Below are 42,490 nucleotides of genomic sequence, written 5' to 3' on the forward strand. Positions count from 1 at the left end.
GAGCGCCAAGGTCGCGATATAGGGGGCGGAGATCGGCGACGGGCGGACGCCTCGCCAACCCGGTCAGGTCCGGAAGGAAGCAGCCGTAACGAGTTTCGCTCCGGGTCGTCGTTCGGTCTCCACCCACTCCCTTTTCCTCTCGGGCGCCAATGGCCGAAGACGAAGAACCCGAGACGCCGGAGCGCGATCCCAATACGAGCGACATGTTCGGCGCGCCCGCTGCGCCGCCGCCTGCGCCCGTCTCGCCCCTCGTTGAAGAGTCCGCCGCCTACACCGTCATCGCGCGCAAGTACCGGCCGCGCACCTTCGAGGACCTCTATGGACAGGAGGCGATGGTGCGTACGTTGCGCAACGCCTTCGCCAGCGGCCGGATCGCCCACGCCTTCATGCTGACCGGGGTGCGCGGGGTGGGCAAGACCACCACCGCCCGCCTGCTGGCCCGCGCCTTGAACTACGAGACCGATCAGGTCCACGAGCCGAGCCTGGACCTCAAGGTCGAGGGCCGCCATTGCCGCGCCATCATCGAGGGCCGGCACATGGACGTGCTGGAGCTGGACGCCGCCAGCCGCACCGGCGTCAACGACATGCGCGAGCTGCTGGACGGGGTCCGCTACGCGCCGGTCGAGGCCCGCTACAAGGTCTACATCATCGACGAGGTGCACATGCTCTCGACGGGGGCGTTCAACGCGCTCCTGAAGACCCTCGAAGAGCCGCCGCCCCACGCCAAGTTCATCTTCGCCACCACCGAGATCCGCAAGGTGCCGGTGACCATCCTCAGCCGTTGCCAGCGCTTCGACCTGCGCCGGGTCGAACCGGACGTGGTGGTCAAGAACCTCGAGATGATCGCGACCAATGAAGGGGCGATGGTCGAGGCCGAGGGCCTGCTGCTGATCGCGCGTGCGGCCGAGGGGTCGATGCGCGACGCCCAGTCGATGCTGGACCAGGCCATCGTCCAGGCCGAGTCTGGCCAGACGGTCACCGCCGCCTCGATCCGCGACATGCTGGGCCTGGCCGACCGCGCCCAGACCATCACCCTGTTCGAACAGGTGATGCGCGGCCAGGCGGGGCCGGCGGTCGAGACCTTCCGCGGCCTCTACAGCTTCGGGGCCGAACCGGGGCAGGTGGTGCTGGACTTGATGGACCACGTCCACGGCGCCTCGGTCGCCAAGGCCATCGGGCCCCAGGCCCTGACCCTGCCCAAGGAACAGGCCGCGCGCCTGGCTGCGGTCGGCGCCTCGGTCTCGGCCGGCAACCTCTCACGCGTCTGGCAGATGCTGTTGAAGGCCCATGACGAGGTGCGTCGCGCCCCCGACGCGGCGGCGGCCTGCGATATGGCCCTGATCCGCCTGGCCTACGCCGCCGACCTGCCCGGCCCGGAAGAGGCGCTGAAGCGCCTGCAGTCCGGCGAGGGCCTGCCCGGCGTTCCACCCAGCGGCGGAGGCGGTGGAGGCGGCGGCGTCGCCGCCAGCATGGCCGGTGGAGGGGTCAGCGCCCAGGCGCGGGTCATGGCCGCGCCGGAAGCGCAAACCCAGGTCGAAGCGATCCCGACGCTCAACTCGTTCGCTGACGTTCTCAACCTCATCAAGCTCAAGCGCGACATCGTCCTGCAGCTCGACGTCGAGCGCTATGTGCGCCCGATCAGCTTCCGTCAGGGGGCCATCGAGTACGAGCCCGTCCCCGGCGCGCCGAACAACCTGGCCCAGCGCCTGGTCGCGCGGCTGAAGGAATGGACCGGCCAGCCCTGGCTGATCGCCGCCCGAGGCGGCGGCGGGGCCGAGAGCGCCTGGGAGCGGCAGAAGCGCGAAGCGCTGGAGGTCCGCGCCGAGATCGAGACCGACCCCTTCGTGGTTTCGGTCATGCAGGCCTTCCCGGGCGCCGAAATCCTCAGCATCCGCAACATTCCGCTGCCCGACGCCGCGCCGGACGCCGAAGCGCCGGAAGACGAAGACGACGAGTGACCGCGCCGGCCGCACCGTCGGCAGATGCGCCTATTTCGAGAGAGACGCCATGAAAGACCTCGGTTCCATCATGAAGCAGGCCCAGGCCATGCAGCAGAAGCTGGCCGACGCCCAGGCGAAGATCGCCGAGATCGTGGTCGAGGGCACGTCCGGCGGCGGCATGGTCAAGGTGACCCTGCGCGGGACTGGCGAACTGGCCTCGGTCGACCTGGACGAGAGCCTGCTCGCGCCTGGCGAGGGCGAGGTGATTTCCGACCTGGTCGTCGCCGCCCACGCCGACGCCAAGCGCAAGCTCGACGCCCAGCAGGCCGAACTGATGCGCCAGGCCGCCGGCCCCCTGGCCGGCATGGGCCTGCCCGGAATGCCGAAGTTCTGAGCCCTTGGCCGCTTCCGCCGGACCCGAGATCGAGCGGCTGATCTCCCTACTTTCCAAGCTGCCGGGGCTCGGCCCGCGGTCGGCGCGGCGTGCGGCCCTGGCGCTGCTGAAGCGGCGCGACCAACTGTTGCTGCCGCTGTCGGACGCGCTTTCGGCGGCGGCCGAGCGGGTAAAGACCTGCGGCGTCTGCGGCTCGCTGGACACCCAGGACCCCTGCGCCATCTGCGCCGACGCCCAGCGCGACGCCTCGCTGATCTGCGTGGTCGAGGAGGTCGGCGCGCTCTGGGCCATGGAGCGGGCCGGCGCCTTCCGCGGCCGTTACCATGTGCTGGGCGGCCTGCTCTCGGCCCTGGACGGGGTGGGGCCGGAGGCGCTGCGCATCGGTCCGCTGGTCGGGCGGGCGAGCGATCCTGGCGTGCGCGAGGTGATCCTCGCCCTGCCGGCGACGGTCGACGGCCAGACCACGGCGCACTACCTGGCCGAACGGCTGGAGGGAGCGGGCGTGTCGGTGACCATGCTGGCGCGCGGCGTGCCGGTGGGCGGCGAGCTCGACTGGTTGGACGACGGCACCATCAACCAGGCCATGCGCGCGCGCCGGCCGGCCTGACGACTGTCGTCAGCGGGTCAGCCAGCCGAACGCGCGGGCGATGAAGGCGCGGCCGTCACGCTCCACCGGGACGCCATGCGCCATGATCACCTTCTCCGCCGGCCAATCGAGGATGCGGGCCAGGGCCGCGCGCGCCGCGCGCCTGTCGGTGAAGGCCATGCGGAATTTCCGTGGCACAGCCGGCTCGGCCTCGGTCATCAGGTCCAGCCGCGCGACCAGGGCGCGCCAGCCGCGAAACCAGCCGCGCGGGAACTGCTGGATCAGGTCGGTGAACAGCACCACGCCGCTCGGCCGGTGGAAGAAGACCGCCTCGGTGGTGATGCGATTTCCGTGCACCAGGACCTGGTCGAGGTCGCCCGCCCAGGCCGGCGGCGGCGCATCGGCCAGCTCGGCGTCGGGGACGGCGCCGGCCCGTTGCGCCAGGCCCGGCGCGCCATAGAGCTTCGCCTTCGGATAGGCCGCACGCCATTCGGCGAGGAACAGGTGATGCAGGCTGTTGGGCGCAACCAGCCAGCGCACTTCGCCCAGGGCGTCGATCTCCCGCCGAAGCGCCTCGCTCAGCGCCACCGGCGACCAGATCCAGAGGCCGCCGCCGGCCAGCCGGACCACCGCCATCCGGGTCGGATAGGCAAAGCCCGCCACCGCAACCTCGGTTCCGCCGGCCAGCCACAGGCCCGGCCCGAAGGGTTGCAGAGGGCCTGCGCTCACCGCAGGCCGGACCAGTCCGCCCGCGCAAGGGTGGCGATCAGCGCTTCCAGATTGGCCTTCAAGGCGGCGAAGCCGGCGGTGGGCTGGAGGCTCATCTCGTTGAGATAGAGCGCGCGGTTGATCTCGATCTGCAGGGCGTGGGTGCGCCGGTTGGGCCGGCCGTAGTGTTCGGTGGTGTAGCCCCCGGCATAGGGGGCGTTGCGCGCCACCCGATAGCCGAAGGCCTGCAACTCGCGCTCCACCGCCTGGGTCACCATGGCCGCGCAGGAGGCGCCGAAGCGGTCGCCCAGCACCATGTCGCAGGCCCCGTCGCGCCCGCCGATCCGGGCCGCCGCCGCCGGCATCGAATGCCAGTCGATCAGGATCGCATAGCCGTGGGCGGCGTGCGCCTCGCCCAGCAGGCGGGCGAGGGCGGCGTGATAGGGAGCGTGGACCTGCTCGATCCGCCGCCGCGCCTCGGCGAAGGTCAGCTTGCGCGCATAGATCTCCTGGCCCTCGGAGACCACCCGGGCGATGGCCCCCAGCCCGGCGGCGACCCGGGCGGTGCGGGCGCGGGCGAAGTCGGGCAGCTCGTCGGCGAACATCGCCTGGTCCAGCTCGAAGGCCTCGCGGTTCACGTCGATATAGGCGCGGGCGAAATTGGCGCTGATCACCGCCGCGCCATGGCGGCTGGCGCTCTCGATCAGTTCGTCGACGAAGGCGTCTTCCGAGCGGCGGATGGCGTGGGCGTCCAGCGCCGCGGCGGCCATCATGTCGTCCGGATAGAGCCGCCCCGAATGGGGGGAGGCGAACACCAGCGGCGTGGGCGCAGGCTCCTCCTCGCGGCGGGCGCGGCGCACCTCGAACGGCGCGGGGAGCGGCGTGGGGCGGCCGGCGGCGATGGGCTCCAGGGCGTTCATCCCGGCCATATGACGATGCGTCTCGTTCGCGGTCAAACCCGCTGCGGCCGCCTTGCGGTTCATCGTGGATTTACATCTGCGCGCCTAGACTGGAGGCTTAGGTTTACGCCCTTGTGGAGCGCCCATGCCCCGGATTCTCCTCGCCGAAGACGACGATTCGCTTCGCGGCTTCCTGTCGCGCGCGCTGGAGCGCGCCGGCTACGAGGTGACGTCGTGCGCCGACGGCGACGAGGCCGCCGCCGTACTGGACCAGGACTGGGACCTGCTGCTGACCGATATCGTCATGCCCGGCATGGACGGGATCGAGGTCGCGCGCCTGGCGGCCGCCCGGCATCCGGGCCTGCGCATCATGTTCATCACCGGATTCGCCGCCGTGGCCCTGGCTGCGGGCGAGAGCGCCCCGCCCGGCGCCAAGGTGCTGTCCAAGCCCATCCACCTGCGGGAAATCGTCTCCGAGGTGGAGCGGATGATGGCCGCCGCCTGAGGGCGAAAAATGCGCCGGGGGGCGATGGCCTAAGCCTCTCCCCGCCGCTATACCGCCGCCTCCCGCTCCCGAAAGGGAGCCCGACTGGTTCGGACGCGTAGCTCAGCGGGAGAGCACTACGTTGACATCGTAGGGGTCACAGGTTCAATCCCTGTCGCGTCCACCATTCCTTCCAAAAACCTGGAAAAGCTCAAGCTTCTGGCGGGACCGGCGCCTGGCGTCGTCAGGCGCCTTCGCGGCTACGACGGCCTGGAACTGGCCAGATAGGCGCGCAAGCCGGCGGCGAGGTCGGCGATCAGGGCTTCGAACCTGTCCTCGTCAGCCTCCAGGAGGGTGAAGCGGAAGCCGAGGAGGTCGGAGTTGAAGCCGGTGGAGAGCGGCACCACGCAGATGCCCGTGCTGGCCAGCAGATGCAGCACGAACCGCTGGTCCAGCGCCGCGCCGAGATGCGGGGCGATGATCGCCGCGGCGCTTTCCGGCGCCTCCAGCGACTGTTCCAGGTTCAGCGCCCCGTCCTTGAAGACGGCGGTCATATAGAAGGCGCCGCGCGCGGGATGGATGATGACGTCGGGGATCGCCGACAGCACCTCGGCCGCATGCCGGGCGCGGCGGTCGTAGGCGTTCACGCGTTGATCCAGATACGGATAGTAGCGCCCGTCGCTCATTACCCGCGGCAGCACCCGCTGGGGCAGGGTGGTGGCGCAGACCTCCAGCATCTTGGTTTCCAGCAGCGATCGGGCGAAGCGGTCGAAATCGGCGTCCTGGTCGCGGTTGTAGACTTCGATCCAGCCGCATCGCGCGCCCGGCCAGGGGAACTCTTTGGAAATGCCGCGCATGGCGATGGCCGGCGTCTGGCCGATCACCGAGGCGAGCTTGCGCATTGCCGAGCCGGGATAGGCGAGATTCGAATAGATCTCGTCGGAGATCAGGAAGAGGCCGTAGCGGCGGGCGATATCGACCATCGCCGCCAGGGTGTCCTGCGGATAGACGAAGCCGGTGGGATTGTCGGGATTGATGATGAGGATGCCGGCGATCTGCGGATTGGCCGCCACCTTGGATTCCAGGTCCGCCAAGTCCGGCTTCCAGCCGGACTGCGGGTCCAGGCGGTAGGTGATGTGCGGCAAGCCGGCGTGAGCGGCCTCGGCCGAGGAATGAGTCGGATAGGCCGGGTTCGGTCCGATCACCCGCGCTGTCGGATGCAGGGCGCCGTAGATCGTGGAGATGGCGTCGCCCAGGCCATTGAAGAACAGGATGTCGTCGGCGGTGATCTGGATGCCGCCCTCCAGGTTCCGTTCGGCGGCGATATAGGCGCGGGTCTCGTCCAGCCCCCTGGTCGGGGAATAGGCGAAGCTCAGGTCTTCCTGGGCCGCCGCCCCGACGATCTCCTTGATCCAGGCCGGCGGCTGTTCGCCCTTGGCGACCGGATCGCCGATGTTTTCCCAGCGGATGGGCTGGCCCGTGGCCTGGATGGCCTTGGCGACCTCCACGATCTGACGGATTTCGTAGCGGAGGTTGTCGGCTCCGGGGTGGACGATGGCCGTGCGCAAGGCGGTTCCGTTCGATCGATCGTGGGTCGGGTGGCTCTGATCCTAGATCAGGACGATGAAGGCAAGCTGAGCGTCGTCCGCGGACGGACCAAGGCGTCGCGGGGCCCATCAAGACACCCGCCCGGCGACCGCGGATCGAACATCACCAACTCAGCGAGGGATCGAACGCTCTGAGCGCATCCGGCCAGAGGATATGAAGAACGTCGACTCGGAAATCCCGCGGTCGCCGCCCGACGTCTCGGGCGGGCACGATCTTGCCGTTTGGCTGTAAAAGCACGCCTTTCCGCGCACAAGTGTTGCGTACTGAACGCAGTTCGGATTCTTTGTTGCGGAGCTGCAAAATTGCGCTGGCGCATCTTCCGCAAACGGGCCTCTCTTCCTCCTACCCACGGGCGACCATCGCGTCAGATCGAATTCGGCGTCCGTCGAGGGGGGAGGAAAATGATGTTGAAGAGCAGGTATTTCTGCGGCGGCTCGTCATGGCCGTCGCTCTGGCCCTGTCCGGTCAGGCCTTTGCCCAGGAGTCCAGCACCGTCGAAGAGGTGGTGGTCACCGGGTCGTTCATCGCCGGCACGCCGGAGGATGCGGCGCTGCCTGTCGATGTGATCAACTCCGAGGATCTGGAGAAACAGGGTTCGCCCTCGACGGTCGAGCTGCTGAAGGCCTTGCCGGTGTCCAGCGGCGTGCTCGGCGACACCAACCAGTTCGACCTCAGGGCCCAGGGCTCGGAAGGTTCGGGCTCGGTGAACCTGCGGGGCCTGGGCGCGCAGCGGACCCTGGTGCTGATGAACGGCCACCGGATGGCCATCAACCCGTTCGCGACGGGCGTCGTCGACACCAACGTCATTCCCGCGGCCGCCATCGGGCGGGTCGAGGTGCTGAAGGACGGCGCGGCGGCGACCTATGGCTCGGACGCCATCGCCGGCGTGGTGAACTTCATCACCCGCAAGAATTTCGACGGGCTGGAAATGAGCGCCAGCTACCGCTTCATCGACGGCTCCGACGGCGACTACACCGGCAGCGTGCTTTGGGGCCATACGTTCGAGAACGGGAACATCCTGTTCAGCGCCGCCTATCAGCACCGCTCCGAATTGAGCACTACCGAGCGCGACTGGGCCACGCGGTCCTTCTTCGACAATCCGGAAGGCGGCTGGTCGGCGGGCAACGCCATCGCGCCGTTCCTGCCGGTGACTAACAACGGCGCGGGCGCCTTCATTCCGGCCGCCGGCTTCCAGCTCGACCGCGGCTGCACTCCGCTTGGCGGGGTGGCGACGCCCGGCGCGCTGCCGGTCTGCCAGTTCGCCTACATTCCCTATGACAACCTCGTAGAGATCGAGGATCGCTTCCAGCTCTACGGCGAGGCCAACGCCAGGCTGGGGGACAACGCCGAGCTTTATGTCTCGGCCTTCTATGCCGAGACCGACGTCCCCGAATGGAAGACCTCGCCGTCGTACCTGGCCTTGCAGACGCCGACCGTGGCGACCAATCCGACGGTGGGCCAACTGCCGGCCTCGGTGCTGGCCGGCTATTTCGTCCCGGCGGCCAATCCAGGTTTCATCGCCTATCGCAACGCCAATCCGGACCAGGTTCCGGCCTTCGCCACCGGGGCGCATATTCCGGGCCTGCGCTATCGCCCGTTCTCGGTGGGTGGCAATCCGGCGTTCGACTACGGCTCCTCGGAAGGCCGTCGCCACTATGACGCCTTCCGCGTCAGCGGCGGCGTCAAGGGCAAATTCGCCAACGACATCGGCTATGACCTCACCCTGACCTACGGCCAGGAAACCGGGGTGCGGACGGGTTACGACACGGTCGTCTCGCGCTTCCAGCTCGCCCTGCGCGGCTATGGCTCGCTGAACGACGGAACGGCCGGCGGCTGCACCGCGGCCGAGACCAACAACTACACCACCGGCGCCGGTAACGCCGCGCTCGGCTGCTACTGGTTCAACCCGTTCAGCAACGCGATCGCCAACAACACCGTCACCGGCCAGACCAATCCGGCCTACAACTCCGCGCTCGCCAACGATCCGGAACTGGTGCGCTGGTTCTTCCAGGAGGTGGCGACCAAACAGAGTTCGAAACTGTTCGTCACCGACCTGGTGTTCAATGGCGAGTTGCCGTGGGAACTCGGCGGCGGCGCAGTCGGATGGGCGGCCGGCGCGCAATTCCGCCGCAGCTTCTTCTCTTCCAACTACAACGATCTCAGCAACATCGACGCCAACCCCTGCATCGACACGATCGTCACCGGTTCGACCTCGTGCGCGGTGCGCAACGGGCCGCTGATGTTCCTGGGCACTGGTGAGAACGCCGACCTGGAAGGCGACGTCTACGCCGTGTTCGCCGAAATGGCGCTGCCGATCACCGACGACCTGCAGGTGCAACTGGCCGCGCGCTTCGAGGACTACGGCGGTGAAACCGGGTCGACGGTCAATCCGAAGGCCTCGGTCCGCTGGCAGGCCACCGACTGGCTCGCCTTCCGGGCCTCGGCCGGTTCGACCTTCCGCGGCCCGCCGCTCACCCAGCTCACGACGTCGAGCGTCACGGCCCTGTCCTTCATCGGCGGCGCGTTCCGGGCGATCGACATCTACGGCAATCCCAGCCTGGAGCCGGAAAAGGCCAAGACCTACAGCGCCGGCGCCATCTTCAACCTCGGCGCCTTCAAGGGCAGCGTCGATTACTGGCGCTTCGACTTCGAAAATCCGATCGTGGCCGAGCCCTCGGCGTCCATGGTCAACACCATGTTCCCGGGCGGCGCCTCGAGCAATTGCGATCAGGCGGCGTTCGCGGGCCTGCAGTCGCGCTTCGTGTTCCAGGGCGCATGCAGCATCGCCACCATCGCGCGGGTCCGCACCTTCTGGTCCAACGGCCCGGCGGTGAAGACCTCGGGCGTCGACGTGCTGGCCGACTACGACTTCGGCGATGTGATGGGCGGCGACCTGCGCATCGGCGGTTCGGCGACCTATACGATCGAGTACAAGGTCGATCCGTTCTCGATCGGCGGGGTGACGGTCGAAAAGGCTTTCGATGCGGCCGGCTACCTGAACTACCAACTCACCGCGACCTCGCTGCCGCAGCTCAAGGGCTCGGTGTTCGCCGAATACACCCACGGCGCGCACAACCTGCGCTGGACGGTGAACTATATCGGCTCCTACATCGACCAGCGGGCGTCGATCTTCGCGCCCAACGCCGTGAACGGCGCGATCCAGCCAAATGGGGCGAAGATCGACGAGACCTGGGTGCACGAGATCGACTATCGCTGGCTGGCGCCGTGGGACGTGACGGTGAACCTGTCGATCGACAACGTGTTCGACGCCGAACCGTCCTTCGCCCGACTCGACCTGAACTACGATCCCTTCACCGGCAGCGCGCTTGGGCGCACGTACAAGGTGTCCGTGAAGAAGAAATTCTAGTTCTGCGGATGGCCGGTTCGCCGGCCTTCGCCTCCGTTGCGGCGTCGCAGGCTTCCCCTGCGGCGCCTTTTTTTGCAGGCGATGCGAAGGCGCCACACATTGCCGTGACGAAGATTGGCGCGGATTTGAGCCTCAAAACCGCATATTCGAATATGTCGGCTGATCCGAACGCCGTTCAATAAGGCGATTTCGCCTTAGTTTTCCATCAGGAAACAATGTTTTGCCGCAGAATGGAGCCTAAACCCTAGAATTTTCAAAGTTCGGTATGTCGGGGCGCGGGGCCGGCGGGAATTTCGGTGGTTTCGGCGAACGCCGTAATTCGAGCCAGATTGCGCTGGCCATTCCGCTCATAGCCGGGGAAGATCGGCATACTCGAACATAGACAAGTGCTGCATTTCAATCGGAGCACGGGTTCGAGGGGGAAAGGAAACATCTATGTTGAAGAGCAGATATTTCTGCGGCGGGTCGATTCTGGCCGTCGCCCTGGCGTTCGGCGGCGCCGCCGCCGCCCAGGATGCGACGGTTGAGGAGGTGGTGGTCACCGGCTCATTCATCGCCGGCACTCCGGAAGACGCGGCCCTGCCCGTCGACGTGATCAGCCAGAAGGAACTGGAAGCCCGTGGCTCCCCCACCATGGTCCAGTTCATCAAGACCATTCCTTCGTCCGGGGCGGTGATCGGTGAAAACAACCGCTTCGGGGGCGGCTCCGGCGCGGCGACCATCAACCTGCGCAACCTGAACTCGCCGTCGACCGGTTCGCGGACCCTGGTGCTCTTCAACGGCCGGCGCCTGCCGGTCTCGCCGCAGAGCCTGAACGCCGTCGACATCAACCTATTGCCGACGGCGGCCATCGGCCGGGTCGAAGTGCTGAAGGACGGCGCGGCCGCCACCTACGGCTCCGACGCCATCGGCGGCGTCGTGAACTTCATCACCCGCACCAACCTCGACGGGTTCGAGGTCAGCGGCCAGTATCAGTTCATCGACGGTTCCGACGGCGACTACGACACCAGCATCGCCTGGGGCAAGCAGTGGGACAACGCCGATGCGTTGATCGCGGTCGGCTATCGCCACCGCTCCAAGCTGTCGATCAAGGATCGCGACTGGGCGCTGCGCGCCGGCGTGAGCGGTTTCCTCGAGAACCCGCTGGGCGGCTGGGCCAGCACCGGCAACCCTGGCCAGTACAACGTGGTCTCGTCCTACACCACCACGCCCGGCGTCCCCGGCTTTACGGCCGCGACGGTCGGCGGCGGCCTCCCGGATGTCGGCTGCGCGGCCAACGGCGGCGCGCCCTACAACATCTCGGTGGTGATCGGCCTGCGGACGTTCAGCCCGGACGCCAATTCCTGCCAGTTCCAGTACACCTCGTTCGACAACCTGGTTGAGGACGAAGACCACTTCCAGGCCTACGGCAAGTTCAACTTCGACATCACCGACACCCTGTCGGCCAATATCGAAGTGCTCTACGCCATGCACGACACGCCCGAGCAGAGCTGGGCGGTCACCGGCCCGAACCAGTTCCCGACTCCGCTGTCAGTCGGCGGCACCTCGCCGATGCCGGCGGTCGGGACCTCCGACCAGGGCCGCTTCTACATCCCGGCCACCAACCCCGGCCTGCAGGCCCTGATCAGCCAGATCCAGAGCGCCAACTGTAACGGTTCGGTCCTGCCCTATGGCGTCGATGCGGCGAGCTGCCAGACCGCGCTGAACCAGGTGCTGGCCAACATCGGGACCGCGGCCACCAACGGCGTGGTCACCAGCCAGACCGCGTGGCGTCCGATCGGCTTCGGCGGCAACCCCTATACCGAGGACAAGCACGCCCACTACAGCTACAAGGTCGACACCTTCCGCGTCGCCGGTGGCTTCAAGGGCGAAATGTGGGGCGGCATCAAGTGGGATGCGGCCCTGACCTACCAGCAGCAGGATTACACCCGGATCCAGGAAGACCTGTCGGTCAATCGCCTGCAGATGGGCCTGGCCGGCTTCGCCAGCCGCGATGGCGCCAGCGACCAGTGCACGGCGGCTGAAACCAACAACTTCACCACCGGCGCCGGCAACACGGCCATCGGCTGCTACTACTTCAACCCCTTCACCAACGCCTATGACCAGAGCGTCTCGAAGGTCGGACCCAACCCGTACTACATCGCCAACAGCACCATCCCTGGCTACAACGACACCGCCGCGGCGCGAAACGAAGTCGTCTCGTGGATGGACGAGAAGCTGGTCAACAAGATCTCGACCCGCCTGTTCGTCGCCGACCTCATCTTGAGCGGCGATCTGCCGTTCGAGCTGGGCGGCGGCGCCATCAAGTGGGCGGCCGGCGCGCAGTATCGTCGCGATCAGGTTCGTCAGAACCCGGAACAACTCCACGACGTCTTCGCTACGCCTTGCATCGACTCCGTGCCGTTCGGCGACGGGGCGCCCTACTGCAAGGTCCCGACCGGTCCGTTCCTCTTCAACGCGAACCTGCCCCAGTACGACGTTTCGGCTGAGATCGCCTCGGTGTTCGGCGAAACCCTGCTGCCGATCACCGACGACCTGGAGCTGACCCTGGCGGCTCGCTACGAAAAGTACATCGGCCAGGACGAGACCTTCAATCCGAAGGCTTCGCTGCGCTGGCAGGCTCTGGACTGGCTGGCCCTGCGCGGTTCGGTGGGCACCACCTACCGCGCCCCGGCCGCGACCATCCTGGACAACAACTTCGTCCGCGGCCTGACCAACGCCAACGGCACCTGGCGCGCCAACGACCAGTACGGCAACCCCAACCTGAAGGCCGAGACCGCGTTCACCTACAGCGTCGGCGCGATGGTCAACTTCGGCCGCTTCAAGGCGACGGTCGACTACTGGAACTTCGACTTCCAGGACCAACTGGTTCTGGAATCTGCGCCTGACATGCTGGCGGCGGCGTTCACCATCAACAACGTCTGCACCAGCACCGACCCGAGCCTGGTGGCGCTCCGCTCGCGCTTCACCTTCACCGACGCCGGCTGCGGCCGCGCCAACGTCCAATCCTATCGCACGCAGTACATCAACGGCGGCGAGGTGAAGACCGCAGGCGTCGACTTCCAGGCCAGCCTGGATGTGGGCGACGTGTTCGGCGGGGCCTTCACCACCGGCTTCGACGGCAGCTACCTCCTGAAGTACGACGAGGAGACCTACGCGATCGAAGGCGTTCCGGTTTCGGCGACCTCCATGGTCGAACGCGCCGGCACCTACCGGGCCTCGATCTTCACCGGCTACAACCGTCTGCGGGCGAACGTCTGGGCCAACTGGTCGAGCGGGCCGCATAACCTGCGCTGGCAGGTCCGCTACGTGAGCAGCGTCAACCAGATCGAAAGCAACTCGATCGGTCTGGCCCTCGCCACCAAGACCACGACCAAGGTTCCGGAATACTGGCAGCACGACCTGACCTACCGGATCGAACTGCCGTGGGACACCACGATGACCGCGACCGTGCAGAACATCTTCGACGAAGAGCCGCCGTTCGCGATCGGTACGCAGTACAACTACGACCCGGGCAGCGGCACCCCGCTCGGCCGCGTCTATGCTGTCGCTGTGAAGAAGCGCTTCTAAAGACTTCGGTCTTTGCGAAAGCCGGCGCCGCTCCCCTCGGGGGGCGGCGCTTTTCGTTTCAGCGCCCGCCTTTGCGCGCGGCGCGCCGCTGGAACCGGTCCGGCGCCACCAGGTCGGCGAGGTCGGACGGCAGGGGCGAGGGCGCGCCCACCGCGAGGGCGACGACATGCTCGCCGAGCAGGGGCGCCAGACAAAAGCCCCGCGATCCCAACCCCGAAAGCAGGTAGAGGCCCTGCGCTCCGGGCGCAGGACCGGCGAGCGGCAGATGGTCGGGCGTGGTCGCACGGATCGACGCGCGGCCTTGCAAGGGCGCGTCGGCCAGCCGGGCCGCCAACTGCGGCAAGGCGGCGGCCAGGGCCTGGCGGTTGCGCTGGTGATCATGGTCGCGCAGGTCCAGGCCGGTGTCGCCGCGGTCGTGGGTGGCGCCGAACAGCACCCCGGCGCCGGTCGGGGCGACATAGCCGCCCCAGGCCGCGGCGGAGGCAGTCTCGCTGCCGCTCGTCCAGCTCGCCTGACCGCGGACGGGGTTGATCGGCAGGCCTTCCAGAAGGCGGCCGATATCGGCGCCTATCGTCAGGATTAGCGCCTCGGCTTCCAGGATCCTGCCGCCTGCGGCGTCCAGCAGGACCCAGCCGCCCTCGGCGCCCGGTTGCAGTCGGGCGACGTCAGCGCAAAGCACCTGCGGCGCCCATTGCGCGAGGATGGCGGCCGGGGCGACGGTGAGGGCGGCGCGCATGTCGAGGGCGGCAGGGACGGCTTCGCCAAGCCGGCGGCTGGCCTCAGCCGAGGCCAGCGGGACAAGCGCGTCCGCCGCGAACAGATCGCTGGCGGCGATCTTGCCGAACCGATCCTCATCGCGCGGGGACCCGGCCAGTTGCAGCACGCCTTCGCCCAGCACGGCGCCCGGAATGTCGCGATAGAGCGCGCCTGCGCGCCGCAGCGCCTGGGCGAAGAGATCGGCGACCGGGCCGAGGCCGGCGTCCAGGCGCGGCGTGACCAGGGCGGCGGGATTGCCCGAAGCGCCGCCGCCACGGCCTTGGGCATCGACCACCACAGGCGCGCAGCCGAGGCTCGCCAGGGCGCGGGCGACGCCGGCCCCGGCGACGCCGGCGCCAATCACGGCGATGCGGGGCGTAGGCGGCGATGCTGCGCGCGGACCGGGCAGGCGCGCTTCCAGCCGCTCGCGCTTGCGGCCGAAGCCGGGCTTCTTCTCCGGGGCGAAGCCGGCGGCGGCGAGGCCGCGTCGTACGGCTCCGGCGACGGTGAAGGTCGCCGCGACGGCGCCGGGGGCGGAGCGGGCGGCGACCAGGGCCAGGACCTCCTCGCGCCACATGGCCGGGTTGAGGGCAGGCGAGAAGCCGTCGAGGAACCAGGCGTCCGCGCGGCCGGGCCAACGGGTCAGGGCGGCTTCGACGTCCATCACCGCCAGATCCAGGCTGGCGCGGAGGCCGGGGAACTCGAGCCGGTGGAAGCCGCGAGCGGCCGGCGGCCAGGCCGCGACCAGCAGGCTGGCGAGATCGGCAAGCTCGGGCCAGCGGCCCAGCGCGCGGGCGGCCTCCTCGACGGTGATCGGGTGGGCCTCGATGCTGAAGATATGCAGGTGCGCGGCCGGATCGGCCCTGCGGCGCCAGAGGTCGAGCAGGGCCAGGATGTTGAGGCCGGTGCCGAAACCCAGCTCGCCGACCGTGAAGCGCGACCGTCCGGCCCAGGCCTGGGGCAGGCCGCAACCTTCGAGAAAGACCGCGCGGGTCTCGGCCAGACCGTCCTCGGCCGAGAAATAGACGTCTCCGTAGAGCGACGAGCGCGGCTGGCCGTCTTCGGTCCAGTCGAGGGGAGAGTCGGCGGTCATGCGGCCCTTATAGCGCGCAAACGAAAAGGGCCGCCCCAAAGGGCGGCCCTCCGCTTAGAACGCGAATGCGTTCGTAAGACTTACTTCGCGGCCGGAGCAGCGGCGGCGTCAGCGGCCGGAGCAGCGGCAGCGGCGTCGGCCGGAGCAGCAGCGGCGGCAGCGGCGGCGTCGCCGGCGGCTTGGGTCGCGTCGGCGGCGGCGTCAGCGGCGGTGGCCGCAGCGTCGGTCGCGGTCGCGGCGGCGTCGGTCGCGGTTTCGGCGGTGGCTTCGGCGGTGTCGGCGGCCTTTTCAGCCGGCTTGCCGCAGGCGGCGACGGACAGAGCGGCGACGGCGGCGCCGGCGACGAGCAGCTTGCGAAGGATTTCGGTGGTCATGTCCCTGGGTCCCCTGGAAACGGAGTTTGGAAGCGCCGAACGAGGTAGCCCTTGCAGGCGCCTCGCTTGCGCTGGAGTGGAATATGCCCGGCTTCGCGCCGAGGGCAAGGCTTTAATTCACGCCCTCGTGATCACTTTTCGCGCCCTGCGGCGGATTGCCAGGAAATCCAAGGCGTTCGTGAGCCTTGGCGGACGCTGGGTGAATGTGGTTTTCGAGAGGATGGGCGCCGCTGGGACGCGTCTACGGAGGTTTGTAAATGGATTCGATGCTGGCGCAGGCGCCGCGAGCCCGTCTGATCGACCTGCCGGCGCGAGGCGGCGCCATGGCCGCGCTCGACTTTGGAGACGCCGGGCGGCCGGTCGACGTGGTGTTCGTCCATGCCAACGGCTTCAATGCGCGCACCTATCGATCGATCCTCGCGCCATTGGGCGAGGGCCTGCGGATTCTGGCGGTGGACCAGCGGGGGCACGGGCGTTCGACCCTGCCGGCGCAGGTCGAGGGGCGCACGTCCTGGGACGGGTTGCGGGACGACCTGCTGGCGCTGATGGAGACGCTGGACCTGCGCGACGTGGTGCTGTCGGGCCACTCGATGGGCGGCACGGCCTCCACCCTGGCCCAGGCGCAGGCGCAGGCGCTTGAGCGCGTGCGCAGCGTGGTGCTGTTCGACCCGGTGGTGATGCCTTCGGCGGTGCGGATCGAGCCGGCGCAGTTGAGCCAGTCGCCGCTGGTCCAGGGCGCGCTGCGGCGCCGCGCGGTGTTCCCCGACCGCGACAGCGCGATCGCCGCCTATACCGGCCGGGGCGCCTTCAAGACCTGGACCGCCGAGATGCTGGCCGATTACGTGGCCGACGGCTTTCGCGACCGGGCGGACGGCGAGGTCGAGCTGAGCTGCGCGCCGGAGTGGGAGGCGTCCAACTTCTCCAGCCAGGGCCATGACACCTGGGGCGCTTTCGAACGGGCGCAGGTTCCGATCCGCATCCTGCGCGCCGCCGAAGGTTCGACCTGTCGCGAGGACCCGCGGCTGGACGCCTTGGTCGCGGCCGGCCGCATCCGGATGGAGACCATCGCCGGGACCAGCCACTTCCTGCCGATGGAGCGGCCGGACCTGGTGAGGGCCGAACTGAGCGCAGCGGCTGGTTAGAGCATTTTCCGCCGAAGTGGATACCGGTTCGGCGTAGAAAATGCTCCAAATTCAAAGAGTCTAGAGCGCCAGGCCGGGGATGCAGAGCGCGCGGTAGTCCTCCAGCGCCGCTTCGGAGATGTCGATGACCTTGCGCCGGTCGAGGTCGAAGGAGACCGCGACCGCTTCGGCGCTGGCCCAGGGGCGGCCGCTGTGGGGATCGAGCATCCAGTGGGCGACGCGGCGGGTGCGCGCATCGCAGCCGATGAAGCCGGAGCGCAGCTCCACGCCGTCGCCGGCCCGGGGCCAGTCGAGATGCAGCACGCGGTATTCCAGCACCGCGCCGCCGATCCGCGGCGCCGGCTCGCCGGGCGCCAGGTCCGGCCCGGGACGCACCTGGCCGAACAGCCGGCCGGCTCCGTCCGACACCCGGCCGATGAATACCTCGGGCCGCATCCGTCCGAACACGTCGCATTCGGCCGGGCCGACGACCCCCAGGCCGATACGCTTGAGGCCCAGGTCCAGGGCGCGCGGGAGGCTGGCGCTGGGCGCCACCGGCGAGAGGTCCAGGCTGCGGGCGGCCGCATAGGCCGGAACCTCGACGCGCAAGGCCGCGGCGCGCGCGCGGATGCGTTCGGGCCAGGGGAAGGGGCGCATGTCGCCCCGAGTGGCGTGCTCGACCTTCAACTGGAATGTCGCGGCCGGCGTCTCGTCGGGATGGCGCAGGACCAGCAGCAGGCGCGCGTCGCTCTCGCCCAGCTCGACCACGCCGCCGGTGGCGTGCAGCGCGCCGCCTGCGTGAGCCTCACGCAGGAAGCGGATGTGCTGCTCGCGCAGAACCAGGGTCGCCTCGCCGTTCTCGGCGAAGGCGCGGGGCATGCCGAGCGCGGCGGCCAGGCCCGCCAACGCCTCCTGGGCCTTGGCGACCCAGAAGCGGACGTTCATGTGGCCCATCTCGTCGCATTCCCAGGTGTTGACGCCGCCGCTCCACACCTCCACGCCTCGATCGGACACGCGATTTCCCCCCTCTGGACCGGGCGGACCATAGGGACAGGCCGGGGGGAGCGCCATAGGCGCCGCTGGCGCGGCGGGCCGCGAGGCGCTAAGGCGGCCGCTTCAGGAAACGGAGGGCGCGATGAGCGGGCAGGACGAGTTCGTCTATGACGAGGCGAGCGGCGAATGGATCAGCGCGGCCGAAGCGGCGGAACGCGCGACCGCGGCCTCGGCCGTCGAGGTGCGGGACGCGGCCGGGAACCTGCTGGCCGACGGCGACAGCGTGACGCTGATCAAGGACCTGAAGGTCAAGGGCGCGGGCCAGACCCTGAAGCGCGGCACGGTGATCCGCTCCATCCGCCTGACCGGCGACCCGCAGGAGATCGACTGCCGCCACGAGACGATCAAGGGACTGGTGCTGCGCGCGGAATTCGTGCGCAAGGCGTAGGACGGAACGGCGCGAGGATGCATCCGCGCGCGGGTGGCGGCCGTAACAGCCTCATGGCAAGCTTGCACGCGACCGAAGGAAGCCCGATGTCGCCTGCTCCGTCCGCCCGCGTGTTCGTGGCTCGACACAGTTTCGTCGTGCGCCTCACCCATTGGACGAACGTGGCGGTGCTGCTGGTGCTGCTGCTGAGCGGGCTGCAGATCTTCAACGCCCATCCGGCGCTCTATTGGGGCGACGCCTCGACCTTCGACCGGCCTTGGATCGCGATGTTCGCCGCCGAACGCGGGGAGACGGCGGTCGGGCTGACTAGGATCGGCCCCTGGACGTTCGAGACCACCGGGGTCCTGGGCTTTTCGGACAACCAGGCGCGCGGCTTTCCAGCCTGGGCGACCTTGCCGAGCTATCGCAGCCTCGCCGACGGGCGGCGATGGCACTTCTTCTTCGCCTGGCTCTTCGTACTGAACGGCCTGGTCTACTGGAGCGCGGCGCTGGTCGGCGGACACCTGCGCCGCGACCTGCTGCCCAGGCGCGGCGAACTCTCGCCGCGGCGCCTGGCGGCCGAGGTCGTCGATCACGCGCGGCTGCGCTTCGCCCATGGCGAAGCGGCCTTGAGCTACAACACGCTGCAGAAGCTGGCCTATCTGGCGGTGATCGCCGGGCTGCTGCCGCTGATGGTGCTGACCGGGCTTTCGATGTCGCCGGGCGTCAATGCGGGCCTGCCCTGGCTGCCGGAGCTGTTCGGCGGCCGGCAATCGGCGCGGACGGCGCATTTCCTGTCGGCGGGCCTGATCGTGCTGTTCGTCCTCGTCCATCTGGCGATGGTCGCCGTGGCGGGGCCGGTCAACAGCCTGCGCGCGATGATCACCGGCCGCTTCGCCGTCACGCCGGGAGATCGCTCATGAACCGCCGCCGCTGGCTGACGGGCGCGGCTGCTGCGGCCCTGGGCGCGATGCTGGCCGCCTGCGATCGGCTGACGACCAACGCCGGGGTGCAGCAGACCCTGGCCCGCGCCGAGGGGCTGACCCGCCGGGCCCAGCGGCTGGTGGTGGACCGCAAGGCCCTGGCCCAGGAGTTCGCGGAGGCGGAGATTTCGAAGGATTTTCGCGCCAATGGCTCGATCTCGCCTGGCGATCCCGAATATCGCGCCCTGGCCGAGGGCGGGTTCGCCGACTGGCGGCTGACGATCGACGGCCTGGTCGAGCGGCCGATGGCGCTGACGCTGGCCCAACTGCGCAGCCTGCCCGCCCGGACCCAGATCACCCGGCACGACTGCGTCGAGGGCTGGTCGGCGATCGGCAAATGGAGCGGGGCGCGGCTGGGGCCCCTGCTCGACAAGGCCGGCTTGAAGCCGCAGGCGCGCTACATCGTCTTCCACTGCGCCGACATGCTGGACCCGAATGTTTCTCCGGCGCTGGGGCGCTATTACGAGAGCATCGACCTGATCGACGCCTATCACCCGCAGACCATCCTGGCCTACGACATGAACGATGCGCCCCTGGCCGTGAAGCACGGGGCGCCGCTGCGCCTGCGGGTGGAGCGCCAGCTCGGCTACAAGCACGCCAAGTATCTGATGCGGATCGAGGCGGTCGCCGACCTAGCCGGGATCGGCGGCGGCCAGGGCGGCTTCTGGGAAGACCGCGGCTACGAGTGGTACGCGGGCATCTGAGGGGCGGGCGCTCGCTCCTCCTCAGGAGGTGGGGCGAAAACGCCCGTATGCGCTCCGCAGGGGGAACGTCCCGCCTTCATCCTCAGTTGTACGGCGACTTGGCGATCAGGTCGGCTTCGGCGGCGCAGGCGGCGGGGTCGGGGGCCTTGGCGTTCTTGCGCAGGACAGCCATCTCCTTGCGGGCGGCGTCCATGTCGGCGCGGAACTGGGGCGAGCCGTGCAGGCCGGCCACGACGATGGAGCCGTTGGTGCGACCCGCTTCCACCGCGCTCATATTGTGCACACCGCAGACCAGCCGGCTTTCGCCGAACGAGCGGGCGCGGGTGAGAATCTCGGTGGCGCGGTCGGGCGCCAGTTCGGCCAGGATCAGGCCGACGGTCCAGCCCCAGGTGGTGTGGCCGGAGGGATAGTCGGGGCTTTTGGCCAGGCCGTCGGTCTTGGCCACGCAGATGTCGCCGTCGTCGATCAGGTAGGGGCGCTGGCGCTTGTAGATGTCCTTGGGATGGTTCACCGCCCGGCGCACGTCGTAGCGCAGGGTCATCAGCACCTTGGTCAGCTTGGGCGCGGCGGCCGGGGTGATCTCCATGCCGAGCGCGCAGCTCATGTCCTTGGCGATGGCCGCCTCGTCGGCGTCGGCGGTCGCCAGCTTCCAGCGCGGGGTGTCCTTCAGGGAGCGCGTGGCCAGGAAAGCCGAGCGGTCGGCCTGGTAGCGGATCGTGCCGGGGACCGGGGCGGGGGGCAGGATCTTGTAGGTGTCGGGGCCGGCCTCTCCAAGATAGCCGGTTTCGGCGGCGGGTTTGGCCTGCTCGGCCAGGGCGACGCCGCCGACGGCGAGCGCGCCGGTCAGGCCAAGGGTGATAAGGACGCGATTCATCGACAGGACTCCCCCACTGGAACTGACGATCATGCGCGGCTGGGACGCCGGTTCAAGCCGGAACGAAGAACGGCGCCCCGAAGGGCGCCGTTTTGCGATGCTTAAGCCGTCTTTCGAAGAGTCAGGCCTTCTTTTCGAAGAGCTTGTTCCAGCGCGGCCGGGTGCGGGTCTTCCACGATCCGCGGTGCCAGGCGTCCGAGGCGATCAGCGGGACGACGGTGGTGGCCTCGGCGAAGACCATCTGTTCCCAGGTCACGTCGACCTTGCCCCAGGAGCAGGCCTCCTTGAGGGTCGAGGACGAGCAGGCGCCGTCGCGCACGTCGGCCACGGTGATCTGAACCGCGTATTTGTGCATCTCGGCCTCGTGGCCGAGGATCTCGGCGCAGACCACGGTGTCCTGGGCGAAGTTCTTGGGCACGCCGCCGCCGACCATGAAGAGGCCGGTGGTCCCGGCCGCCAGCTTGATGTCGGTCAGTTCGCGGAAGTCGGCCACCGAGTCGATGGTGAGGTAGGGCTTGCCCTCCTTCATGCGCTCGACCTGGTGCTTGACCAGGCCGAAGCCGGCCGATGAGTCGGTGAAGGCCGGGCAGAAGATCGGCACGCCCTCGAGATAGCAGGTCTCGATCAGCGAGCCCGGCTTCTTGGCGTTGCCGGCCGCCAGCCACTTGCCCATCTCCCAGATGAACTCGCGCGACGAATAGGGGCGCGGCTCCAGCAGGTTGCAGATCTCGTAGATCGTGCCGTCGCAGTTCTGGAGTTCTTCCTCGTCGATATAGGTATCGTAGATGCGGTCGATATAGAGGTCGCGCAGGTCGCGGTCGTCGACGTTCGACTGGGCCTGGTAGTGCTTGAAGCCGAGGGCTTCGAAGAAATCCATGTCGACGATCGAGGCGCCGGTCGAGACGATGGTGTCGATCATCCCGTACTTCACCATGTCGCGGTAGATGTGCATGCAGCCGCCGGCGCTGGTCGAACCGGCCAGGGTCAGCCAGGTCGAGCAGTCCTTGTCCTCCAGCGACATCGACCAGATGTCGGCGGCGCGGGCGGTGTCGCGGCTGGTGAAGCTCATCTTGCGCATGGCGTCGATGACCGGGCGCGCATCGTACTGGTCGATCGCCACGTGCTCGACGGTGTTGGCCAGCAGTTCGGCCTTGCGGTTCGATTTCTGAACGTCAGCGTTCATTCTCTCAAGATCCTTCAGAGTTTGAGCGCCCGTCCGAAATGGAAAAGGCGCGGCCGGGACGGAGCGACCGGCCGCGCCTATAACTTCTACGCAGCCGGCTTATTTCCGCCGGCGCTTCTTTCCGCGCGCACGCGACAGCTTCACGACGTTCTGGTTCTCCTGACGGGGAACCGGAATGGAGCGGCGAGCCAGGCCGTACATCGAAGCCATCGGAGCGTCGGTCGCCTCGACGGTTTCGGCGTCGCCATAACCGTTGAAGCGGGTGTTCATGGCCACGCCATAGGCGCCCATCATGCCGATCTCGACATAGTCGCCCTCGCGCACGTCCTCGGGCAGCCAGAAGGGGCCTGGCATGTGGTCGAGCGAGTCGCAGGTCGGTCCCCAGAAGCGGTAGGGCTTCAGCGGGCCTTCCACCTCGTGGGACTCGCCGTTCTCGGCGCGGAGCAGGCGGACCGGAAAGGGCCACTTGGTATGCGCCGCATCGAACAGCGACCCGTAGGAGCCGTCGTTCAGATAGAGCGCGTCGCCCTTCTTCAGCTCGACCTTGGTGAGGATCGACGAGCCTTCGGCCACCAAGGCGCGGCCGGGTTCGCACCACAGCTCGGTCGTCTCGTGGACCATCATCTCGGCGAAGCCGCGGTTGATCGAGTCGATGTAGTCGGCCAGGTCCGGCGGGACCATGCCCGGATAGATCGACGGGAAACCGCCGCCCACGTCCACCACGTCGGCGAAGACGCCGGCGCGGACCAGGGCGCGCGAGGCCTGGGTCATGGCCGCCTGGTAGGCGGTGGGCCGCATGCACTGGCTGCCGACGTGGAACGAGACGCCCATCAGGTCCTGGGTCGCGCGGCGGGCGGCCAGCAGCAGGCCAGGCGCCTGGTGCGCGTCGACGCCGAACTTGCCGGCCAGCGAATAGGCCGCGCCCTCGGCGGTGACGCCCAGGCGGACGATGAGGTTCAGGTCCTTGGCGCCTTCGGTGGCGGCCAGGATCTTGGCGAGCTCCTCGTGGGTGTCCAGCGAGAAGGTCTTCACCCCATGCTCGAAATAGGCGGCCGCAATCGCCGCGCGGCTCTTGACCGGGTGCATGAAGGCCATGCGCGAACCCGGCGCGTGCTGCGCGACCAGCTCGATCTCGGGGACCGAGGCCACATCGAAAGACGTCACGCCGTTCTGCGCCAGGGCCTCGATGACCCAGGGCGAAGGATTGGCCTTCACCGCGTAGAAGACGTCGCCTTTGAAATTATCCTGGAACCAGCGCGCCGCTACCGCCACCGCATCCGGTCGCGCAATGGCGACGGGACGCTCCGGTGACCGCTCACGGACCAGGTCCAGGGGCGTATGGTACCTTTGCACCTCACGCAACCCCCAACGGATTGTTGAACCTAGACCGGCGTTAGCAGCGCTTTTGAGGACATCGGGTCCGCCGGAGCCGTGCGAAATAGGGGCGTTGACCTCCGATGTAAAGGGGTTTGTGTCCTCGCCCCAAAATTGTCATCAAACCTTGGCCGGGACAGGGATTGCGAGAGGCGGGACGATGACGGTTTCAGAAGCGTCGGCGGCGAGCGGAATCGCCCTGCGTCCAGCGGTTCTCGAGGACGCCGCGGTCATCGCGCGGCTGCACGACCATGTGTGGCGCGAGACCTACCGGGATCTCGCGACGCCGGCCGCGTGGGAGGGGCTGACAGAGGCCGTGCGGCTGGCGCGTTGGCGCGAAGTTCTGGCCGATCAGGTTCGCTGGACCACGCTGGTCGCCGAACGTGAAAAACAGATCGTCGGCTTCGGCTCGGCTGGCGCGCCCAGCGAGCCGATATTCGAGGGGCGCGGCGAGGTCCGCTGGCTGCATGTCGCTCCCACCCTTCAGGGCATGGGTGTGGGCCGGCGGCTGATGTCGGCCCTGACGCAGGCGCTGGCGTTGCAGGGATACGAAGGCTGCGCCCTGGCAGTGGTGGTCGGCAACGACCGCGCGGCCCGATTCTACCGGCGGCTGGGCGGTCGCGAGATCGGCCGCTTCACCGATCCTGGGCCGCTGTGGCGCTCCGAAAACATCGTGTTCGCCTGGGACGAGCTTTCGCTGCTCATGGAAGCGGCGAACCCGTGACTTTTCCCAGCGCTCCCCGCCGTTTGCGAGGGCGCGGGCGACAACCCGCGCTGGACCGCAAGCACGGCCCTATGTCATGAAGCCGTCGCAAGGGGCGGCGATCTAAGCTTTTGAGTCCGCACCAATGCGCGCGCCGATCCGGGGAAGCCTCGCTGTCCATGTCTGAAGCCGCCGTGCTGTCCGTGCGGAACGTCTCGAAGAGCTTCGGCTCTCGCCGGGCGCTGGATTCCGTTTCCGTTGACGTCCGCAAGGGCGAGATGATCGCGCTGATCGGGCCGTCGGGCTCGGGCAAGTCGACCCTGCTGCGCTCGATCAGCGGCCTGCAGACCATCGACGCTGGCCAGGGCCGCATCGACGCCTTCGGCGGGGCGGTGCAGTCCGACGGCAAGATCAGCGGCAAGGTGCGCGAGGCGCGCATCCGCATCGGCTTCATCTTCCAGCAGTTCAACCTGGTCGGCCGCCTGACCCTGTTCACCAACGTCGCCCTGGGCTCGCTGGGGCGCATTCCGTTCGCGCGCGGCCTGCTGGGCGCCTGGCCCGCCGAGACCAAGCAGGCGGTGATGGCGGCCCTGGCCCGCGTGGGCGTGGCCGAATACGCCGCCCAGCGGGCCAACACGCTGTCGGGCGGCCAGCAGCAGCGCGGCGCGATCGCTCGCGCCCTGGTCCAGAAGGCCAAGATCATCCTGGCCGACGAGCCGGTCGCCTCGCTGGACCCGGTCTCGGCGCGGCGGGTCATGGAAATCCTGGGCGACCTGAACCGCGAGGACGGCCTGACCGTCGTCGTGACCCTGCACCAGGTCGACTACGCCCTGCGCTATTGCGAGCGCGTGGTCGCGCTGAAGGCCGGCAAGATCGTCTATGACGGCCCGGCGGCGGGGTTGGATCGCAAGCAACTCATCGACATCTACGGCCCGGAATTCGAAGACGTCTTCTGGGAAGGAGCGCCGAAATGATCGACCGTCGACTGATGATCGGCAGCAGCCTGGCCGCGCTGGGCCTGGCGGCCTGCGGAAAGACCGACAAGGCGCCCGCCGCCGGCGAGCCGCCGAAGGTCATCAACTTCTCGATCCTGGCGACCGAGAATTCGTCCAGCATGGAGACCTTCTGGAAGCCGATCCTTGCCGACATGGAAAAGTCGATCGGCATTCCGGTGAAGCCGTTCTTCGCCTCCAACTACACCGCGCTGATCGAGGCCCTGCGCTTCAAGCAGATCGATGCGGGCTGGTTCTCCAACCAGTCGGGCCTGGAGGCGGTGCGGCGCTCGAACGGCGAGGTCTTCGCCCGCACCTTCGACCCCAGCGGCGAGGACGGCTATCGCTCGGTGCTGATCGTGCCGGCCAGCTCGAAGACGACGCTCGAAGACGTGCTGAAGTGCGACAAGAGCCTGACCTTCGGCATCGGCGACGCCAAGTCGACCTCGGGGACGCTGGCGCCCATGACCTATCTCTTCGCGCCCAAGGGCATCCGGCCCGAAGCGTGCTTCAAGCAGGTCCGCACCGCCAATCACCAGGCCAACCTGTTCTCGGTGGCCAAGGGCGTGCTGGACGTGGCCACCAACAACTCGACCGCCCTGCGGCTGCAGCGCGAGCGCGGATCGCCGGTCGCCGACCAGGTGCGGGTGATCTGGGAAAGCCCGAAGCTGCCGGAAGACCCGATCATCTGGCGCAAGGATCTCGATCCGGCGATCAAGGAGAAGCTGCGCCAGTTCTTCCTGACCTACGCCCAGGGCGAAGGCCCCGAACCCGAGCGCCAGCGCAAGCTGCTGGCGGCGCTGTCGATCGGCGGTTTCCGCCCGGCCGACGAATCGCACCTGCTTCCGGTGCGCGAGATGGAGGCGACCGAGCAACTGCTCGAGGCGCGCAGCGCCGGCGACAAGGTCAAGGAAGGCCAGGCCCAGAAGGCGCTCGACGCCATCGCCGCCGAGCGCGCCGCGCTTCAGGCCAAGACCGGCCAGCCGGTCGCGCAATAGGGCCTCATCGTGACCGCCAGCGTGACCCCGGCCGACCTCCTGCAGCCGCCGAGCAAGCCGCTCGGCCAGCGCCTGTTCGACATCGCCCTTTGGGGCGGCATCGCCATCCTGCTGATCATCAGCTTCGGCCCGGCCGAAATGGCCAAGCTGCCGCTGCTGTTCGAGAACTCGGACAACATGCGCCAGTTCGGGCGCGAGTTCCTGCATCCTGATTTCAGCGACTGGGGGTTCCTGGTCGGCCAGATGTGGCTGACCATCCAGATCGCCCTGTGGGGCACGGCTATCGCGGTGCTGCTCGCCGTGCCGCTGGGCCTGCTGGGCGCGCGCAACGTCGCTCCGTCCTATATCCAGTTGCCGATCCGCCGGCTGATGGACGCCCTGCGATCGGTGCCGGACCTGGTGATCGGGACCATCTTCGTCGTCGCGGTGGGCCTCGGGCCATTCGCCGGGGTGATGGCGCTGGCGCTCAACACCGGCGGGGTGCTGGGCAAGCTGTTCTCCGAGGCGGTGGAGTCGATCGACAAGGGGCCGGTGGAGGGCGTGCGCGCCACCGGGGCCGCACCGCTGCAGGAAGTGGTCTGGGGCGTGATCCCGCAGGTCGCCCCGCTCTGGACCTCGTATGCGCTCTACCGCTTCGAATCGAACAGCCGCGCGGCCACGGTGCTGGGCCTGATCGGCGCCGGCGGGATCGGCCAGATCCTGTTCGACAGCCTCAACTCGTTCTCCTATTCGCGGGTGTCGGCCATCGCCATCGTCATCGTCGTGGCGGTGAGCCTGATCGACCTTTTGTCGCAGACCATCCGCGGACGGCTGCTATAGGCGGCGATCCCCGCCTGAAGAGCCGGTTACGCAAAATCGTCACGAAACTGACGACGTAGCGTCGCCCAAGCTTGGCGGAAGCGTCACGGGACCTCGTTAAGCCGCCCCCAGCCTGAAAGGGCCATGGGGATAGCTCTACAAGGATCCTGACAATGAAGATCAAAACCTCGCTTTGCGCCGGGGCGGCGCTGGGCGTGTTCGCCATCGCGGGCGCGGCGGCGGCGCAGGACACCACCACCGCCTGGAAGGGCGCGCCGCAGTGGACCAACGACGACGTCCAGTTCAAGGTCCGCGGCCGGGTCCTGCTCGACACGGTGTTCGAAGACGTCGACCGCGAGACCGGCGCCGACCAGAATTTCCGCGAGTTCCGCGGCCGCCAGGTGTTCCTGGGCGTCGAGGGCAAGCTCAACAACTACATCGCCTACAAGATCGAAGGCGGCTGGGTGAACGGCGGCTCGCCGTCGTGGGACGACGTGGTCCTGGAGATCAAGCCGACCGACTCGACCTCGATCATGTTCGGCAACATCAAGGCCGCGGGCCTCGAGAACCTGACCTCGACCCGCTTCACCACCTTCATGGACCGCGGCCCGTTCGGCGACTTCGGCGTCGACAGCTACCTGGCCAGCGCGGTGGTCAAGGCCAACGGCATGAACTGGACCGTGACCGGCGCCATCCAGGGCGACTCGCTGAACAGCGCCGACGTCACGGCGGGCGAGGAGCGTATCGGCGCCACCGGCCGCGTCTCCTTCGCGCCGGTCCTGACCGACACCACCAAGGTTCACCTGGCCGCCTCGGCGCGCTGGCGCGACCATGGCGATGAAAGCGCCTTCAACTACCAGAGCCGGCCCAACACCAATTTCGGCTCGCGCTACGTCAGTTCCGGCGCCATCGGCGACAAGGACACCACCTTCGCCGTGGAAGGCGCGGTGGTCCACAACGCCTTCTCGCTCCAGGGCGAATACGCCAACATCAGCGTCGACCGCCTGAACGCGGGCGCTTCGGCCGGCGGCGATCCGAACCTGAAGGTCGGCTACGTGTTCGCCTCGTTCTGGCCGACCGGCGAGATGCGCAACTACGACGCGGCCAAGGGCGAGTTCGGCCGTCCGAAGATCCTCAACCCGATCACCGCGGGCGGTTTCGGCGGGGTGGAGCTGGCGCTGCGCTACGACTGGGCCGACCTCAGCGACGCCTACAGCTCGGCCAGTACGGCGGCTTCGCGCACGCTCTCGCAGGACGCGGGCAAGTACCGGGCCTGGACGATCGGGGTGAACTACTACCCGACCGGCTATGTCCGCTTCCAGGCCAACTACACCAAGGGCGAGAACGACAATCCCGTGATCGGCCGCGACGTCGATGTCGACGTCTTCCAGATGCGCGCCCAGCTCGACTTCTAAAGGCTGAAACACCGGCCCCGCCCAGCGGGGCCGGCAGGAGAGATTCCATGAAAAAGCTTCTGCTCTGCGCCGCCGCCGCGGCGACCACCCTGGGCGCGGCCTCCCCGGCCTTCGCCGCCCGCGACTATGTCTGGGCGGCCGGGTCCTCGACCGTCTTCCCGTTCGCCACCCGCGTGGCCGAGAACTACGCCAAGAAGACCGGCAAGAAGGCGCCCAAGGTCGAGAGCCTGGGCACCGGCGGCGGCATCAAGCTGTTCTGCGGCGGACTCGGCGACGCCTTCCCGGACATCGCCAACGCCTCGCGCCCGATGAAGAAGTCGGAATTCGACGCCTGCGCCGCCAAGGGCGTGAAGGACATCATCGCGATCAAGATCGGCTTCGACGGCATCGTCGTGGCCACCGACAAGGAGGGCGCCGACTACAACTTCAAGGTCGAGCATCTGTACCTGGGCCTGGCCGCCAACGTGCTGCGCCAGGGCAAGTTCGTGAAGAACCCTTATTCGACCTGGGACGAGATCGGGAGCGGCCTGCCGGGCAACCGCATCAACGTCTATGGCCCGCCGCCGACGTCGGGCACGCGCGACGCCTTCGTGGAACTGGCCATCGAGGCCGGCGCCCGCAAGTTCCCGACCGCCGAGGAGCTGCGCTCGAACAACGAAAACCGCTTCAAGGAAATCGTCGATCCGCTGCGCAAGGACGGCTGGGTGGACGCTGGCGAGAACGACAACGCCATCGTCGGAACCCTGACCAAGACCCCCGGCTCCCTGGGCGTGTTCGGCTGGTCCTACCTCGAAGAGAACATGGACAAGATCAAGGGCGCGTCGGTGAACGGCGTGAAGCCCTCGGCCCAGACGATCGCCGATGGCTCCTATCCGCTGTCGCGCTCGCTGTTCATCTACGTGAAGAAGGCCAATATCGGGGTGACCCAGGGCCTGCAGGAGTACCTCAACGAGTTCGTGTCCGACGCGGCCAGCGGCCGGGGCGGCTACCTGCAGAGCCGCGGTCTGATCCCGCTGCCGGCCGGCCAGCACGCCGGCCAGAAGAGCGTCGCCGAAAAGCTGACGCCGATGGCCCGCCCCGCGGCCTGAGGCGTTCGAGGAGCCGCGGACCGAAAGGTCCGCGGCGCTTTTCATTGGGTCAGGCCGCTTCGGGGCGGCGGCGGCGAACGCGGGCCAGCCGGCGCAGCTTGCGCCAGAAGCGGGTCTTTTCCGGCTCGGGATAGGGCTGGAGGTTCTTCACGAAGTCCTCGGCGCAGGCCTTCCACGAGAAGCCCTCGGCGAAGGCGCGGACGGCCTTGCGGTCGAGTTTCAGCGCCTCAAGGCAGGCCTCGCGCAGGCCTTCGGTGGCGCTGTGGGCCAGGGCGCCGGCGCCCGAGCCCGGAATAATGTCGATCGGCCCGGGGGCCGGATAGGCCGCGACCGGCACGCCGGCGGCCATCGCCTCCAGGATCACCAGGCCGAAAGTGTCGGTGAGCGAGGGGAAGACGAAGACGTCGGCGCAGGAGAAGTGCGCGGCCAGTTCCTCGCCGAACTTGGCGCCGGTGAAGACCGCGTTGGGATAGCGCTGCATCAGCTCTTCGCGCTGCGGTCCGTCGCCGACCACCACTTTGGTCCCGGGCAGGTCGAGGCCGAGGAAGGCCTCGATGTTCTTCTCCACCGCCACGCGGCCGACCGACAGGAAGATCGGCCGGGCCAGGCCCTCGAAGATGTCCGGTTCGTCGTCGCGCTTGGGGTGGAAGAGGGCGGTGTCGACGCCGCGCGACCAGACCGAGATGTTGCCGAAGCCGTGGCGTTCCAGCTCTTCCTTCATGGTCGGGGTGGTGACCATCATGCGGCCCGACGGCTTGTGAAACCACTTCATGTAGGCGTAGCCGGCGGCCAGCGGCAAAGGCAGGCGCGCCGAGACGTATTCGGGGAAGCGCGTGTGGTAGCTGGTGGTGAAGGGCAGCTTCCACTCCACGCAGATGCGCCGCGCGGCCAGGCCCAGCGGCCCTTCGGTGGCGATGTGGATCGCCTCCGGCTCGAAGGCCTTGAAGCGCTCCTGCACCGGCTCGTGGGCGGCGATGGCGACCTTGATCTCCGGATAGGTCGGCAGGGGGAAGGTCTTGAACTGGTCGGGGCTGATCACCTCGACCGAGTGACCGATGGCCCGAAGTTCGCCGACCACGCGGGTCAGGGTGCGGACCACGCCGTTGACCTGCGGCTCCCAGGCGTCGGTGACCAGCAGGATGCGCATCGCCCGCTGGCCGCTCTCGCGCGGGGCGGTGATGGCGTCGCGGATGCGGGTGGACGGCCGGACGGGATTGAGCGCCTGGGCCTGGAGCCAGGCCCAGAAGGCGCCCAGCAGGGCTTCCTTGGTCGGATAGTGGCGATAGACCGTGCGCTCGCCCACCTCGGCCTCGGCGGCGATCTCCGCGAAGCTCAGGTCTTCCAGCGGCCCCGATTCCAGCTTGCGGGCCACCGCATGCATGATCTGGTCGCGGGTGGCCTGCTTCTGGCGGTCGCGCAGGCTGGAAGCGTAGCGGGTCGGCGGCATCATGACAGCGGGACTGTCGCCAAATCGGGGCGGCTGTCAATCGGCGGCGACACCGGTCAGGCGGCGGCCGAGGTCGGTTCGACCAGCCGGATGGTCCGGTCGATGGCCGACCAAGAGCGCATCTGCGCCCAGTGCAGGATTTCCATGCGGCCGTCCTCGTGCTCGACCAGGGCCGAACAGCTCTCCACCCAGTCGCCGTCGTTGATATAGGCGATCCCGTCGATGTCGCGCATCTCGGCCTTGTGGATATGGCCGCAGATCACCCCGTCGACCCCGCGGCGGCGCGCCTCGCCGGCGACGGCGGCCTCGAAGTTCTCCACGAACTGCAAGGCGTTCTTGACCCTGGTCTTCAGGAAGGCCGACAGGCTCCAGTAGCCGAAGCCCATGCGGCGGCGCAGGCGGTTGAAGAGGGTGTTGGCCACGATCAGCGCGCGATAGGCGTAGTCGCCGACGAAGGCCAGCCAGCGGGCGTGCTGCACCACCCCGTCGAATTCGTCGCCATGCAGAACCAGGAAGCGGCGGCCGTCGGCGGCCTCGTGGATGGCGTCGCGCGCCACCACCACCCCGCCGAAGTGGACGCCCACGAAGTCGCGCACCCGGTCGTCGTGATTGCCGGGCACGTAGATCACCTTCACGCCCCTGCGGGCCAGGCGCAGGATCTTCTGCACCACGTCGTTGTGCGCCTGGGGCCAGTGCCAGCCCGAGCGCAGTTTCCAGCCGTCGACGATGTCGCCGACGAGGTAGAGGGTCTCGCATTCGACATGGCGGATGAAGTCGAGCAGCAGCTCGGCCTGGCAGCCTTTCGTGCCCAGGTGAACGTCGGAAATGAAGATGGTCCGGTACTTGCGGATCGCCGCGCCTGACATGCCCTGGCCCCTTGGCTGTGCAGAACTGCCCAATCGCTAGGCCGATTGCATGTCAGCTACGTGAAACCCCTTGTCGCCCTTTTGTCGCCACGCCTTTTGGACTAAGGATTTGGGCAGGCCGACCCTCCCCAGGTCTTCCGACAAACAAGGTCCGATGGACGCCCGAACCTATCCTGCGAAGGAGACGCCGAAGTCTCGGCGTACGCGCGCGCGCATTCTCGATGCGGCGATGCGGCTGTTTGCGGATGTCGGCTATCACGCCGCGACCAATGCGATGATCGCCGATGCGGCGAACCTGACGCGCGGAGCGATGCTGTACCACTTCTCCAGCCGGGAGGAGCTGGTTGAGGCGGCCATCGCCCATATCGAGATCGAGCGCGCGCGCCTGTTCGAACAGGCGGCCAGCGCGCCGCCGACGCCGGGCGTGGACGCGGCCGAACACGCTATCGACGCCTATTGGGCGCTGCTGCACGAAGTCCCGTTCATCGCCTTCGCCGAACTGGAGGCGGCGGCGAGGACCGACCCGATGCTGAGGGGCCGGCTGGCCGGCGCCCAGAGCGCCTTCGACCACAACCAGGTCGGCGAGCGGTTCCTGGCCCTGGCCCAGGCCGGCGAGGACCCCCGCTTCCAGACCAGCCGCGACCTGGGGCGTTTCCTGCTGGAAGGCCTGGCGCGCGGCGCGCTCACCTTCGACGAACAGGCCCGCAAGGAGCGCCTGCTGGCCGTGGTCAAACGCGCCGTCCGGGTCCTCAACCGCAAGGGCGGCGTGCAGGAGCTCTGGTCGGATTAGAGGCGCTGATTGCTCCCCGGAAGGCAGGGCAATCGCATATGGCGCGGATAAGCGTCGGCAGCCCACTTCGGATGTCGTCCCGGAAAGCGCGCAGCGCTTGTCCGGGATCCATGAACACCTGAGCTTTCAGGCTCTGGCGCCGCCGAGACCGATCCCGAACCGCATATGTTCATGGGTCCCGGTCTTGCTTCGCAAACCGGGATGACACCCATATGCGATAGCCCTGCCCCGGAAGGGGGGAATTGGACGAGTTTATCGCGCCTTCTCCGCGGCGATCCAGGCGTCGATCTTGCGGTCCAGCATGTCCAGCGGCATGGGGCCGCCCAGCAGCACGGCGTCGTGGAAGCGGCGGATGTCGAAGGCTTCGCCCAGCTCGGCCTTGGCCTTTTCGCGGATCGCCACGATCTTCATCTCGCCGGTCTTGTAGGCCAGGGCCTGGCCCGGCCAGGACACGTAGCGGGCCAGCTCGACCTCGATGTTGAGCGGCGAGAGCGCCGAGTTCTTCGTGAAGCATTCGCGGGCCTGGTCCAGGCTCCAGCCCTTCCAGTGCAGGCCGGTGTCGGCGACCAGGCGGCAGGCGCGCCACATCTCGTAGGAGAGGCGGCCGAAGCGCTCGTAGGCGTTGCGATAGAGGCCCATCTCGCCGCCCAGCTTCTCCGCATAGAGGCCCCAACCCTCGGTGAAGGCGGTGACGTTCGCCTCGCGCCGGAAATAGGGGACGCCCTCGGCTTCCTGGCCGAGCGCGATCTGCAGGTGATGGCCGGGGACCGCCTCGTGCAGGGTGAGGGCCGGCAGTTCGTAGAGCGGGCGCTGGGGCAGGTCGTAGGTGTTGACCATGTAGCCGCCGGCGACGCCCAGCTTCGGATTGCCCGAGAAGTAGCGGCCGGTGGTGTAGCTCTTTTCGATGTCGGCCGGCACTGGGCGCACGCCATAGGTCAGGCGCGGCAGGGTGGCGAACCAGCCGGGCAACTGGTCGTCGATGCGCTTGGCGATCTCCGAGGCCTTCTCCAGCAGCGCCTGGCGGGTCGTGACGTAGAACTGCGGATCGGTGCGCAGGAAGGCCTGGAAGGCGGCGAAGTCGCCCGTAAAGCCGGTCTGGGCGATCGTCTCGTCCATCTCCCTGCGGATGCGGGCGACCTCGTCCAGGCCGTTCTGGTGGATCTGGTCGGGCGTCAGGGTCGTGGTGGTGTGGTCCTGCACCAGCCAGGCGTAGTAGCGCTCGCCGTTCGGCAGGGTGCGGGCGGCCAGGCTCTTGCGCGCTTTCGGCAGGTATTCGGTCTCCAGGAAGGTCGCGAACCGGGCCTGGGCCGGGCGTACCTTGGCGGCGATGGCCTCTGCCGCCTTCTGGCGCAGGGCGTCCTGCTCGGCGGCCGGGATCGAGGCGGGCAGGCGGCGCAGCGGCCCCATCATCGGATCGCTCTCGATGGGCGCAGCCGCCTGTTCCTTGGCGAAGGCGATGACCTGCAGGACGGTCATGCGCGGCTGGGTGAAGCCGTCCTGCGCCCCCCGGCGGGCGTTGGCGATCTCGGTGGCGTAGTAGGCGGGCGTGGCCTCGATGCGGTCGATCCAGGCGCGGGCGTCGGCCGCGCTGCGCATCGGGACCGAGGAGGCCAGATAGCTCATGGTCCAGTGGAAGCCGCCGTCGGAGGAGAACGGCATGCGGTTCTCGTCGAAGGCCAGGCTTTGCAGGCGGCGGTCCAGGGTCCAGGCCAGGAATTCGCGGTTGATCCGCCCGTCCTCCGACAGCGCGGCGGCGTCGATGGCCGCGAGCCTGGCCTTGAGCGCGCCCAGCCCCTTCACCCGCGCGGCGTCGGCGGCCGGGGAATCGTCGGGCAGCCTGGAAAGCGCGGCGCGGTCGCCTTGGGCGCCGGCCTCGATGGGGTCGAGCGACAGGCTGTAGGCCTCGTAGTCGGCGATCAGCCTATCCAGCGCGCCGTCGTCGGCGAGGGCGGGCGTGGCCAGGATGAAGGCCACGGAGGCCAGGACGATCGGCGCCAGACGCATGGAGAGTCCCCCTTCGGAGCGGAGCCTGGAGGCTGGCGCCCCCCGGCCGCTTCGCCAAGGCGGTTTCGGCTGCCGGTACGCAGCGCAGAGGCCGCGACGCATTCCGCTTCAAGTTCGGCGCGGCGCGGGTCATGCTCGCGCCGGACAAGCCGGGGGGAGGCCCATGGATTTCATCACGCGCCGGCGGCCGATCGAGCCGCCCGCCCATGCGGGCCATGGCCTGAAGCCGACGCTGGGCTGGCCGCACCTGGTCGCCCTGGGCATAGGCGCGATCATCGGCACCGGCATCTACACCCTGACGGGCGTGGCGGCTGGACTGGCGGGGCCGGCGGTGATCGTCTCCTTCGCCGTGGCCGGCGCGGTCTGCGCCTGCGCGGCGCTCTGCTATGCGGAGATGGCGACCCTGCTGCCCCAGGCGGGCAGCGCCTACACCTATTCCTATGCGGCGCTGGGGGAGCTGATCGCCTGGGTCATCGGCTGGAGCCTGATCCTCGAATACACCCTGGTGTGCAGCGCGGTGTCGGTCGGCTGGGCCGGCTACGCCTCGGGCCTGATCCAGCAGGCGGGATGGCCGATCCCGGCCGCCCTGCTGACCGGGCCGGAGACGGGCGGCGTCGTGAACCTGCCGGCGGTGTTCATCGCCCTGGCGGTCACCGGCCTGCTGCTGGTCGGCACGCGCGAGAGCGCCAACGTCAACTTCGTCCTGGTCTGCGTGAAGCTGGTCGCCCTGGCCGGCTTCGTCGCCATCACCCTTCCGCACTTCGATCCGACCCATTTCACGCCCTTCGCCCCGTTCGGGTTCGGCGCCGAGCAGATCGGCGACCACAAGTTCGGGATGATGGGGGCCGCGGCGATCATCTTCTTCGCCTTTTACGGCTTCGACGCCATCTCGACGGCGGCGGAGGAGGCCAAGGATCCCCGCCGCGACCTGACCATCGGCATCGTCGGCTCGATGGTCGCTTGCACCCTGATCTACATGGTCGTCGCCGCCGTCGCCCTGGGCGCTTCGCCGTTCGAGGTGTTCTCCAAGAGCGAGGAGCCGCTGGCCTTCATCCTGCGCGAGCTGAACCGGCCGGTCTCGGCCTCGCTGATCGCCGGGGCGGCGGTGGTGGCCATGCCGACGGTGATCATGGTGTTCATGTTCGGCCAGAGCCGGGTGTTCTTCGCCATGGCGCGCGACGGCCTGCTGCCGCGCCGGCTGTCGCGGGTGGGTCCGCGCGGGGTGCCGACGGCGGTGACGTTGCTGACCGGCGCCATCGCCGCGGTGATCGCCGGGGTGCTGCCGCTGTCGGAGATCGCCTCCCTGGCCAACGCCGGCACCCTGGCGGCGTTCATCGCCACCATCGCCGCGGTGATGGTGCTTCGCCGGCGCCTGCCGGACCTGCCGCGGGTCTTCAAGGCGCCGGCGGTCTGGCTGATCGGGCCGCTCGGCCTCCTCGGCTGCGCCTATCTGTTCACCAGCCTGACCGCCAAGACCATCACCTTCTTCTTCGCCTGGAACGCGGTCGGGGTGGTCGTCTATCTGCTCTACGGCCGCGCCCGGAGCGGGCTGGCGCAAGCCTGAGGCGAGCGCAGGCTCGCGCCAAAACCGGCGGTCAGGGCGTCGCGGGCGCTTGAGGCGGCCCGACGGCCCGCCTACAGTTCGTTCGGCCTGCTCCCCATGGCGGGGCCGCCTCTATTTCGAGGACGGGCCGGGGCGCACGGATCGGCGTCCATTCTCGGCGCCCTGGGGAGAAACGTGGTTTCAACGACGCGAGACGGCGACAAGGCCCGGCCCGGCGGGCGCGGCGTGCAGGACCTGACGGTCGGCCCGATCGGCAAGACCTTGCTGGTCTTCGCCATGCCGGTGCTGGGATCGAACATCCTGCAATCGCTGAACGGATCGGCCAATGCGATCTGGGTCAGCCATGTGCTGGGCGAGGCGGCGCTGACCGCCACGGTCAACGCCAACAACATCTTCTTCCTGATGCTGGGCGCGGTGTTCGGCATCAGCATGGCGGCGAACCTGCTGATCTCGCAGTCGGTGGGCGGCCGCGACCTGGCGATGGTCAAGCGGGTGGTCGGCTCGGCCTCGACCTTCTTCCTGGTCCTGTCGCTGTCGGTGGGGGTGGCGGGCTATCTGCTGACGCCGACCATCCTCGACCTGATGCAGACCCCGCCCGACGCGCGGCGCGATGCGATCACCTATCTGCGGGTGATCTTCGCGGCCATGCCGTTCATGTACTTCTTCTCGTTCGTGATGATGGCCCAGCGGGGGGCCGGCGATTCCAAGACGCCGTTCTGGTTCTCGGTCTTCGCGGTCGGGCTGGACGTCATTCTCAACCCGTTGCTGATCATGGGGGTCGGCCCATTCCCGAAGATGGGGATCGCCGGCTCGGCCACCTCGACCCTCGTCAGCCAGACCCTGACGCTGGCGGCGATGATCGTCTACCTCTACCGCACCGACAGCGTGCTGATCCTCAAGCGTGGCGACTGGCGGCTGTTCCGGCCCGAGCTGGCGATCATCCGCACCCTGGTGGTGAAGGGCTTTCCGATGGCCTTGCAGATGCTGGTCATCTCCGGCGCGGCGGTGGTGATGATCCGCTTCGTCAACGCCTACGGATCGCACGTGGCGGCCGGCTACGGCGCGGCGATCCAGCTCTGGACCTATGTCCAGATGCCGGCCATGGCGCTGGGGGCGGCGGTCTCGTCCATGGCCGCGCAGAACGTCGGGGCCGGGCTGATGGACCGGGTGAGCGAGGTCGCGCGCAAGGGAGTCTGGCTGGCGGTGCTGATGACCGGCCTGCCCGTGGCGCTGATCTATCTGGTCGAGCCGTGGGTGCTGCTGCTCTTCCTGCCGGCGGGCAGCCCTTCGGCGCCGATCGCCATGCACATCAACGCCTTCGCGCTCTGGGGCTTCGTGCCCTTCGGCATGGCCTTCGTGCTGAACGGGGTGATCCGGGCGACCGGGGCGGTCTGGCCGCCGCTGCTGGGCCTGCTGATCTCGATGTGGTTCGTCCGCATTCCGTTCGCGCACTATCTGGAGCCGACGCTCGGCCAGGACGCGGTCTGGTGGAGCTTCCCGCTCGGATCGCTGATTTCGCTGGTGCTGGCGGCGGGCTATTACCGCTTCGGCGGCTGGCGCAAGGCCCGGCTGATGGCGGGCATTCCGCGGGGCGCGGCGCCGGACACCGGCCTCAGCCCGCCGGCGGTCGCCGAGGAGACCGAAGCGGTGGAAGTCGCCGCCAAGGCGCCGGCCGAGTAGGGCGCAGGCTGGAAAATCGTGCGCGCCCTGCTTCGGGGGCGTTGCGCGATCCGAACATAGGTTCGATAATGCCGGCTGATGCGATATTCCAAGTGATTGTCGTTAAAGGATAATTCCGTTTGGCGATGAGCTTCGCCATACCGGAAATTCGGAAATTTGCCGCGCTGAGCGGAAACATGGGAGGCGCCAGATGGCCTGGGATTTCGAAACCGACCCCGAATTTCAGAAGAAGCTCGACTGGATCGAGGAGTTCATGCGCGAGGAGGTGGAGCCGCTGTCCCATCTGGGCATGGCGGTCCACGGTCCGCTCGGGCGCGAGAAGTTCATCAAGCCGCTGCAGGAGAAGGTGAAGGCCCAGGGCCTGTGGGCCTGCCACCTCGGCCCCGAACTCGGCGGCCAGGGTTATGGCCAGCTCAAGCTCGGCCTGATGAACGAGAAGCTGGGCCGCAACGGCCTGGCGCCCACGGTCTTCGGCTGCCAGGCGCCGGACACCGGCAACGCCGAGATCATCGCCCACTACGGCACCGAAAAGCAGAAGGAGCAGTATCTCTGGCCGCTGCTGAACGGCGAGATCCGCTCGGCCTTCTCGATGAGCGAGCCGACCGGCGGCTCGGACCCGCTGACCTTCAAGACCCGCGCCGTGCTGGAGGGCAACGAGTGGGTCATCAACGGGGAGAAGTGGTTCTCGACCAACGCCCGCTGGGCCAAGGTGCTGGTGGTCTATGCGGTCACCGACCCGGACGCCAAGGACCCCTACCGGCGCACCTCGATCTTCCTGGTGCCCACCGACACCCCCGGCGTGGAGATCATCCGCAACGTGGCGGTCGGCGGCGGCGGCGATATCGGCGGGGGCTCGGAGGGCTATGTCCGCTACAACAATGTCCGCGTGCCCTACGACGCCCTGCTGGGCGAGCGGGGCGCGGCCTTCGTGATCGCCCAGGTGCGGCTGGGCGGCGGGCGCGTGCACCACGCCATGCGCACGGTCGGGGCCTGCAAGCACGCGCTCGACCTGATGTGCCGCCGGGCCGTCTCGCGCACCACGCGCGAGGGCAAGCTGGCCGACCTGCAGATGGTGCAGGAGCAGATCGCCGACTCCTGGATCGCGGTGGAGCAGTTCCGCCTGCTGGTGCTGCGCACCGCCTGGCTGATCGACAAGCACAAGGACTACAACAAGGTCCGCAAGGACATCGCCGCCATCAAGGTCGCGATGCCGAAGGTCTATAACGACGTGGCGACCAAGGCCGCCCACCTGCACGGCGCGCTGGGCGTCTCCAACGAGATGCCGTTCATGCACATGGTGACGTCGTCGCTGGTCATGGGCATCGCCGACGGGCCGACCGAGGTGCACAAGGTCACCCTGGCCAAGCAGGTGCTGAAGGAATACCGGCCCGACAACGACCTGTTCCCGAACTACCACATCCCGCGCCTGCGCGAGGCGGCCGAGGAGAAGTACGCCAAGGAACTGGGCGAGCTGAAGGACGCCTACGCCGAGGGCAAGTCCCGCCGCGAGCGTACGGAAGCGTAGGGCCGATCGGCGGCGGGAAATTTGCTTTCCGCCACGGGATCGGCGCGAATAGTGGGCGCGGGGCCGTGCATGGCGCCGCGCCCTTTCTTTTGACCCTCTGATTTCGAGATTTCCGCGCTCATGTCCGATGTCCTGAATGCTTCCGAAGCTGCAGCTTCCCCGGCCTGGCCGGTGATGTCCCTGGCCCAGGCCCACGCCGCCCTGACGGGATCTGGCCAGCGTTTCGAGATCGAGGAGATGGATATCCGCGGCGTGCGCACGCGGGTCTGGAAGAACGCGCCGCCGACCCTGCGCGACGTCTTCCTGAACGGCCGGACGTTCAAGGACCGCGAGTTCCTGGTCTACGAGAACGACCGGGCGACCTTCGAGAATTTCGCGCGAGCGACGATCCGGCTGGCGGGCCAGCTTCAGGCCGACGGCGTGAAGAAGGGGGACCGGGTGGCGGTGATCATGCGCAACCTGCCCGAATGGCCGGTGGCGTTCTGGGCCGGCGTGCTGTGCGGCGCCATCGTCACGCCGCTGAACGCCTGGTGGACCGGGCCGGAGCTGGAATACGGCCTGGCCGATTCCGGGACCAAGGTCGCCATCGTCGACGACGAGCGGCTGGAGCGGATCGCCGAGTCCATTCCGAGCCTGCCCGACCTCGAGAAGGTCTATGTGACCCGGCTGGCCGGCGCGCCCTCGACGCCGAAGACCCATCGGCTGGAGGACGTGATCGGGCCGGTGAACGACTGGGGCAAGCTGCCGGACGCGCCGCTGCCCGACGTGGCGCTGGAGCCTGAGGACGACGCCACCATCCTCTACACCTCCGGCACGACCGGAAGGCCGAAGGGCGCGCTGGGCACCCATCGCAACATGACCTCGAACGTGATGGCGGGCGGTATCTCGGGCGTGCGGAACTTCCTGCGCGCCGGCCAGCCCCTGCCCGAGAGCGATCCGCACAAGCTGCCCCAGCGCGCGACCCTGCTGGTGGTGCCGATGTTCCACGCCACGGGCCTTTCGGCGACGCTGTCGCCGACCCTGAACGCGGGCGGGAAGATCGTGCTGATGCGCCGCTGGGACGCCGAGCCGGCCATGCAGCTCATCGAGCGCGAGCAGATCAACGCGACCGGCGGCGTGCCGACCATCGCCTGGCAGCTCATCGAGCATCCGGCCCGCGGCAAGTACGACCTGTCGTCCCTGCAGGCGGTCTCCTACGGCGGCGCGCCCTCGGCGCCGGAACTGGTGCGCAAGATCGTCGAGGTGTTTCCCGCCTCGCAGCCCGGCAACGGCTGGGGCATGACCGAGACGACGGCGACCTTCACCTCGCACCTGGGCAAGGACTACGAGAACCGCCCCGACAGCGCCGGGCCGGCCGCGCCGGTCGGCGAGATGCAGATCCGCGATCCGGCTGACGGAACGACCGTGCTGCCGGTCAATGCGGTCGGGGAGCTGTGGGTGAAGGGGCCGCAGGTCGTCAAAGGCTACTGGAACAAGCCGGAGGCGACGGCCGAGACCTTCGTCGACGGCTGGCTGCGCACGGGCGACCTGGCGCGACTGGACGAAGAGGGCTTCCTCTTCATCATCGACCGGGCCAAGGACATGCTGATCCGCGGCGGTGAAAACATCTACTGCGTCGAGGTCGAGAACGTGCTGTACGACCATCCCGCGGTGATGGACGCCGCCCTGGTCGGACGGCCGCACAAGACGCTGGGCGAGGAGCCCGTCGCCGTCGTGCATCTGAAGCCCGGCGGCACGGCCACCGAGGACGAGCTGAAGGCGCTGGTGCGCGGGCGGCTGGCGGCCTTCAAGGTCCCGGTCGAGATCCGGTTCTGGCCGGAGACCTTGCCGCGCAACGCCAACGGCAAGATCGTGAAGACGGAGCTGAAGAAGTTGTTCGAGGCGCAGGCATGAGTTCGCGAAGGCCGCTGATCGTGGGGATCGGCGGCACCACCCGTCCGGGCTCCAGCAGCGAGCGCGCCCTGGTGCTGTCGCTGCAGGCGGCGCAGGCGGCGGGTGCGCAGACGCGGTTGCTGGGCGGGGAGTTCCTGGGCCGCCTGCCGATCTTCAGCCCGGCCGACCAGGCGCCGACGCCCGAGCAGGCCGAACTGGCGGCCGCGGTGCAGGCGGCCGATGGGGTGATCGTGGCCAGCCCCGGCTATCACGGCTCGATCTCCGGCGTGATCAAGAACGCGCTCGACACCCTGGAGGTGCTGCGGACCGACGCGCGCCCCTATCTGACCGACCGCGCGGTGGGCTGCATCATCACCGCCGACGGCTGGCAGGCCGCAGGGACCACTTTGACCACGCTGCGATCCATCATACATGCGCTGCGGGGCTGGCCGACGCCGTTCGGCGCGGCCCTGAATGCGGCGTCCGGCCTGTTCGACGCCGACGGAGCCTGTCTGGAGGCGAAGGACGCCTGGCAGTTGGCCACCGTCGCAGAGCAGGTGCTGGACTTCGCCCGAATGAAGGCACGACCATGACCCGCCCCCACCTTGTCGCCGACGGTTCCGACAGCCAGGCCCCGCAGGAATCGGCGATCTCGCCGATCGAGGACATCATCGAGGATGCGCGCAACGGGCGGCCCTACATCCTGGTCGACGCCGAGGACCGGGAGAACGAGGGCGACGTCATCATCCCGGCCCAGTTCGCCACGCCCGACCAGATCAACTTCATGGCCAAGCATGCGCGCGGCCTGATCTGCCTGTCGATCACCGGCGAGCGGGCGCGGGCGCTGCGTCTGCCGCCGATGGCGGTGGACAATCAGTCGGGCCACGGCACCGCCTTCACCGTCTCCATCGAGGCGCGCGAGGGGGTGACGACCGGCATTTCGGCCCACGACCGCGCCCACACCATCGCGGTGGCGGTGGACCCGACCAAGGGCGCCGACGACATCGTCTCGCCCGGCCACGTCTTTCCGCTGGTGGCCAAGGACGGCGGCGTGCTGGTCCGTGCCGGCCATACCGAGGCGGCCGTCGACATCAGCCGCATGGCCGGCCTCAATCCGGCCGGGGTGATCTGCGAGATCATGAAGGACGACGGGTCGATGGCGCGCCTGCCCGACCTGATCGGCTTCGCCCAGCTTCACGGCCTGAAGATCGGAACCATCGCCGACCTGATCGCCTATCGCCGCCGCACCGAGCGCCAGATCGAGCGGGTGCTGGAGACGCCGTTCGACAGCGCCTATGGCGGGCGCTTCC

The 42,490-nt window shown here is 68.5% G+C and carries 35 protein-coding genes, 1 tRNA gene, 1 other RNA gene and 1 pseudogene; 25 read left to right on the forward strand and 13 right to left on the reverse strand.

Going from position 1 to position 42,490, the window contains the following annotated elements; all coding sequences use genetic code 11:
• The first annotated feature begins 26 nt into the window (after window positions 1-26).
• The 4 genes from ffs (at window position 27) to recR (ending at window position 2,941) form a co-directional block, all read left to right on the forward strand.
• Window positions 27-125: signal recognition particle sRNA small type (ffs, locus tag ACE3TL_RS06735), an RNA gene on the forward strand.
• Between the two features lie 24 nt (window positions 126-149).
• Window positions 150-1,958, forward strand: a complete 1,809-nt coding sequence (locus ACE3TL_RS06740; protein ID WP_374577956.1) for a DNA polymerase III subunit gamma/tau — start codon at window positions 150-152, stop codon at window positions 1,956-1,958.
• A gap of 49 nt (window positions 1,959-2,007) precedes the next feature.
• Complete coding sequence (locus ACE3TL_RS06745; protein ID WP_374577957.1) at window positions 2,008-2,334, forward strand: YbaB/EbfC family nucleoid-associated protein; 327 nt, start codon at window positions 2,008-2,010, stop codon at window positions 2,332-2,334.
• Between the two features lie 4 nt (window positions 2,335-2,338).
• Entirely contained in the window at window positions 2,339-2,941 is a 603-nt protein-coding gene (gene recR / locus ACE3TL_RS06750) for a recombination mediator RecR (RefSeq protein ID WP_374577958.1), read from the forward strand.
• A 9-nt stretch (window positions 2,942-2,950) separates the two neighbouring features.
• Here the strand turns inward: recR and ACE3TL_RS06755 are convergent, their stop codons facing one another.
• Complete coding sequence (locus ACE3TL_RS06755) at window positions 2,951-3,649, reverse strand: DUF4336 domain-containing protein (RefSeq protein WP_374577959.1); 699 nt, start codon at window positions 3,647-3,649, stop codon at window positions 2,951-2,953.
• Window positions 3,646-4,548: an N-formylglutamate amidohydrolase gene (locus ACE3TL_RS06760; protein ID WP_374577986.1), complete on the reverse strand. Its 903-nt coding sequence runs from the start codon at window positions 4,546-4,548 to the stop codon at window positions 3,646-3,648. Before ACE3TL_RS06760 ends, ACE3TL_RS06755 begins: the two co-directional genes overlap by 4 nt.
• 124 nt (window positions 4,549-4,672) lie before the next feature.
• Between ACE3TL_RS06760 and cpdR the strand changes: the two genes are divergently transcribed.
• Window positions 4,673-5,032: a cell cycle two-component system response regulator CpdR gene (gene cpdR / locus ACE3TL_RS06765; protein WP_374535040.1), complete on the forward strand. Its 360-nt coding sequence runs from the start codon at window positions 4,673-4,675 to the stop codon at window positions 5,030-5,032.
• 91 nt (window positions 5,033-5,123) lie between these two features.
• Window positions 5,124-5,198, forward strand: a tRNA-Val gene (locus ACE3TL_RS06770).
• Window positions 5,199-5,271: 73 nt separating this feature from the next.
• On the opposite strand, the gene ACE3TL_RS06775 is transcribed toward ACE3TL_RS06770, so the two are convergent.
• Complete coding sequence (locus ACE3TL_RS06775; RefSeq protein WP_374577960.1) at window positions 5,272-6,579, reverse strand: pyridoxal phosphate-dependent aminotransferase; 1,308 nt, start codon at window positions 6,577-6,579, stop codon at window positions 5,272-5,274.
• A gap of 479 nt (window positions 6,580-7,058) precedes the next feature.
• On the opposite strand from ACE3TL_RS06775, the gene ACE3TL_RS06780 reads away from it, so the two are divergent.
• Together ACE3TL_RS06780 and ACE3TL_RS06785 are read left to right on the forward strand one after the other, a co-directional pair.
• The gene (locus tag ACE3TL_RS06780) at window positions 7,059-9,986 is read left to right on the forward strand and encodes a TonB-dependent receptor domain-containing protein (RefSeq protein ID WP_374577961.1); all 2,928 of its coding nucleotides are present in this window, start codon (window positions 7,059-7,061) and stop codon (window positions 9,984-9,986) included.
• Between the two features lie 435 nt (window positions 9,987-10,421).
• On the forward strand, window positions 10,422-13,556 hold the full coding sequence (locus tag ACE3TL_RS06785) for a TonB-dependent receptor domain-containing protein (protein WP_374577962.1): 3,135 nt from the start codon (window positions 10,422-10,424) through the stop codon (window positions 13,554-13,556).
• 58 nt (window positions 13,557-13,614) lie between these two features.
• Here ACE3TL_RS06785 and mnmD read toward each other — a convergent pair whose 3' ends face one another.
• Both mnmD and ACE3TL_RS06795 read right to left on the reverse strand, forming a co-directional pair.
• The gene (mnmD, locus tag ACE3TL_RS06790) at window positions 13,615-15,405 is read right to left on the reverse strand and encodes a tRNA (5-methylaminomethyl-2-thiouridine)(34)-methyltransferase MnmD (protein WP_374577963.1); all 1,791 of its coding nucleotides are present in this window, start codon (window positions 15,403-15,405) and stop codon (window positions 13,615-13,617) included.
• Window positions 15,406-15,485: 80 nt separating this feature from the next.
• Window positions 15,486-15,779: a hypothetical protein gene (locus ACE3TL_RS06795; protein ID WP_374534193.1), complete on the reverse strand. Its 294-nt coding sequence runs from the start codon at window positions 15,777-15,779 to the stop codon at window positions 15,486-15,488.
• Between the two features lie 257 nt (window positions 15,780-16,036).
• On the opposite strand from ACE3TL_RS06795, the gene ACE3TL_RS06800 reads away from it, so the two are divergent.
• Window positions 16,037-16,921 (forward strand): alpha/beta fold hydrolase, encoded by an 885-nt coding sequence (locus tag ACE3TL_RS06800; protein ID WP_374577964.1) that lies wholly within the window; start codon window positions 16,037-16,039, stop codon window positions 16,919-16,921.
• A gap of 60 nt (window positions 16,922-16,981) precedes the next feature.
• Here the strand turns inward: ACE3TL_RS06800 and ACE3TL_RS06805 are convergent, their stop codons facing one another.
• The gene (locus ACE3TL_RS06805; protein ID WP_374577965.1) at window positions 16,982-17,914 is read right to left on the reverse strand and encodes a thioesterase family protein; all 933 of its coding nucleotides are present in this window, start codon (window positions 17,912-17,914) and stop codon (window positions 16,982-16,984) included.
• Between the two features lie 220 nt (window positions 17,915-18,134).
• On the opposite strand from ACE3TL_RS06805, the gene ACE3TL_RS06810 reads away from it, so the two are divergent.
• The 3 genes from ACE3TL_RS06810 to ACE3TL_RS06820 all read left to right on the forward strand — a co-directional run bounded on the left by ACE3TL_RS06810 (window position 18,135) and on the right by ACE3TL_RS06820 (window position 20,007).
• A complete protein-coding gene (locus tag ACE3TL_RS06810; RefSeq protein WP_374577987.1) occupies window positions 18,135-18,341 on the forward strand; it encodes an alkylphosphonate utilization protein in 207 nt (68 codons plus the stop codon).
• An 86-nt stretch (window positions 18,342-18,427) separates the two neighbouring features.
• Complete coding sequence (locus ACE3TL_RS06815) at window positions 18,428-19,243, forward strand: cytochrome b/b6 domain-containing protein (protein ID WP_374577966.1); 816 nt, start codon at window positions 18,428-18,430, stop codon at window positions 19,241-19,243.
• Entirely contained in the window at window positions 19,240-20,007 is a 768-nt protein-coding gene (locus ACE3TL_RS06820) for a molybdopterin-dependent oxidoreductase (protein WP_374577967.1), read from the forward strand. The genes ACE3TL_RS06815 and ACE3TL_RS06820 overlap by 4 nt, the downstream gene beginning before the upstream one ends.
• An 82-nt stretch (window positions 20,008-20,089) precedes the next feature.
• Here the strand turns inward: ACE3TL_RS06820 and ACE3TL_RS06825 are convergent, their stop codons facing one another.
• The 3 genes from ACE3TL_RS06825 to ACE3TL_RS06835 form a co-directional block, all read right to left on the reverse strand.
• Complete coding sequence (locus ACE3TL_RS06825; protein ID WP_374577968.1) at window positions 20,090-20,881, reverse strand: phosphatase PAP2 family protein; 792 nt, start codon at window positions 20,879-20,881, stop codon at window positions 20,090-20,092.
• Window positions 20,882-21,002: 121 nt separating this feature from the next.
• On the reverse strand, window positions 21,003-22,064 hold the full coding sequence (locus ACE3TL_RS06830; RefSeq protein ID WP_374577969.1) for a deoxyhypusine synthase: 1,062 nt from the start codon (window positions 22,062-22,064) through the stop codon (window positions 21,003-21,005).
• A gap of 99 nt (window positions 22,065-22,163) precedes the next feature.
• Window positions 22,164-23,417: a type III PLP-dependent enzyme gene (locus ACE3TL_RS06835; protein WP_374577970.1), complete on the reverse strand. Its 1,254-nt coding sequence runs from the start codon at window positions 23,415-23,417 to the stop codon at window positions 22,164-22,166.
• A 181-nt stretch (window positions 23,418-23,598) separates the two neighbouring features.
• On the opposite strand from ACE3TL_RS06835, the gene ACE3TL_RS06840 reads away from it, so the two are divergent.
• The 6 genes from ACE3TL_RS06840 (at window position 23,599) to ACE3TL_RS06865 (ending at window position 29,432) form a co-directional block, all read left to right on the forward strand.
• On the forward strand, window positions 23,599-24,162 hold the full coding sequence (locus ACE3TL_RS06840; RefSeq protein ID WP_374577971.1) for an N-acetyltransferase family protein: 564 nt from the start codon (window positions 23,599-23,601) through the stop codon (window positions 24,160-24,162).
• 158 nt (window positions 24,163-24,320) lie between these two features.
• Window positions 24,321-25,115 carry a phosphonate ABC transporter ATP-binding protein gene (gene phnC, locus ACE3TL_RS06845; RefSeq protein WP_374577972.1) on the forward strand — a complete coding sequence of 265 codons (795 nt, stop codon included), beginning with the start codon at window positions 24,321-24,323 and terminating at the stop codon, window positions 25,113-25,115.
• Window positions 25,112-26,131, forward strand: coding sequence for a phosphate/phosphite/phosphonate ABC transporter substrate-binding protein (gene phnD / locus ACE3TL_RS06850; protein ID WP_374577973.1), 1,020 nt, complete (start codon window positions 25,112-25,114; stop codon window positions 26,129-26,131). Before phnC ends, phnD begins: the two co-directional genes overlap by 4 nt.
• A gap of 9 nt (window positions 26,132-26,140) precedes the next feature.
• Entirely contained in the window at window positions 26,141-26,950 is an 810-nt protein-coding gene (gene phnE / locus ACE3TL_RS06855) for a phosphonate ABC transporter, permease protein PhnE (RefSeq protein ID WP_374577974.1), read from the forward strand.
• A 152-nt stretch (window positions 26,951-27,102) separates the two neighbouring features.
• A complete protein-coding gene (locus ACE3TL_RS06860) occupies window positions 27,103-28,344 on the forward strand; it encodes an OprO/OprP family phosphate-selective porin (protein WP_374577975.1) in 1,242 nt (413 codons plus the stop codon).
• 47 nt (window positions 28,345-28,391) lie between these two features.
• Complete coding sequence (locus tag ACE3TL_RS06865; protein ID WP_374577976.1) at window positions 28,392-29,432, forward strand: substrate-binding domain-containing protein; 1,041 nt, start codon at window positions 28,392-28,394, stop codon at window positions 29,430-29,432.
• A gap of 49 nt (window positions 29,433-29,481) precedes the next feature.
• Here ACE3TL_RS06865 and ACE3TL_RS06870 read toward each other — a convergent pair whose 3' ends face one another.
• The 3 genes and pseudogenes from ACE3TL_RS06870 to ACE3TL_RS06880 form a co-directional block, all read right to left on the reverse strand.
• Complete coding sequence (locus ACE3TL_RS06870; RefSeq protein WP_374577988.1) at window positions 29,482-30,579, reverse strand: glycosyltransferase family 4 protein; 1,098 nt, start codon at window positions 30,577-30,579, stop codon at window positions 29,482-29,484.
• A 111-nt stretch (window positions 30,580-30,690) separates the two neighbouring features.
• Window positions 30,691-30,882: pseudogene (locus tag ACE3TL_RS06875) on the reverse strand (TetR/AcrR family transcriptional regulator); the annotation flags it as partial.
• A gap of 53 nt (window positions 30,883-30,935) precedes the next feature.
• Window positions 30,936-31,745, reverse strand: coding sequence for a UDP-2,3-diacylglucosamine diphosphatase (locus tag ACE3TL_RS06880; protein ID WP_374577977.1), 810 nt, complete (start codon window positions 31,743-31,745; stop codon window positions 30,936-30,938).
• Between the two features lie 154 nt (window positions 31,746-31,899).
• Between ACE3TL_RS06880 and ACE3TL_RS06885 the strand changes: the two genes are divergently transcribed.
• Complete coding sequence (locus ACE3TL_RS06885; RefSeq protein WP_374577978.1) at window positions 31,900-32,535, forward strand: TetR family transcriptional regulator; 636 nt, start codon at window positions 31,900-31,902, stop codon at window positions 32,533-32,535.
• A gap of 252 nt (window positions 32,536-32,787) precedes the next feature.
• Here ACE3TL_RS06885 and ACE3TL_RS06890 read toward each other — a convergent pair whose 3' ends face one another.
• Window positions 32,788-34,539 (reverse strand): DUF885 family protein, encoded by a 1,752-nt coding sequence (locus ACE3TL_RS06890; protein WP_374577979.1) that lies wholly within the window; start codon window positions 34,537-34,539, stop codon window positions 32,788-32,790.
• 163 nt (window positions 34,540-34,702) lie between these two features.
• Here ACE3TL_RS06890 and ACE3TL_RS06895 point away from each other — a divergent pair, with 163 nt between their 5' ends.
• The 6 genes from ACE3TL_RS06895 to ribB all read left to right on the forward strand — a co-directional run.
• A complete protein-coding gene (locus tag ACE3TL_RS06895; RefSeq protein ID WP_374577980.1) occupies window positions 34,703-36,103 on the forward strand; it encodes an amino acid permease in 1,401 nt (466 codons plus the stop codon).
• Window positions 36,104-36,277: 174 nt separating this feature from the next.
• Window positions 36,278-37,783: an MATE family efflux transporter gene (locus tag ACE3TL_RS06900; RefSeq protein ID WP_374577981.1), complete on the forward strand. Its 1,506-nt coding sequence runs from the start codon at window positions 36,278-36,280 to the stop codon at window positions 37,781-37,783.
• A 190-nt stretch (window positions 37,784-37,973) separates the two neighbouring features.
• Entirely contained in the window at window positions 37,974-39,308 is a 1,335-nt protein-coding gene (locus ACE3TL_RS06905) for an acyl-CoA dehydrogenase family protein (protein ID WP_374577982.1), read from the forward strand.
• Between the two features lie 120 nt (window positions 39,309-39,428).
• Entirely contained in the window at window positions 39,429-41,201 is a 1,773-nt protein-coding gene (locus tag ACE3TL_RS06910) for a class I adenylate-forming enzyme family protein (RefSeq protein ID WP_374577983.1), read from the forward strand.
• Window positions 41,198-41,773 (forward strand): NADPH-dependent FMN reductase, encoded by a 576-nt coding sequence (locus tag ACE3TL_RS06915; protein WP_374577984.1) that lies wholly within the window; start codon window positions 41,198-41,200, stop codon window positions 41,771-41,773. Before ACE3TL_RS06910 ends, ACE3TL_RS06915 begins: the two co-directional genes overlap by 4 nt.
• Window positions 41,770-42,490, forward strand: a 721-nt coding sequence (gene ribB, locus ACE3TL_RS06920) for a 3,4-dihydroxy-2-butanone-4-phosphate synthase (protein ID WP_374577985.1), incomplete at its 3' end; no start/stop codon positions are given. The genes ACE3TL_RS06915 and ribB, both read left to right, overlap by 4 nt.

Origin of the sequence: Phenylobacterium sp., assembly GCF_041920015.1 — a bacterium.
Lineage (GTDB): Bacteria > Pseudomonadota > Alphaproteobacteria > Caulobacterales > Caulobacteraceae > Phenylobacterium.

Excerpts from the sequence above, each read along its gene's own strand:
- ACE3TL_RS06865 (WP_374577976.1), top strand. The coding sequence starts at position 28,392 with ATGAAAAAGCTTCTGCTCTGCGCCGCCGCCGCGGCGACCACCCTGGGC.
- ACE3TL_RS06860 (WP_374577975.1), top strand. The coding sequence starts at position 27,103 with ATGAAGATCAAAACCTCGCTTTGCGCCGGGGCGGCGCTGGGCGTGTTC.
- ACE3TL_RS06795 (WP_374534193.1), bottom strand. The coding sequence starts at position 15,779 with ATGACCACCGAAATCCTTCGCAAGCTGCTCGTCGCCGGCGCCGCCGTC.
- ACE3TL_RS06780 (WP_374577961.1), top strand. The coding sequence starts at position 7,059 with ATGGCCGTCGCTCTGGCCCTGTCCGGTCAGGCCTTTGCCCAGGAGTCC.
- phnC (WP_374577972.1), top strand. The coding sequence starts at position 24,321 with ATGTCTGAAGCCGCCGTGCTGTCCGTGCGGAACGTCTCGAAGAGCTTC.
- ACE3TL_RS06840 (WP_374577971.1), top strand. The coding sequence starts at position 23,599 with ATGACGGTTTCAGAAGCGTCGGCGGCGAGCGGAATCGCCCTGCGTCCA.
- mnmD (WP_374577963.1), bottom strand. The coding sequence starts at position 15,405 with ATGACCGCCGACTCTCCCCTCGACTGGACCGAAGACGGCCAGCCGCGC.
- phnD (WP_374577973.1), top strand. The coding sequence starts at position 25,112 with ATGATCGACCGTCGACTGATGATCGGCAGCAGCCTGGCCGCGCTGGGC.
- ACE3TL_RS06815 (WP_374577966.1), top strand. The coding sequence starts at position 18,428 with ATGTCGCCTGCTCCGTCCGCCCGCGTGTTCGTGGCTCGACACAGTTTC.
- ACE3TL_RS06830 (WP_374577969.1), bottom strand. The coding sequence starts at position 22,064 with ATGAACGCTGACGTTCAGAAATCGAACCGCAAGGCCGAACTGCTGGCC.
- ACE3TL_RS06905 (WP_374577982.1), top strand. The coding sequence starts at position 37,974 with ATGGCCTGGGATTTCGAAACCGACCCCGAATTTCAGAAGAAGCTCGAC.
- ACE3TL_RS06880 (WP_374577977.1), bottom strand. The coding sequence starts at position 31,745 with ATGTCAGGCGCGGCGATCCGCAAGTACCGGACCATCTTCATTTCCGAC.
- ACE3TL_RS06820 (WP_374577967.1), top strand. The coding sequence starts at position 19,240 with ATGAACCGCCGCCGCTGGCTGACGGGCGCGGCTGCTGCGGCCCTGGGC.
- ACE3TL_RS06745 (WP_374577957.1), top strand. The coding sequence starts at position 2,008 with ATGAAAGACCTCGGTTCCATCATGAAGCAGGCCCAGGCCATGCAGCAG.
- ACE3TL_RS06870 (WP_374577988.1), bottom strand. The coding sequence starts at position 30,579 with ATGCGCATCCTGCTGGTCACCGACGCCTGGGAGCCGCAGGTCAACGGC.
- ACE3TL_RS06915 (WP_374577984.1), top strand. The coding sequence starts at position 41,198 with ATGAGTTCGCGAAGGCCGCTGATCGTGGGGATCGGCGGCACCACCCGT.
- cpdR (WP_374535040.1), top strand. The coding sequence starts at position 4,673 with ATGCCCCGGATTCTCCTCGCCGAAGACGACGATTCGCTTCGCGGCTTC.
- ACE3TL_RS06760 (WP_374577986.1), bottom strand. The coding sequence starts at position 4,548 with ATGAACGCCCTGGAGCCCATCGCCGCCGGCCGCCCCACGCCGCTCCCC.
- ACE3TL_RS06785 (WP_374577962.1), top strand. The coding sequence starts at position 10,422 with ATGTTGAAGAGCAGATATTTCTGCGGCGGGTCGATTCTGGCCGTCGCC.
- ACE3TL_RS06895 (WP_374577980.1), top strand. The coding sequence starts at position 34,703 with ATGGATTTCATCACGCGCCGGCGGCCGATCGAGCCGCCCGCCCATGCG.
- ACE3TL_RS06740 (WP_374577956.1), top strand. The coding sequence starts at position 150 with ATGGCCGAAGACGAAGAACCCGAGACGCCGGAGCGCGATCCCAATACG.
- ACE3TL_RS06910 (WP_374577983.1), top strand. The coding sequence starts at position 39,429 with ATGTCCGATGTCCTGAATGCTTCCGAAGCTGCAGCTTCCCCGGCCTGG.
- ACE3TL_RS06885 (WP_374577978.1), top strand. The coding sequence starts at position 31,900 with ATGGACGCCCGAACCTATCCTGCGAAGGAGACGCCGAAGTCTCGGCGT.
- ACE3TL_RS06800 (WP_374577964.1), top strand. The coding sequence starts at position 16,037 with ATGGATTCGATGCTGGCGCAGGCGCCGCGAGCCCGTCTGATCGACCTG.
- ACE3TL_RS06825 (WP_374577968.1), bottom strand. The coding sequence starts at position 20,881 with ATGAATCGCGTCCTTATCACCCTTGGCCTGACCGGCGCGCTCGCCGTC.
- ACE3TL_RS06890 (WP_374577979.1), bottom strand. The coding sequence starts at position 34,539 with ATGCGTCTGGCGCCGATCGTCCTGGCCTCCGTGGCCTTCATCCTGGCC.